Source organism: Streptomyces sp. NPDC054786 (assembly GCF_053611685.1).
Genome location: NZ_JBSHAW010000020.1, coordinates 56,292 through 108,655, shown reverse-complemented (window position 1 = coordinate 108,655; position 52,364 = coordinate 56,292). Strand labels below are relative to the sequence as shown.

General features: G+C 70.8%; 46 protein-coding genes (1 of these 46 only partly in view). 16 read left to right on the top strand and 30 right to left on the bottom strand.

Translation table 11 applies throughout. The features are described 5' to 3' along the window. A partial coding sequence (locus ACWGI6_RS18565; RefSeq protein WP_453268498.1) for an Ig-like domain repeat protein occupies positions 1 to 1,011 on the top strand: 1,011 nt, incomplete at its 5' end. 25 nt (positions 1,012 to 1,036) lie between these two features. On the opposite strand, the gene ACWGI6_RS18560 is transcribed toward ACWGI6_RS18565, so the two are convergent. The 7 genes from ACWGI6_RS18560 to ACWGI6_RS18530 form a co-directional block, all read right to left on the bottom strand. Then, complete coding sequence (locus ACWGI6_RS18560; protein WP_453268497.1) at positions 1,037 to 1,657, bottom strand: L-threonylcarbamoyladenylate synthase; 621 nt, start codon at positions 1,655 to 1,657, stop codon at positions 1,037 to 1,039. 120 nt (positions 1,658 to 1,777) lie between these two features. Then, positions 1,778 to 3,499 (bottom strand): acyl-CoA dehydrogenase family protein, encoded by a 1,722-nt coding sequence (locus tag ACWGI6_RS18555; RefSeq protein WP_453268496.1) that lies wholly within the window; start codon positions 3,497 to 3,499, stop codon positions 1,778 to 1,780. A gap of 107 nt (positions 3,500 to 3,606) precedes the next feature. Further along, positions 3,607 to 4,164, bottom strand: coding sequence for a PadR family transcriptional regulator (locus ACWGI6_RS18550; RefSeq protein ID WP_453268495.1), 558 nt, complete (start codon positions 4,162 to 4,164; stop codon positions 3,607 to 3,609). A 338-nt stretch (positions 4,165 to 4,502) separates the two neighbouring features. Beyond that, positions 4,503 to 4,886, bottom strand: a complete 384-nt coding sequence (locus ACWGI6_RS18545; protein ID WP_393905907.1) for a hypothetical protein — start codon at positions 4,884 to 4,886, stop codon at positions 4,503 to 4,505. A gap of 39 nt (positions 4,887 to 4,925) precedes the next feature. Further along, positions 4,926 to 5,312 carry a hypothetical protein gene (locus ACWGI6_RS18540; RefSeq protein WP_453268494.1) on the bottom strand — a complete coding sequence of 129 codons (387 nt, stop codon included), beginning with the start codon at positions 5,310 to 5,312 and terminating at the stop codon, positions 4,926 to 4,928. Between the two features lie 41 nt (positions 5,313 to 5,353). After that, a complete protein-coding gene (locus ACWGI6_RS18535; RefSeq protein WP_453268493.1) occupies positions 5,354 to 6,052 on the bottom strand; it encodes a hypothetical protein in 699 nt (232 codons plus the stop codon). Between the two features lie 77 nt (positions 6,053 to 6,129). After that, positions 6,130 to 6,510: a hypothetical protein gene (locus ACWGI6_RS18530; RefSeq protein ID WP_453268492.1), complete on the bottom strand. Its 381-nt coding sequence runs from the start codon at positions 6,508 to 6,510 to the stop codon at positions 6,130 to 6,132. A gap of 595 nt (positions 6,511 to 7,105) precedes the next feature. Between ACWGI6_RS18530 and ACWGI6_RS18525 the strand changes: the two genes are divergently transcribed. Then, on the top strand, positions 7,106 to 7,366 hold the full coding sequence (locus tag ACWGI6_RS18525; protein ID WP_453268491.1) for a hypothetical protein: 261 nt from the start codon (positions 7,106 to 7,108) through the stop codon (positions 7,364 to 7,366). 54 nt (positions 7,367 to 7,420) lie between these two features. On the opposite strand, the gene ACWGI6_RS18520 is transcribed toward ACWGI6_RS18525, so the two are convergent. Beyond that, positions 7,421 to 10,369 (bottom strand): helix-turn-helix transcriptional regulator, encoded by a 2,949-nt coding sequence (locus ACWGI6_RS18520; protein ID WP_453268490.1) that lies wholly within the window; start codon positions 10,367 to 10,369, stop codon positions 7,421 to 7,423. 355 nt (positions 10,370 to 10,724) lie between these two features. Between ACWGI6_RS18520 and ACWGI6_RS18515 the strand changes: the two genes are divergently transcribed. Further along, a complete protein-coding gene (locus tag ACWGI6_RS18515; protein ID WP_453268489.1) occupies positions 10,725 to 11,150 on the top strand; it encodes a DUF779 domain-containing protein in 426 nt (141 codons plus the stop codon). 179 nt (positions 11,151 to 11,329) lie between these two features. Here the strand turns inward: ACWGI6_RS18515 and ACWGI6_RS18510 are convergent, their stop codons facing one another. From ACWGI6_RS18510 to ACWGI6_RS18500, 3 genes are all read right to left on the bottom strand, one after another. After that, on the bottom strand, positions 11,330 to 12,277 hold the full coding sequence (locus ACWGI6_RS18510) for a hypothetical protein (protein ID WP_453268488.1): 948 nt from the start codon (positions 12,275 to 12,277) through the stop codon (positions 11,330 to 11,332). A 295-nt stretch (positions 12,278 to 12,572) separates the two neighbouring features. Continuing rightward, complete coding sequence (locus ACWGI6_RS18505; RefSeq protein WP_453268487.1) at positions 12,573 to 13,091, bottom strand: lytic polysaccharide monooxygenase auxiliary activity family 9 protein; 519 nt, start codon at positions 13,089 to 13,091, stop codon at positions 12,573 to 12,575. A 301-nt stretch (positions 13,092 to 13,392) separates the two neighbouring features. After that, positions 13,393 to 14,412 (bottom strand): LacI family DNA-binding transcriptional regulator, encoded by a 1,020-nt coding sequence (locus ACWGI6_RS18500; RefSeq protein WP_453268486.1) that lies wholly within the window; start codon positions 14,410 to 14,412, stop codon positions 13,393 to 13,395. Positions 14,413 to 14,759: 347 nt separating this feature from the next. On the opposite strand from ACWGI6_RS18500, the gene uriH reads away from it, so the two are divergent. Together uriH and uriT are read left to right on the top strand one after the other, a co-directional pair. After that, positions 14,760 to 15,707 carry a uridine-preferring nucleoside hydrolase UriH gene (gene uriH / locus ACWGI6_RS18495; protein ID WP_453268485.1) on the top strand — a complete coding sequence of 316 codons (948 nt, stop codon included), beginning with the start codon at positions 14,760 to 14,762 and terminating at the stop codon, positions 15,705 to 15,707. Beyond that, entirely contained in the window at positions 15,704 to 17,146 is a 1,443-nt protein-coding gene (uriT, locus tag ACWGI6_RS18490; RefSeq protein ID WP_453268484.1) for a uridine transporter UriT, read from the top strand. Before uriH ends, uriT begins: the two co-directional genes overlap by 4 nt. A gap of 100 nt (positions 17,147 to 17,246) precedes the next feature. Here uriT and ACWGI6_RS18485 read toward each other — a convergent pair whose 3' ends face one another. Further along, complete coding sequence (locus ACWGI6_RS18485) at positions 17,247 to 18,386, bottom strand: baeRF2 domain-containing protein (RefSeq protein ID WP_453268483.1); 1,140 nt, start codon at positions 18,384 to 18,386, stop codon at positions 17,247 to 17,249. Between the two features lie 298 nt (positions 18,387 to 18,684). On the opposite strand from ACWGI6_RS18485, the gene ACWGI6_RS18480 reads away from it, so the two are divergent. The 3 genes from ACWGI6_RS18480 to ACWGI6_RS18470 all read left to right on the top strand — a co-directional run bounded on the left by ACWGI6_RS18480 (position 18,685) and on the right by ACWGI6_RS18470 (position 21,640). Then, positions 18,685 to 19,101 carry a DUF2795 domain-containing protein gene (locus tag ACWGI6_RS18480; protein WP_453268482.1) on the top strand — a complete coding sequence of 139 codons (417 nt, stop codon included), beginning with the start codon at positions 18,685 to 18,687 and terminating at the stop codon, positions 19,099 to 19,101. 120 nt (positions 19,102 to 19,221) lie between these two features. Beyond that, positions 19,222 to 19,704, top strand: coding sequence for a DUF5709 domain-containing protein (locus ACWGI6_RS18475; protein ID WP_393905921.1), 483 nt, complete (start codon positions 19,222 to 19,224; stop codon positions 19,702 to 19,704). A 631-nt stretch (positions 19,705 to 20,335) separates the two neighbouring features. Beyond that, the gene (locus ACWGI6_RS18470) at positions 20,336 to 21,640 is read left to right on the top strand and encodes an NAD(P)/FAD-dependent oxidoreductase (protein ID WP_453268533.1); all 1,305 of its coding nucleotides are present in this window, start codon (positions 20,336 to 20,338) and stop codon (positions 21,638 to 21,640) included. 85 nt (positions 21,641 to 21,725) lie between these two features. On the opposite strand, the gene ACWGI6_RS18465 is transcribed toward ACWGI6_RS18470, so the two are convergent. After that, positions 21,726 to 22,139: an Asp23/Gls24 family envelope stress response protein gene (locus tag ACWGI6_RS18465; protein WP_453268481.1), complete on the bottom strand. Its 414-nt coding sequence runs from the start codon at positions 22,137 to 22,139 to the stop codon at positions 21,726 to 21,728. A gap of 279 nt (positions 22,140 to 22,418) precedes the next feature. Here ACWGI6_RS18465 and ACWGI6_RS18460 point away from each other — a divergent pair, with 279 nt between their 5' ends. The 3 genes from ACWGI6_RS18460 to ACWGI6_RS18450 all read left to right on the top strand — a co-directional run bounded on the left by ACWGI6_RS18460 (position 22,419) and on the right by ACWGI6_RS18450 (position 25,876). Next, positions 22,419 to 23,063, top strand: a complete 645-nt coding sequence (locus ACWGI6_RS18460) for a class I SAM-dependent methyltransferase (RefSeq protein ID WP_453268480.1) — start codon at positions 22,419 to 22,421, stop codon at positions 23,061 to 23,063. Positions 23,064 to 23,433: 370 nt separating this feature from the next. Next, positions 23,434 to 24,228 carry an oxidoreductase gene (locus ACWGI6_RS18455; protein WP_453268532.1) on the top strand — a complete coding sequence of 265 codons (795 nt, stop codon included), beginning with the start codon at positions 23,434 to 23,436 and terminating at the stop codon, positions 24,226 to 24,228. A gap of 379 nt (positions 24,229 to 24,607) precedes the next feature. Continuing rightward, positions 24,608 to 25,876 (top strand): ATP-binding protein, encoded by a 1,269-nt coding sequence (locus tag ACWGI6_RS18450; protein WP_453268479.1) that lies wholly within the window; start codon positions 24,608 to 24,610, stop codon positions 25,874 to 25,876. An 88-nt stretch (positions 25,877 to 25,964) separates the two neighbouring features. Here the strand turns inward: ACWGI6_RS18450 and ACWGI6_RS18445 are convergent, their stop codons facing one another. Both ACWGI6_RS18445 and ctaD read right to left on the bottom strand, forming a co-directional pair. After that, a complete protein-coding gene (locus ACWGI6_RS18445; protein ID WP_453268478.1) occupies positions 25,965 to 26,315 on the bottom strand; it encodes a hypothetical protein in 351 nt (116 codons plus the stop codon). A gap of 12 nt (positions 26,316 to 26,327) precedes the next feature. Then, positions 26,328 to 28,061, bottom strand: coding sequence for an aa3-type cytochrome oxidase subunit I (gene ctaD / locus ACWGI6_RS18440; RefSeq protein ID WP_453268477.1), 1,734 nt, complete (start codon positions 28,059 to 28,061; stop codon positions 26,328 to 26,330). 361 nt (positions 28,062 to 28,422) lie between these two features. Between ctaD and ACWGI6_RS18435 the strand changes: the two genes are divergently transcribed. Beyond that, complete coding sequence (locus ACWGI6_RS18435) at positions 28,423 to 28,812, top strand: TraR/DksA family transcriptional regulator (protein WP_453268476.1); 390 nt, start codon at positions 28,423 to 28,425, stop codon at positions 28,810 to 28,812. Positions 28,813 to 28,950: 138 nt separating this feature from the next. On the opposite strand, the gene ACWGI6_RS18430 is transcribed toward ACWGI6_RS18435, so the two are convergent. The 12 genes from ACWGI6_RS18430 to ACWGI6_RS18375 form a co-directional block, all read right to left on the bottom strand. Beyond that, positions 28,951 to 29,784 (bottom strand): aldo/keto reductase, encoded by an 834-nt coding sequence (locus ACWGI6_RS18430; protein WP_453268475.1) that lies wholly within the window; start codon positions 29,782 to 29,784, stop codon positions 28,951 to 28,953. A gap of 196 nt (positions 29,785 to 29,980) precedes the next feature. Beyond that, complete coding sequence (locus tag ACWGI6_RS18425; RefSeq protein WP_453268474.1) at positions 29,981 to 31,855, bottom strand: GMC family oxidoreductase N-terminal domain-containing protein; 1,875 nt, start codon at positions 31,853 to 31,855, stop codon at positions 29,981 to 29,983. Next, on the bottom strand, positions 31,852 to 33,270 hold the full coding sequence (locus ACWGI6_RS18420) for a hypothetical protein (RefSeq protein WP_453268473.1): 1,419 nt from the start codon (positions 33,268 to 33,270) through the stop codon (positions 31,852 to 31,854). Before ACWGI6_RS18420 ends, ACWGI6_RS18425 begins: the two co-directional genes overlap by 4 nt. After that, positions 33,267 to 33,953 (bottom strand): FadR/GntR family transcriptional regulator, encoded by a 687-nt coding sequence (locus tag ACWGI6_RS18415; protein ID WP_453268472.1) that lies wholly within the window; start codon positions 33,951 to 33,953, stop codon positions 33,267 to 33,269. The genes ACWGI6_RS18420 and ACWGI6_RS18415 overlap by 4 nt, the downstream gene beginning before the upstream one ends. A gap of 305 nt (positions 33,954 to 34,258) precedes the next feature. After that, the gene (locus ACWGI6_RS18410; protein WP_453268471.1) at positions 34,259 to 34,633 is read right to left on the bottom strand and encodes a DUF2267 domain-containing protein; all 375 of its coding nucleotides are present in this window, start codon (positions 34,631 to 34,633) and stop codon (positions 34,259 to 34,261) included. 293 nt (positions 34,634 to 34,926) lie between these two features. Next, positions 34,927 to 36,048 (bottom strand): NADH:flavin oxidoreductase, encoded by a 1,122-nt coding sequence (locus ACWGI6_RS18405; RefSeq protein WP_453268470.1) that lies wholly within the window; start codon positions 36,046 to 36,048, stop codon positions 34,927 to 34,929. Between the two features lie 147 nt (positions 36,049 to 36,195). Beyond that, positions 36,196 to 37,146 (bottom strand): SDR family NAD(P)-dependent oxidoreductase, encoded by a 951-nt coding sequence (locus tag ACWGI6_RS18400; protein WP_453268469.1) that lies wholly within the window; start codon positions 37,144 to 37,146, stop codon positions 36,196 to 36,198. Positions 37,147 to 37,464: 318 nt separating this feature from the next. Continuing rightward, positions 37,465 to 38,139, bottom strand: a complete 675-nt coding sequence (locus ACWGI6_RS18395; RefSeq protein WP_453268468.1) for a DUF5825 family protein — start codon at positions 38,137 to 38,139, stop codon at positions 37,465 to 37,467. 28 nt (positions 38,140 to 38,167) lie between these two features. Beyond that, entirely contained in the window at positions 38,168 to 40,096 is a 1,929-nt protein-coding gene (locus ACWGI6_RS18390) for a RiPP maturation radical SAM C-methyltransferase (protein WP_453268467.1), read from the bottom strand. Positions 40,097 to 40,363: 267 nt separating this feature from the next. Beyond that, a complete protein-coding gene (locus ACWGI6_RS18385; protein ID WP_453268466.1) occupies positions 40,364 to 42,214 on the bottom strand; it encodes an alpha/beta fold hydrolase in 1,851 nt (616 codons plus the stop codon). Continuing rightward, positions 42,211 to 43,479 (bottom strand): MFS transporter, encoded by a 1,269-nt coding sequence (locus ACWGI6_RS18380; RefSeq protein ID WP_453268465.1) that lies wholly within the window; start codon positions 43,477 to 43,479, stop codon positions 42,211 to 42,213. The genes ACWGI6_RS18385 and ACWGI6_RS18380 overlap by 4 nt, the downstream gene beginning before the upstream one ends. A gap of 506 nt (positions 43,480 to 43,985) precedes the next feature. Continuing rightward, positions 43,986 to 45,206, bottom strand: a complete 1,221-nt coding sequence (locus tag ACWGI6_RS18375) for a PP2C family protein-serine/threonine phosphatase (RefSeq protein WP_453268464.1) — start codon at positions 45,204 to 45,206, stop codon at positions 43,986 to 43,988. A 396-nt stretch (positions 45,207 to 45,602) separates the two neighbouring features. Between ACWGI6_RS18375 and ACWGI6_RS18370 the strand changes: the two genes are divergently transcribed. Next, entirely contained in the window at positions 45,603 to 46,265 is a 663-nt protein-coding gene (locus tag ACWGI6_RS18370) for a TetR/AcrR family transcriptional regulator (RefSeq protein WP_453268463.1), read from the top strand. Here ACWGI6_RS18370 and ACWGI6_RS18365 read toward each other — a convergent pair. Further along, entirely contained in the window at positions 46,256 to 47,740 is a 1,485-nt protein-coding gene (locus tag ACWGI6_RS18365; RefSeq protein WP_453268462.1) for an LVIVD repeat-containing protein, read from the bottom strand. The genes ACWGI6_RS18370 and ACWGI6_RS18365 overlap by 10 nt on opposite strands. Before the next feature lie 139 nt (positions 47,741 to 47,879). Here ACWGI6_RS18365 and ACWGI6_RS18360 point away from each other — a divergent pair, with 139 nt between their 5' ends. Next, positions 47,880 to 48,581, top strand: a complete 702-nt coding sequence (locus tag ACWGI6_RS18360; protein ID WP_453268461.1) for a DUF305 domain-containing protein — start codon at positions 47,880 to 47,882, stop codon at positions 48,579 to 48,581. A 10-nt stretch (positions 48,582 to 48,591) separates the two neighbouring features. Here ACWGI6_RS18360 and ACWGI6_RS18355 read toward each other — a convergent pair whose 3' ends face one another. Beyond that, positions 48,592 to 49,617, bottom strand: coding sequence for a DUF6214 family protein (locus ACWGI6_RS18355; RefSeq protein WP_453268460.1), 1,026 nt, complete (start codon positions 49,615 to 49,617; stop codon positions 48,592 to 48,594). A 193-nt stretch (positions 49,618 to 49,810) separates the two neighbouring features. Between ACWGI6_RS18355 and ACWGI6_RS18350 the strand changes: the two genes are divergently transcribed. Continuing rightward, complete coding sequence (locus tag ACWGI6_RS18350; RefSeq protein WP_453268459.1) at positions 49,811 to 51,196, top strand: FAD-dependent oxidoreductase; 1,386 nt, start codon at positions 49,811 to 49,813, stop codon at positions 51,194 to 51,196. 55 nt (positions 51,197 to 51,251) lie between these two features. Here ACWGI6_RS18350 and ACWGI6_RS18345 read toward each other — a convergent pair whose 3' ends face one another. Further along, the gene (locus ACWGI6_RS18345; RefSeq protein ID WP_393905954.1) at positions 51,252 to 51,623 is read right to left on the bottom strand and encodes an ArsR/SmtB family transcription factor; all 372 of its coding nucleotides are present in this window, start codon (positions 51,621 to 51,623) and stop codon (positions 51,252 to 51,254) included. A gap of 164 nt (positions 51,624 to 51,787) precedes the next feature. Between ACWGI6_RS18345 and ACWGI6_RS18340 the strand changes: the two genes are divergently transcribed. After that, positions 51,788 to 52,364, top strand: the 5' portion of a protein-coding gene (locus tag ACWGI6_RS18340) for an NADH:flavin oxidoreductase/NADH oxidase (RefSeq protein ID WP_453268458.1). 527 nt of this gene lie beyond the right edge of the window; the window shows 577 of its 1,104 coding nt (coding positions 1-577); the start codon lies at positions 51,788 to 51,790; its stop codon lies beyond the right edge, outside the window.

Here is a 52,364-nt window from a genome sequence, read left to right as displayed (position 1 = left end):
CTCTCCGGCGGCACCGCCACCGTCACCCACACCTACGCCGGCACCTCCGGCAGCCCGTACACCGCCACGGCCGGCTACAACGGGGACACCAACTACACGACGTCGAGCGGCACCGACACCCAGACGGTCAACAAGTCCGCCACCAACACCACCGTGACCTCCGCCCCCGACCCCTCCGTCACCGGCCAGAGCGTCACCCTCACCGCCACCGTGGCGCCCGTGTCCCCCGGAACGGGCACCCCCACGGGCACCGTCACCTTCACCTTCGGCGACGGCACCAGCGCAACCACCGCCACCCTCTTCGGCAGCACCGCCATCACCACCCACACCTGGACCACCCGCACCGGCAGCCCGTTCCCGATCGCCGCCGTCTACAACGGGGACACCCGCTTCACCGCCTCCACCGGCACCGACACCCAGACCCTCAACAAGAGCATGACCACCACCACGGTGACCTCGACCCCGGATCCCTCCGCGTCCGGCCAGTCGGTCACCATCAGGGCGACGGTGTCCTCCGCGTCCGGCACGCCCACCGGCACCGTCACCTTCACCTTCGGGGACGGGACCGGCTCCGCCATCGCGCCGGTGTCCGGCGGGGTCGCGACCGTCACCCACGCCTACACCGGCACCACGGGCAGTCCGTTCACCATCTCGGCCGCCTACGGCGGGGACGCCAGCTTCACGGAGTCGAGCGGCACCGACACCCAGACCGTCGGCAAGGCCGCCACGACCACCGCCGTGGTGTCCACGCCGAACCCCTCGACGATGGGCGACCGGGTGACCCTCACCGCGACGGTCTCCACGACGGCCCCCGGAGCGGGCACCCCCAACGGGACCATCACCCTCGCCATCGCCGGGCGCACCCCCCAGACCGTCCCCCTGGTCAACGGCCAGGCCAGTGCGGTGTTCAACCCCCTGCCGAAGGGAACCCACCTCGTCACCGGCAACTACAACGGCGAGGTGAACTTCGCTCCGTCCAGCGGGACCACCATCCAGGTGGTCACCAACTGAGGCACCGCAGACGGCCGTCGGCCGGTTACTCGAACCGCGCGGGGTCGCCTGCTCCTCGGCGTACGATCTCGGCGCCGTCGCCGGAGAAGTCGATGACCGTGGTCGGCTCGGTGCCGCAGTCGCCCGAGTCGATCACCGCGTCCACCACATGGTCGAGCCGCTCCTTGATCTCCCACCCCTGCGTCATCGGCTCCTCCTCGTCGGGCAGCAGCAGGGTGCTGGAGAGCAGCGGCTCACCGAGTTCGGCGAGCAGGGCCTGGGTGACGACATGGTCCGGGATCCGGACTCCGACGGTCTTCTTCTTCGGGTGCAGCAGCTGGCGCGGCACCTCCTTCGTCGCGGGGAGGATGAAGGTGTAACTGCCGGGCGTCGCCGCCTTGACCGCGCGGAAGACGTCATTGTCGACGTGCACGAACTGACCCAGCTGCGCGAAGTTCTGGCACATCAGGGTGAAGTGGTGGCGGTCGTCGAGGTTCCGGATCGACCGGATCCGGTCGATGCCGTTGCGGCTGCCCAGCTGGCATCCCAGGGCGAAACAGGAGTCCGTCGGGTACGCGATGAGCGCGCCGGAGCGGATGCTGTCGGCCACCGTGCTGATGGTGCGTCGCTGAGGATTCTCGGGGTGCACGTCGAAGTATTTCGCCATCCGCCGAGCCTACGGGATCCGGCCACTCGTGCCACGTGGCAGGAGCGGCGGGCCCGGCCGGCACCTCGCGGCGTCGGCCGGACCCACCGGTCCGAAGACGGGCGGCCGGGGGCTGCGGGGTTACGGCGCCATCTCGTACGCCCCGGCCAGTGCCTCGACGCGCTCCCAGACGCGCGCCGATCGGGCGTCGTCGACGACCGGGCGCCGAACCGCGCCGAGTGCCCAGCGCTGCTGATCCGCGGTGGCCGAATCCTTGCCGTGCAGCTCGACGGCGTGTGCGGAGAAGTCGCGCACGAGGACGGCGAAGAGTTCGTCGAGCACCTCGGCGTCGAGGCCGGTCAGACGCGCCTGTTCCAGGATCAGCTGGCCGTGCACGACCAGCGCGAACAGCTGGCCGACGGCGAGCAGCAGATCGAGGTCGCGGCTCTGCTCCTCGCCGGGCGCGGCGGTGGTGACGAACTCGCACAGGGCGTCCGCCTGCTCCCGGAAGCGGCCGACGTTGGGCACCTCGGCGTAGGCGTCGTAGGCGGCGCGCCAGTCATGGAAGCGGATGGCGCCCAGGCCGCGGGCCGGGCCCTGCCGGAAGAGGAACGCGTCGTCGGCCGCGTCGAGGCGGGTCGGCACCGCCTCGTAGTCGGCCGCGTTCAGCAGGTGGTTGCCCATGAACTTGAGGATCAGGGCGAGGTTGACGTGGACCGTGCCCTCCAGCTTCGGCAGGCCGCGGATCTCGGTGGCGGCCTGGGCGAAGTAGGTGTCCTTCTCGAAGCCCTTGGCCGCGATGACGTCCCACATCAGGTCGATGACCTTCTCGCCCTCGGTGGTCACCTTCATCTTCGTCATCGGGTTGAACAGCAGATAGCGGCGGTCGTCGGGCCCGGCGGAGCGGAAGTAGTCGACGGCGCGGTCGCTGAACAGCTTCATCCCGACGAGGCGGACGTAGGCGTCGGTCAGCTCGCGGCGCACGTGCGGGAAGGCGGTGACGGGGCGGCCGTACAGGATGCGGTTCTGCGCATGATTGACGGCCTCGTACATCGCGTGCTCGCAGATGCCGATGGAGGCGGTGCAGAGGTTGAACTTGCCGACGTTGACGGTGTTGAGGGCGGCGTCGAAGGCGGCGCGGCCGGTGTGCAGTACGTCGTCCGGGCCGACCGGGTAGTCGTCGAGGCGGAATTCGCTGACGTACTTGGAGGAGTCGACGACGTTCTTCACGAGGTGGTACGCGGGGTGGCGGCTGTCGGCGGCGAAGAAGACATAGCCGTCCGGGCCCTCGATGTCGGTGCGGCGGCCGAAGACGGAGACGAGTCCGGCGGCGTTGCCGTTGCCGATGTAGTACTTGGAGCCGCTGGCGCGGAAGCCGCCGTCACCGTCGGGCTCCAGCAGCATGTCGGTGGAGTAGATGTCGGCGCCGTGGGCCTTCTCGGACAGGCCGAAGGCGAACACCTCGCCCTGGGCCAGGAGTTCGGCCGCGCGGCTACGGGCAACGGTGTTGTCGCTCTGCCAGACCGGGCCGAGCCCGAGGATGGTGACCTGCCAGGCGTACCAGTAGTCGAGCCCGTAGAAGCCGAATATCTCGTTGAGGGCGGCGATCCGGGCGGTGTCCCAGCGCTTGTCCTGCTGCCCGTCGGCGGCGGAGGCCGGGGTGAGGAAGGTCGCGAACAGCCCTTCCTTGGCGGAGAACGCGAGGAAGTCCGCCAGCCAGGCGCGGGAGCGGTAGTCCTCGATCAGCTTGCGCTTGCCGCGGTCCTCGAACCAGTCGACGGTGGCGCGCAGCAGCCTGCGGGTCTCGGGGTCGAAGTGCGCCGGGTCGTAGGTGCGCGGGTTGAACAGCAGCTGGTCGGCCATGGATGTTCGCCTTTCCGGCTCGGGGTTGGGGGATGGGGCGGGAAAGCTTCGGATGCGTGCCGGTGCACGGTTCGGTGGATGCCGGGTGGTGGCTCGCGGCCGCCGGTTCAGCGCTCGGGGCCGAGTCTGCGGAGGGTGGCGAGCACGTCGTCGAGCCAGGCGAGGGTCATCCGCTCATACGCGATGCCGCCGCGCAGCACGACATGCTGGAGCTCTTGCCCGGCGTCGGGCGTTGCGGGGGCCTCGGGTCCGGTGAAGTCCCGCCGCTCCCCCGCGAGATAGTGCGCGAGCCGGTCGGTGTGCGCCCGGTGGTGGCGCTCGACCTCGCGGATCAGTGCGGCCGGGTCGTCGAAGGCCGCGCCGCGGATCTTCACGGCGAGGTCGTGCCGGACGCTCTCGGGTTCGATCGGCTCGTGCAGCCACCGGGAGAGCGCGTCCCGGCCCGCGGCGGCGACGGAGTACTCCTTCTTGTCCGGCCGGGCCTGCTGCGGCACCTCGCGGACATCGATCCAGCCGTCGCTCTCCATACGTTTGAGGACGCGGTAGATCTGCTGGTGGGTAGCAGTCCAGAAGTATCCGATGGACCGCTCGAACCGCCGGGCCAGCTCATAGCCGGAGCCCGGCTTCTCCAGCAGAGAGACAAGGATCGCGTGGTCGAGCGCCATGCCCCGATCCTTCTATGCAACTCGTTGCATAGACAAGTGGGCACCGCCCGGGTGAGACACGGCTCACCCCGTGAACCGGTCCGCGCCCGGCGGCGAGGAGCGTAGGGGCCTGCCCCGGCCCGCCTACGTGGACCCGGCCGTCTCCGTACCGCAGCGCGGCCGCCCCGCATGGCAACGCCGTCGGAAGCGGCAGGCCGACGGGCATCGCCGCGCCGGTCCTGACCTCATGAGATACCGAAGTAGGTCTTGATCCCGCCGAGCATGAGCTGGATGCCGATCGGGCCCACGGAACGCGGCGGCCCGCCGGCGGAGTGCGCCGGCGGGCCCCGGGGAGTAGGTCAGCAGTTCACGCTGAGGACGTGGATCCCGGACACCAGCGTGCCTTCGAGCTTGTAACAGTGGTTCTTGTCGGCCTCGTTGAGGTACAGGGGTTGTGAGCCTCCCGACCAGTAAACGGTGACCACTGCCCCGGTCGCTTCCGCGGGAAAGTACCCTCTCCAGCTGGTCCCGATCGGCCTGTCGTGCTGGCAGTAGTTCTTGCTCTCTATGCCGGCCGGGCCCTTCCACTCGTAGCAGGTGTCGATGAGGGACCCCGCATTGTGCTCGAACGAGATGTAGTTGTCCGAGGCGGCAGCGGCGGACGGTGCGGACAGCACCGCGCCGGCCAGGGCGAGGCCCAGGGCCGCAGCACCGTATGTCAGGGAACGCTTTCTGCTTCGCATGCTGGAGTGCACCTCTCGCTTTGCTGGTCCGGACATGCTCTAGCAGTCCTTTTCGGTGATCTTCGGGTCGAAGGTGTAGCCGCTCAGCGCATAGCAATGACCCCGGCTCAGGTCCGTGATCTGCGGGGACACATTGCCGCCCCCGATTTGCGCCGCCACCGTCACCTCGACCTTGACGCCTTGGGCGTCACCGGGGATTTCCACCCGCCAGTCCGTGCCCTTGGGCTTCGCGTAATCGCAGGAGTCCGGGGTCGCCGAGGACTTCCAGTGGTAGCAGGTGTCGACCAGGAACCAGCCGTTGTTGGTGAATCCGATGTAATTGCCCGAGCCCGCGGCGGCGGCGGACGGTGCCGTCATCGCCGCGCCGGCCAGCGCGAGTCCCAGGGCGGCAGCACCATAGGCCGCCGACTTCTTGATTTTCCGCACAGGATGATCCTTCGTGGAGGGTTCGCGAGTGGGACCGGCGCTCAGCGCCCGTTCTTCAAGGTGGCGTTGCAGGCGACCACGTCGGTGTCCGCCCGTGCCGTCACGTTCAGCGGAATTTCGGTGCGCAGCCCGCTGATCTTCGCGCCGCCGAACTCGCCGCCCTGGATGGTCACATCGGAGACTCGCTGTTCCATGTCATGGCCCATCATCAGCATCCCCTTCTGCCCGGGCTTGATGGTGATCCTGATGTCGCCGCTCTTCGTCTCGGCGTTGGTCTGGCTGTACTGCGCGCTGGCGCCGACCCCCAGCTTGTCCTTGACCAGGGTGATATCGACGCTGGCGCCGACGTTCCATCCCCACGTGAAGGTCTTGCTTCCGCTGAGCGTCTGGTTTATTTCCGCGCCCCCTCCACCGCAGTTCTGAATAGGACCGACGTCCATGCCGGCGTTGTCCACGTCGAACCACTTCGTCACCTGGTTGCTTTCCAGGGTCGTCGCGGCGCATGACACCTTGCTGTCATTGCACTGTTCCAGTGCGCGCTTGACTTCTTCCGCGGAATCCACCTTGTAGCCGTTGTCATACGTGACGGAGGGGCTTCCTTGCTCCACCCACTTGTCGGTGTGGCCATTGACGTCGGTGGAGTTGGCCTGCGCGGCCGATGCCATGGGCGCCGCCATGGCGAGCGCGAGGGTGACGGCACCGAGGACGAGACCCGTTCGGGATGCGGATGTGGAGATCAACGTATTCCTCACTCTGTTGCTGATGGAACTCGATGCGGCGGAGAGCGCGACGGCGGCGCTTCCCACGGTGTCTGCCGTCAGCAGCCCGTTTCCTGGAGCTTCGGCCGGTCGGCGAGACCGGTGATCTCGAAGCAGTGATTCCTGTTCGCGTCGCTCACCGCGGCGGTGTCCACCGTGTCGTAGGTGACCACGCTGGCACTGAGGTCGATCTTCACGCCGGTCGCATCCGCCGGGAAATATGCTTTCCAGGTGTCGTTCACCGGCCGGACGTTGTGGCAGTAGTTCTTGCTCTCGGCGCCGTTCCACTTGTAGCAGGTGTTGGCGAGAATGCCGGCGTGGTTGGTGATCTGAATGTAGTTGTCGGATCCGGCATAAGCGGCGGGGGCGGAAAGAACGGCCGAGAAGCACGCGGAACCCGCCGCGAGGAGACCGAATACGGCCCGATGGTTGACCTTCACGATGGCTACTTCCTCTTGCACTGTCTTCTGCCGCCCGGGGAATGCGGCGTTGTCGGGTCCGAGTAAGTCATGGGCGAACCGCCGAATCAATTGGTTCCGGCTAAGACTTCGGTACCCGGAGAAAGGCCCTCCGAGGTACCACGAGGAAGCCCGTAAGAAACCGGGAACCACGGCTTCGGACCACGAGGCCCCACGGCTCCGTAGCGCGGCGGACCACGGGAGCGGGGGACGCCCACGGACCTACCGAAAGTCCCGCATCCGAAGGTGAGGGGCTTTCGGGGGCGATGGGGCGATAGGGCCGAGGCCACGGGCGTCCGGGCACGGCCGGAGGGACACACCCGCACGCCGGGCCGGGTGGTGGCTTCACGCCCCACGGGCAGCCCCGGCGTCGGCAGCCCGGCAACCCGGCAACCCGGCAACCCGGCAGCCCGACAGCCCGACAGCCCGGCAGCCCGGCCAGCCAATTGCACCATCGACCATAGGACGTTCAGGCGTTCAAGATCTCCCAGGAACGGCGGACCAGAAGCCGGATTGGGGATATTCTGAATCCGGCTATCCGGCTTCTGGCGTTATTCACCGTAAACAGGGGGGCAATATGTGGTCAGGCAGGCAGGCCGATTACTTCGAACAAACCGGGCAGGCGATCGCCGAGGAGATACAGCGAAACCGCTCCAGGCAGCGCGCCGAGGCCGTCAAGTACAGCAGAGAGCAAGCAGAACAGAGCCGCAAGATCGCCCATGAAACCGAGGCCGTCGAGCTGGAACGCCTCGCGGTCCTCGGGCAGATCCCACAGGCCGAATACAAGGCCCGTATGGCCGCCCTGGCAGAAATCACCGACGCCGGATCCGGCCGATAGAACCCGGACCCACCGTGGCCCCTGCAACCGAAGGTGCGGGAGCGCCAGGCTCCATCAACGAGACACGCTCCAGGGGTCTGCGGGACCACTCCCCCTGCGCACCCTGTCCGCTTCGGCCAGTGCGGCCGCCAGGTGCGGGCGGCCGGTGATGCCGAGCTTGCGGTAGGCGCCCGTGAGGTGGGTTTCCACGGTCCGCAGCGAGACGACCAGCAGTTCGGCGATCTGCTTGTTGCTATATCCCTGGGCTGCCAGCGTGCCGACGCGTTCCTCCCCCGCGGTCAGCGCCCCGACTCCCGGCCCACCGGATCTGCCGACTCGCCCGCCGGCGAGGTGCAACCGCTCCCCCAGGCGCGTGGCGAGCGCCGTGGCGCCACAGCCCACGGCAAGGTCCAGGCCGTGGCGCAGTGCCGTGCGGGCGCCGCGTCTGTCGTCCTGCTGCAGCAAGGCGGCCCCGAAGTCATGGAAAGCGCGGGCGAGTTCGAGGCGTGCCGGACTCGGCGTGAGTACGCTCACGGCTTCGGCCAGCATGTCCAGCCCCTGGCGGCCGCGCGTCACCCTTCCCGCCACCCGCAGCGCCACCCCGAGGGTCCGTGGGATCTGGCAGCGCCGGGCGAGATCGAGCTCCTGCTCGACCAGCGCATGGGCCGGCCTGGCCTCCCCCAGGGCGAGATGGACGGCCGCGGCGCGGGAGCGCCACGGGGACATCGCGGGGCTGGCCGTCCCGGCGGCATCACAGTGGTGACCGCACTCGCGCAGCAGGGAGAGCCCCGCACGCGGCTGGCCCTGGGCGATCCGCAGTGCTGCCAGGCTCATGAGGAAGCGGGGCCGTTCCCAGGCCACTTCCGCCTGCCCGGCCACGGAATGTGTGCCGGCGACCCGCTCGGCCGCCTCGGTCCGGCCCTGGGCGAGAAGGGCGTCGATCCTGATGGTGTCCAGGGTCAGTGCGTACGGGAGCCTCCCGGTGGAGGAGGCCTGGTCCGCGGCGGTCTGAGCGGTGCCGAGGGCTTCGGTGACATTCCCTCGGCGCAGCGCCAGCCCTGCTTGGTAGAGCATCAGGGAGGAGACGAGCAGTTCCATGCCCCGGCCCGAGATCTCCCGGGTCAGATGGCGGTTGAGCTGGTCGGCCGTTTCGAGTTCGTCGAGGTAGAGCAGTGTCTGGGCGACGAAGTAGTGCAGCGGGAACAGGTCATGGGAGAACGCCGGCAGATTGACGGAAGCGCGCTCGATGAGACCGGCGACGTACGGGGCGGGCAGGGCGGCTCGCAGGGCGCGGAAGGCCCGGATCGCGAGCAGTTGGCGTTCCCCCGCGGTGCGGTCGGCCAGGTCGTCGTCCGTGCCGGGGGACGGCGCCGGGGCCGGCCTGCCGGCGGACGGCCGCTCGAACTCCATCCACGAGCGCAGCGCACTCATCCGCAGCGTCAGTTCGCGGTCTGCGGACCCGGAGTCCGCCGTGCGCCGGTCGCACAGCGCCGCGATCTTCCGGTCCACGCTCGACAGGTCCGTACGGGAGCCGCGGGAGAGGAGCAGCGAGTAGGCCAGCACCCCCAGGGCGTCGCTGCGGGCCGTTTCGTCGGTCAGCTCCTCGAGCGCGCTGGTGACACAGGAGATGGCCAGCGCGGCATCGTAATGGCTGGCCGCGGTGCCCAGTTCCAGGAGCACGCGGGCGCGCTCGGCGCCGTCCAGCGGCTGGTTCAACGCGGAGCGCAGACAGGTCACGGCGGTTTCCGGTGCGCCGCGGTGTAATGCCTGCGTGGCGGCTCTGCGCAGCACCGGCAGGACCCAGGAGCCGTGCACCGGACCGGCGGCCAGCAGATGGGCCGCGACTTCCTCGTCGGGACGTCCGCTGAGGCAGGACACCTGGGCCGCCCGCGCATGGCCGGCACCGAGTTCCTCGGGTGACAGCATGCCGAGCACCGTGTCGCGGACGACCAGATGGGTGAAGCGGAGGTCGCCGTCCGCCCGCAGCAGCCCCAGGGACCGCAGGTCCTCGGCTGCGGAGAGCACCACGGCCCGCCCTGTCCCGCAGAACGCGGCGAGCAGTTCCGGTGGTTTGCGGTCGCCCAGGAAGGCCAGCGCCCGCGCCAGCTCCACGACCTCGCCGGACGCCTGGCAGAGCCGGTGGGAGATCTCCCCGCCGAGCGTCGACAGCATCACCGTGGGGATCTGGTCCCGGAACGGCGTCGTCGGCCGGACCCCGCTGCGCTGCGCCTGGTGGAGCAGGGCACGGACGAACAGCGGGTGCCCGCCCGTGGCAGCGTGACAGGCGGCGCAGAAGGCCTCGTCGGGCTCCTCCGCACCCCAGAGCGACCGCACCAGCTGCCCCACGCCGCGCACGTCGAGCGGCTCCACGACGATGGTGTGGCAGTTCGCGGGACGGACGAGCTCGGCGAACAGCGGATCGAGCCTCTTGACCTCGGCGCTACGCGTGGTCACGGCGATCAGCACGGGGTGACTGTCCGCCCGTCCGACAAAATGCACCAGCCATCGCAGTGACGGCTGGTCGATCCACTGCAGGGCGTCGACCGCCAGGAGCAGGGGTTGCCGGCGGGAGAGCCGGGAGACGAGGGCGTCGAGTTCCCGGAGCGTCGAGGCCGTCACATTGGCTGTCTCCGGCAGCGGATCCGTGGCGGCATCGTCGTCCAGCGCCCGCAGCGTGGCCGCTGCGGAACCTTCCAGGAGGCGTGCGCGGTCGGTCTCGGAGACTGCCGCCAGAAGGGGCTTGAACAGCTGCCGCACCGCACCGAAGGCGAATTCGCGCTCAAGAGGATGGCAGCGGGCCCGCAGCACCCGGAACTGCTCGTTCCGTTCCCACCAGGTACTCAGCAGGACGGACTTGCCGACCCCTGCCGACCCTTCGAGCTGTACGACACGGGACCGGCCGGACAGGACGTCGGCGGCCACGGCGTCGAGGGCGGCGAGCTCGCGTTCGCGCCCCACCAACGGCCAGTCGTCACCGCATGCATCACGGGAATGTCCGAACGTCACCAGTTGCTCAACTCTCATCTTGTGCATCTGGCCTTCGAGACGTGCCCATGACCACCACGGTTGCCTGAGCCGGGCAGCCGGATGCGGCCTGCCGGCCGGGTCCGCGGTCGCGGGGAATCTCCGACGCCGCCGGTCCCCACCGGATCTGACAGCCCGCCCTCGTGTGCAACCACCTCGCAACGTTGCAGGGAGTTAACTGGGGCACTGCCTCGGTGGCGGCTCGGTGACCATGTTCCGGCCCGTTCCGGTCCGGTTCACCGCCGTCCCGGGAGCGACATCCGTTGTGGCCGGTCAGGAGAGGACGGCACGTGTACCGACAAGAGATCGACAACCCGCAGGTCAGCGGCACCGTGAAGAAGTCGGAGCGCTCCTGATGAGCGGCGGCGAGGAGCAGGAGGCGGCCGCCGGGGACACGGTCCCGGAGGGCGCTTCGCGTATCGCGCTGAGCGCGGCGGCGAGCGAACTGCTGCGCCTGCTGCGCGATCAGCACGGCCCGCTGATGTTCCACCAGTCCGGCGGCTGCTGTGACGGCAGCGCCCCCATGTGCTACCCGGCCGGGGAATTCCGTACGGGATCGTCGGATGTGCTGCTGGCCCGGCTGGCCGTGGAGGGTGTGCCGGAACCGGTGGGGTTCTGGATGTCGGCGGACCAGTTCGAGCGCTGGCGGCACACGCATCTGACGGTGGACGTCGTACCGGGGCGGGGCAGTGGCTTCTCCCTGGAGGCGCCGGAGGGCGTCCGCTTTCTGATCCGCTCACGGCTGTTCACCGACCAGGAACGCGCAGTTCTCGGCGACTGAGGCCGCCAGAAGCCGGGGAATGAGAGACAGAGCGAGGCCCCACACACGGGGGAGAGCGTGGGGCCTCACCCTGTAAAACGGGCGGACGGCGCCGCAGGTTCCCGTTCGGTGAAAATTCCGCAAGAAAATCTTGTGCGCGGCGTGTAGGCCCCGCGGCCCGGCCGGCCCGATGCCGCCGCTCAGGCCTCGTCCTGCACCAACCGTTCCAGCAACTCCTGGAAGTCCGCGTCCGCCACCACCCGCAGCCCCTCGCCGTCCAGCTGGCTCAGCGGGGTCATCACACCCCGGCGCCACCAGAAGACCCGGGGGCTGATGGCGCCCGCCGCGTCCTCGTGACCGGCCGCCGCGAACTGCGCCATGGCCTGCAACGCCGGGATGACCTGGGCATCGTGAATACGGTGGAACGCCAGCTGGTGGCGGAAGGGCAGGGCGACCAGCGCACCGTCCGAGGTGAGCTCGGTGCCCATCAGGCGCTGCACCAGTTCGTCCAGCACCAGCACCCGGCTCGCGGTGAAGAAGGAGTCGCCGAGCAGCACCTCGAACGCCGAGCCGTCGCCGCGCCGCACGGTCTCATGCCCTTCGACCGGCAGGGCGCGCAGATTGTTCATCGCCCGGATCCGCAGCTCCGCCACGTCCCCGAGGTCGGTCAGGGAGTCCTCGCTCAGCATCTGCACCGCCTCGGGCAGATCGAGGGCGAGTACTTCCCGCAGCCCCGGCGCCGGCGCGCGGCCGTAGCGGAAGGAGTCGGAGGCGGGCAGCGTCTCCTGGGCGACCACGCGAGGGTAGAGACAGGCCCGGATCTCGTCCGCGCTGAGGATCTCCAGTGGCTGCGGGCCGTCCATCGTGCGGAGCACCTTGCCGACGTGATCCCGGATCAGCGCGGCCCAGCTGCGCTCGCCGCGCCGGTCACGGTGGCACACCGCGGCGAGGTTGCCGAGGCCGAACTGCCGGCCCGCGGCGTCGGTGACCACGCCCGCATACGCGGTGACTTCGAGCCCCTGTTCCGCGAAGGCCTGCCGGACCTGCGATCTGAAGACGCCGCCTTCGCGCTCGGAGAAGAAGCTGAACTCCCCGTCGCGTGCCAGATCGCGGGGATCCCGCTTCGGTCCTCGGCGGAACAGGCCCATCTCTTCCTCCCGGCAGCGGCCACGAACAACGGCCTTGAATGGGCCGATCGTAACGGGTGCACCGCCGCCCTCGTCGCCCTGTCGCCTGCCGTTCACGGCGGTGACCGGCGCAGGGAGACGAGGTGGTGGGGCCGGAAGGACGAGGGAGGGAGGAGGGGGCGGGAGGACGGACGGGCCAGGTGTGCTCCCGTCACCCACGTGCCGGGACAGCGCACTCAGGGCCTGGCCGATGCATCAGGGCCCAGGGCGTGTCTTTCGGATCCTCGCGGGCCCGTGCTGATCCGAAAGACACGGCCTAACCGCCGATGTTGACGTCGATGCAGGCGTAGAAGGCATTCGCCGTATCGGCGATGTTCCAGACCGCGAGGATCTTCTGCTTGCCCTTGATGGCACCGAAGTTGACGGTGTGGGAGACGGTCTCCGGTGGCTGGGCACCGCCGTCGTTGAACTCGGCGACCTTCTTCCCGCCTATGAAGTACTGCCAGGTGCTGGTGGAATGACGGGCCGTCAATTTCCAGCTGAAGGTCTGTGAGCTGCCGATCGGGGTGACCTTCCAGCCCTTGGCATCATCGTCGAGTTCGGCGAACCGGCTATTGCCGCCACTGCAGCTGGTCAGCCCCTTGGGACCCTCGACGCTCTGCGGTTCCCATTTGATCGGGCCGCAGTCGATGGCGCCCGCGGCACACTGCGCCTGCCGGCTGGGCGGCGAGGACACATATCCGTGCGCGCTTGCCGGGCTGACCGGCATGGTGACGACGAGCAGCGGGGCGATTCCCGCACCGATGGCGAGGGCCAGCCTTCTCTTCTTGTGCATGACAACCCTTTCGCGAAGGAAGCCGCCGCGCGAGAACGACGGATCCGACGCCATGGCGGGCGCCGAACGTCCGCCCCGGGAAGCCTCGTTGAGTGGGGGGTGGAAGACGCGAGGGTGCACCAATTGGTCTAGACTTTACTCTCTGACCGCGTACGGTCAAGAGTCGTGAGCGCTCCGGCTCTCCCCTGCCGGCCGTTCTTCGGGACCGGTACGGGCATGCTTCGTCGCCGCGGGAGGAACGCCCCGAGGCGATCGCGGTCAGTGGAGGTCAGCGGATCGGTTCCGGTCAAGACGGCTGCGGTCAACGGGGCAAGGGAGCGCCGACGGGTGCGCTGGACGCCCGTACGACCAGCCGCGGTGCCAGCCGGACCGTGCGCCGCGCTCCCGGCTCCCCCGCGGCCGGGCCCCGGCTCAGCAGACGGGCGGCCTCGGCGGCCAGTTCGCCGACCGGCTGGCGGACGGTGGTCAGCGCCGGGTCGGCGAGACCCGCGAGCGGGATGTCGTCAAAGCCGGTGACGGCGACCTCGCCCGGTACCTCCGCACCCAGTTGCCGCAGACGTTGCAGGGCACCGGCGGCGATGAGGTCGTTGGCGCAGATCAGAGCGTCCGGGCGGGCCGGCCAGACGCGGTCGACGGCGGCCCGCCCCCACTCCACCGAGAAGTCACCGAGTTCGATGCGTCCAGGGGCCGTGGGATCCAGCGCCCCGGCACCCGCCTCGTAGGCCGCGCGTCGTTCGACCGCCGCCGACGCGGTCCCGGCCGCGCCGACGAAGCACGGGCGGCGGCGGCCGGTGGCAGCCAGATGATCGAGCACCAGCGCCATACCGGCCGCGTTGTCGACGGCGACGGAGTCGGCGACGCCGGGACCGCAGCCGCGGTCGAGCAGCACCAGCGGCACCCGGGCGGCCGCGCTTGCCACCGCCTCCCGGCTGCGCCGTTCGTCGACGGGTATCAGCAGCAGGGCGTCGACCTGCCGCCCCAGGAACGCGCCGATCCGGGCCGCCTCGGTCACCGGGTCGTCGTCGCAGTCGGCGAGGAGTACGGCCCGCCCCTCGGCATGCAGGGCGTGCTCCAGCTCCCGGACGAGGGAGGGGAAGAACGGGTTGGTGATCTGCGGCAGAACGAGTCCGACGGTGCCGGTGGAACGGCTGCGCAGGGCGCGGGCCACATGGTTGGGCCGGTAGCCCAGACGCTCGGCCGTCTCACGTACGGTGCGTGCGGTCTCGGCGCCGACCGGACGGGTGCCGGCCAGCACACGGGAGACCGTGGCAATGGAGCAGCCCGACGCCAGCGCGACATCCCGCAACGTGACTTCGGCCACCGTCTCCCGGCTCCCTTCGCTCGGCCCGCCCGAACCGGAGGGAGCATACGCCCCCTTGCTCATCTGGCAAACGTTGTCCCATGAACGGCGGATCCCCCGGCCGCCCCACCCACTCTTCGTCCCGATAACAGCCGGATGGCCAGAGATTGAACCATTGACAACCAGCAGGTCTATGAGTCAAGTTTCCGGAGAACGTTTTCCCATGCTGCTCGCTCGTCGGCTGACTCCACGCCCGGGCTCGCCGATGGGCGACCGCCGGGCGCGCTGTGCGCCGGCCCATGCCGGCCCGCGCACACCACCACTTTCATCACCGCTGTTCCGAGCAGCAGAGCAAAGGGGCTCTTCCGTTGGCCAGAAAGATCATCCTCGACTGCGACCCGGGGCATGACGATGCGATCGCCATGCTCCTGGCACATGGCAATCCCGACGTCGAGCTGGTCGCCGTGACGACCGTGGTCGGGAACCAGACGCTGGAGAAGGTGACCCGCAATGCCCTGTCCGTGGCGCGCATCGCCGGGATCACGGGCGTGCCCTTTGCCGCCGGCTGCCCGCGTCCGCTGGTGCGGGCCATCGAGACGGCACCGGACATCCACGGCGAGACCGGTCTCGACGGCCCGGACCTGCCCGAGCCGGCCATCGAGCTGGACCGCCGGCACGCGGTGGACCTGATCATCGACACCGTGATGTCCCACGAGCCCGGCGAGATCACCATCGTCCCGACCGCGGGCCTGACGAACATCGCGCTGGCCGTACGCAAGGAGCCGCGGATCGCGGAGCGGGTCCGCGAGGTCGTGCTGATGGGCGGCGGCTACCACGAGGGCAACTGGAGCGCGGTCGCCGAGTTCAACATCATCATCGACCCCGAGGCCGCGCACATCGTCTTCAACGAGCGCTGGCCGGTGACCATGGTCGGCCTCGATCTGACCCATCAGGCGCTGGCGACCCCGGAGGTCGATGCGAAGATCGCCGCGGTCGGCACCCGCCCGGCCAGGTTCGTCGGTGAGCTGCTGGACTTCTTCCGTGAGGCCTACCGCGAGAACCAGGGCTTCGAGTACCCGCCGGTCCACGACCCGTGCGCGGTGGCGTACGTCATCGACCCGGACGTCATGACCGTACGCAAGGCCCCGGTGGACATCGAGCTGCGCGGTGCGCTGACGGTCGGGATGACCGTGACGGACTTCCGTGCGCCCGCCCCGGACGACTGCACCACCCAGGTCGCGGTCAAGCTGGACCACGAGCGGTTCTGGAACCTCGTCGTGGACGCACTCGAGCGGATTGGCGACGTCGAGGCATGAACCTTTCCACCACACAGCGCCCCACCGAGGTGACGGGCGGCGGCGGATCCGGTGTCCGGATAGGCGTACTGGTCGCGGCACTGCTCGCGGCGTGCTTCGCCTTCCAGCTCAACGCCAGCATGCTCAGCCCCGCGCTGAAGAACATCGAGGACACCCTCGGCGCCAGTTCCGCCGAGATCGGCCTCACCCAGACCGCGTTCTTCACCTCGGCGGCGCTGTTCTCCCTGTTCCTCCCGCGGCTGGGCGATGTCATCGGCCGCCGCCGGGTGCTGGCCGGCATGCTCGCCCTGATGGTCGTCGGCTGTGTGGTCGCCGCGCTGGCGACCAGCGTGCCGATGCTGTTCGCCGGCCGCGTCATCCAGGGTGTCTGCGGTCCGGTCGTCCCGCTGTGTCTGATCATGCTGCGGGTCGAGGTGAAGGAGCCGAAGCGGTACGGCACCTTGCTCGGCGTGATCACCGCCGTCAACGGCGGTATCGCCGGTGTCGACTCCCTCGCGGGCGGCTACCTCGCCGACAACCACGGTTTCGGGTCGGTCTTCTGGGCGATGGCGGTCGTCGCGGCCCTGGCGACCGTGCTGGTCGCCACGCTGACCCCCGAGTCGACCTCGCCCGCGGCGACCCGTATGGACTGGCCCGGGGTCGCGCTGCTCGTCGTCTCCGTCGGCTCCCTGCTGATCGCGCTCAACGAGGCGGGCAAGCTGGCCGCCGCCAGCTGGCCACTGATCGCCGTCCTGCTCGTGCTGTCCGCGGTCGCCTTCGCGCTGTTCTGGCGGACCGAGAACCGCAGCGGGCACCCGCTGGTCGCCACGCGGCACCTCAAGCAGCGCGCGACCTGGGCGACCCTGCTGACCACCGTGCTCACCATGACCGGTGTGTTCGCCGTGATGAACGGGCTGATCCCGGCCTTCGCCCAGGACGCACAGGCCGGTCTCGGTATGAGCGCCGAAGCCTCCGCGTGGTGGACGCTGTCCCCGTACGCGCTCGCCGGGCTGGCCATGGGCCCGCTGGCCGGCCGCCTCGCCGCCACCTTCGGCTACGGCCGCATCCTGCGGTTCGGCCTGGTCGGGTCGGTGGCGACGGTTGCGCTGATGCTGCTGACGATGCACAGCCATTCGCAGGTCCTGCTGCTGGTGACGTCCATCCTGGTGGGCATCGCCTACGCGGGCGTGGCGAACATCGTCCTCAACGGGCTGGGCATCGTCCTGTCCCCCAGCGAGAACCCGGGCTTCCTGCCCGGCCTCAACGCGGGCGCGTTCAACCTCGGCGCGGGGCTCAGCTTCGCGCTCCTCTACGCGGTCAAGACCGCCGCCTCGCCGGCCGACCCGTCGTCATCCGGCGGCTACACCGCCGGCATGATCGCGGGCGTGGTCATCCTGGCCGCGGCCATTGCGACGTCCTTCCTGATCCCGAAGCCGGTGGCGGCCGAAGCCCAGAGCTGAGGCACCTGCCGGGTACCAACTCGCCGCCCGCCGCCGGATTCCCGGTCGGCGGGCGGTTCGGCCGGCCGGGCACTGTCCGCCGAGGGCACGGGTCACCAGATCACTCCGGCCCCGTTTCCGTCGTCCCCCGCAGCAGGGCGCCGAGCCCGCCGGACGGTGCGCGCTCCGGGTCACGGACCACCACGATGTCGGCGCCGGTCGCGGCCGCCGACCGCACCAGGGCGTCATCCGCCCGTGCGACAGCTGGGTGTTCCTCCCCCAGATACGTCAACTCCGTGCCGCGTACGGCGAGTTGGTCGGCCTCGGAGCCCACCCAGACCTGCCGGGCGATGTCCGCGCCGTGCGGGCTGACCAGCAAGGTGTCGATCCGGTGTTCCCGTGCCGCCTCGACCAGGGCGGGGATGCCGGCCGCGGCATGCGGGGCGCTCTTGTTCCCGGGGCCCGCGCCCGTACGGAAGCGGTCCGCCACCTGCGCGATGTGTTCGCGTTCCTGGACTGCCCTGACCTGGGCGATGTCCCGGTCCACGAGCGCGCTCTCGGCGCCGGGCGCACGCCCGCCGTGTTCGCTCTCGTAGGTGAGGGCACGCAGCGGTTCGGGCAACTTGCCGTGCACCAGGTGGCGTTCGCGGGCCTCCCCGACCAGGACGACGGCCTCGGCGCCGCTCTTCTCGAACGCCTCGCGCACCGCCTCGGCGATCTCTCCTGCGTTCTGCTCCCAGGTGTTCTCCACCTTGGCCTGGAAGTGCCGTTCGGACGGGTCACCCGAGGCGGTGCGATGGAGGGGCCAGTCGGCTCCGCTGACCCGGCCGGCGTCCTCGGTGCCCCGATCGCCGAGGAGGGCGAAGTCCGCTCCGGCCCGGTCCAGGCGGACCACCAGGCAGACGGGGTCGTCGCCGATGGCCGCCAGCAAGGGAGTGACCCTGGGTACCGGGCCCCAGGCCGCGAAGGGGGCGGCCAGGGGCCCGGGGAGCGGGGTGTCGAGCACGATCGCACCGTGGGCGGCGAACAGCACCCGTCCGGCGTGCGTCCCGGCCTCGCCTTCCCGGCGCGTGAGCAGGGCCTCGTGCACCGCACCGCAGGTGGCCTCGTCCGCGCCGAGCGCGAACAACTGCGCCGTGGTGGCACTTGCCGTCAACTCTTGTTGTTTTGCGGCGTCCTCGCTGCGGTGCGGGACATTGGCATAGACGGACGCCCAGGGGCCTGGCCGGTTGATGACCGGTTGCAGGAGCGAGAGTCGCATGGCGCTGCCTCCTTGGCTTCCTCGGATTCCGCGGATTCTCCCGGTGTGCGGCTGGCTGTCATCGGTCTGCGGCTGACTGTCATCGGTATGTCGTTATGTGGTGGGGTGACTTACGAATTCCCGTTCCCGAAAGGCGTATGCATGGCGGGCATATGCATCTGCCGTCACTTTCCGTGCCTGCCCGGAAGATTTCCGTGTGCACGGTTGAAACGATGCCGCCGGGTTGTTAGGGCTGGGGGACCAGGGAAACTGGGAGTAACGCGTCGGGTCTGTACGACTCGTAAAGCCGGAGGCACCCATGGTCATGGAACACGGCACGGACAAGACCGGCCCCGCCAGGGATGACGTGATGAAGAAGCAACTGCGGGGGCAAATGACGGCGGAGCGCTCCCTGCGAACCGATGAAGAGCATGAACTCCAGCCGGCGGGAGAGGACCAGCCGGTGGCGGCGTGGTCTCCCGAGAGCGACTTCAGGGGCGGCACACCGAGCGGCATGACCGAGCAGGATGTCGGGCTGCGCTCCGAACTCGCCCAGCACCTCGGGCGGAGCCTGTATCCGGCCGACAAGAACGCGATCATCGAGACCCTCCGGCGGAACAACGCACCGGACCGGCTGGTCGCGATGGCCGACCGGCTGCCCGCACACGAGCGGTTCGGCAATGTGCAGAGCATCGCCGAGGCCGTCGGCCTCGCGACGGAACACCGACGCGCCTGAGGCCGGGGCGGTCCGGGTCTCCTGGCGCTGCCGCGAGACGCCAGGAGGCGGACAATTGGTTGTACAGGCACCTGCCGCACCCCGCGGCCGGGCCGGCGCACGGGAAGAGGGAGGGCGGTTATGTCCGACGACTCAATGGGCGACGAGGTCTATCAGCCGCCCAGATCCGATCCCCAGGACAACCCCAACGACCTCGACATGGAGGACGCCCTGGACGAGCCGGATCTCGACGAGACGCTGGACACCGGCTATTCGCCTCCGGAGCGTCCCTTCGTGGTGAATCACGAGGGGACCACCGCGCGCGAGCTGCACGACCGCGAGACGCTCGACCACCGGCTGGCCGTGGAGGTACCGGACGTCTGCGCACCCGACGGCGACGGTATCGGCGACCTGCCGGACGGGGTGGGGGAACCCACGGACCTGGAATGCGGCGACGAGCGGGCCGGCCGGCTCGTCGGCTCCGACGAGGGATTCTGGCGCGGGGGCAGCAATGACATCGCCGCCCGGGACGTCGGGATCGACGGCGGCGCCGCGTCCGCGGAGGAGGCGGCGGTGCATATCGCGCGGGACAATGCGGGGGACGGGGAGCGGGAGAGCGGCTGACGGTCGGCCGTGCGCAGGCCGCGCACGGACCACGTCCGCGGCACGTTTGTCGTCCCGCAGTCCGAGGAAGCGCGTATCGCGTATGGCGCCCGGCCGGCTCGGGACAGCAACCGGACGCGGTCGTGGCGGCGCAGCCCCGGCGTATGCACCCCGTCGAGCCAGGACTTCAGCGCGCGGCTGTCCGGTGTGGGGTCAACTCGCCGCGGAGCGCGGTCCGGAGCACGTGGGATGGGCCCGCCCTCAGCACCGTCCGCCCGCCCCATGCCATCGGGGCCCGGCCGGTGCCGCACCGCGGCTGTGACGGGCGGGCGGCCTGGCGTGGCCGGCCGGGTCGGTCTGCACCGCTTCGGCGTCGTCGCGGCCGTGATCGCCTCCGCCGCGCCACCCGGCCTGCACGGTCCTCGCTCGACGAGCCGTCCAAGGGCTGCTGCCGTCACAATGAGAACAACGAAGCGCGACGACTCCATCATGTGTACCCGGCCGCTCACCGGTTAGCCGACAGGACACCACACCGCCGACGGGTGTACCCGCGGGCCGTCCGCTCACATCGGACCGCGACCGCCGCTCGGCCCAGCGCCTGAGCACTCCCTCGACCGCAGGAGTCCACGTGAATCGACGTCGTCCTCGGATCGTGATCGTCGGAACCGGCTTCGCCGGTTTCGAATGTGCCCGCACGCTCTCCCGGCTGGCCAAGGGAGCCGCCGAGATCGTGCTCCTCAACCCCCACGACTACTTTCTGTATGTGCCGCTGCTGCCGGAAGTGGCGGCCGGAATTCTGGAGCCCCGCCGGGTTGCGGTATCGCTCACCGGGAGCCTGCCGGGCACCCGGCTCGTCCTCGGGCAGGCCCACGACGTGGACCTCGATGCCCGTCGGGTGGACTACACCGACCCCGAGGACCGGGCGGGCTCGCTGTCCTACGACCGGCTGGTCCTGACCGTCGGCAGCGTCAACAAACTGCTGCCGATCCCCGGCGTCGCCGAGCATGCCCACGGCTTCCGTGGCATGCCCGAAGCGCTGTACCTCCGCGACCACATCACCCGCCAGATCGAACTGGCCGGCGTGACCGAGGACAGCGCCGAACGGTCCGCCAGGACCACCTTCGTGGTGGTGGGCGCCGGATACACCGGCACCGAAGTCGCCGCCCACGGAGTGCGGTTCACCGATGACCTGGCCCGGCAGAACGTGGGCCTGCGGGACGGCCCACGCCCCCGCTGGCTGCTGCTGGACGTCGCCGACCGGCTGCTGCCCGGACTCGACGAGCGGCTGTCGCACACCGCCGACCGCGTTCTGCGCTCCCGCGGCGTCGATGTCCGCACCCGCACGTCCGTCAAGGAAGCGACCTCGAACGGTGTACTGCTCGACGACGGCGAGTTCATCCACAGCCGCTCGCTGATCTGGTGTGTGGGCGTACGGCCCGACCCGCTGGTCGACTCCTTGGGGCTGCCCACCGACAAGGGGCGGTTGTGCGTCGACGAATTCCTGGGAGTGCCCGGCCGGCCGGAGGTGTTCGCCTGCGGTGACGCCGCGGCCGTTCCGGACCTGACCCGCCCCGGTGAGGTGACACCGATGACCGCCCAGCACGCCCAGCGGCAGGGCAAGGTCGCGGCACACAATGTGGCGGCATCCTGCGGCCAGGGCTCACCGCGCGCGTACGAGCACCGCGACCTGGGCTTCATGGTCGACCTGGGCGGCATCCAGGCCGCGGCCAACCCCTTCCACATCCCGCTCTCCGGCCCGCTCGCCGGCGCCCTCACCCGCGGCTACCACCTCATGGCGATGCCGGGGAACCGTATCCAGGTGGCCGCCGACTGGATTCTGGACGCGATGCTGCCGCGCCAGGGCGTACACCTGGGACTGGTCAGCTCCTGGTCGGTACCGCTGGACACCGAGTCCCCCGAAGTGCCCCGTCTGCCGGGCAAGTCCGGAACGGCGTAAGAGACGACACCGCGAGCCGGCCCCGCCCAAGCCCGAGGAAAGGAGTTCTCCGTGGCGGAGAACTCCTTTCCGGCCGTGTCGCTGCCTACTGCACCCGCTCCGGTTCGCTTTCGTCCTCTTCGGGGAGCCACACATCGCTCACCGCGACATTGACCTCCACGACTTGGAGACCGGTCATCCGCTCGACCGCGGAAATCACGTTCTCGCGCACGGATTTCCCCACCTCAGGGATGACCTCGCCGTAGTCGACGATGATGTCGAGATCAACCGCCGCCTGTTTCTCGCCGACTTCGACCTTGACGCCGTGTGTGACCGTGCCTCCCCCTGGTACGCGTTTGCGCAGGGCTCCTACCGATCTCGAAAACCCGCTGCCCAGGGCATGCACCCCCAGCGAATCAGCGGCTGCCAGAAAGGCGATCTTTGCGACCACGCCGTCGGCAATGGTCGTACGCCCCAGGTTCCCGGTGTTCCGCGACCCACGCTCTGCGACATTGGTCATCGCGCCTCACCTCTTTGCTCCATTGAGGGGAAGTCTTCGGCCCTCTCCTCACGCTATGGCCGCACGGGTGACGCTGCCTCCCGAACCAGGACCGGACGGCTCCGGGGCCCGAACCGGCACCTTCCCTTTGCCGATCCGGCAAAGAGGTTTGTCGATCTGCGCACCTTCGGCGGACCCTCTCCTCAAGGCGGTACGGCGCGGCAGCGGCGACACCGCCCGTGCCCCGGGTGAACCGAAAGCACCGGAGCACATCCAGCCCGCACGCAGGAGGACGCGCCGATGACCCACGACAGCACCATCCCGGACCACGAATTCTGGGACTCCCGCTATGCGGAGAGCGACCGGATCTGGAGCGGACGCCCCAACGCCCCCCTGGTCCGGGAGGCCGGTGACCTCATGCCGGGCAAGGCACTGGACCTGGGATGCGGTGAGGGAGCGGACGCCCTCTGGCTCGCCGAACAAGGCTGGCACGTCACCGCCGTTGACATTTCCCGTGTCGCCCTCGGCCGTGCGGCACAGCACGCGGCGGCGACGGCGGCAGATGCCGCCCGGCGCATCAACTGGCAATGGCACGACCTCAGTACGTCGTTCCCGGCGGGCAGCTTCGATCTCGTCTCCGCCCAATTCCTGCATTCCCCCAGCGATATGCCCCGCAACGAAATCCTGCGGAAGGCCGCCTCAGCTGTGGCACCGGGCGGAGTGCTCCTGGTCGTCGGACATACGGGCTTCCCCTCCTGGGAGCCAGACCCGCACCCCGAGATCCACTTCCCCACCCCCGACGACGTCCTCAAGGCGCTCGACCTGCCGGACGGGGAGTGGGAAGTCCTGCGCAGCGAGGAGCACCAGCGCACCCAGACCGGTCCGGACGGGCAGCCGACCACCCGCATCGACAACACCCTGAAGCTCCGCCGCGCCACGGCTTGAGGGACCCGCTCCGGACGTCAGCCGCGGCCCCACCCGCAGGTCTGGCTCAACGGCATGCTCATGGAAAATCCGTACTGCCCGGGGCTCGAGGAGACAACCGGCCCGACGGCCGCCGCCGAAGGCTGAAAGCCGCCGGGCCGGCCCCGCTCATCTGGTCTCGCTCATCTGGTCTCGCTCGGTGGCCGGCCGAGACGGAGCAGGGCCGGCGGGCCCACGGCGCGACCGCTCCGGCAGCCCGGGAAAGCAAAGTTCGCCCCGATGGGCTCGTGGTGCCGGGTGCCGGTGAGGGTTCCGGGAGTGATACTGAGCCAATGTGCCCGGTTTCTACGGTTTTCCCGGCTTCCGGATGCCGGAGGAGGAGCGGACGCCCATGGATCTGAACCTCGTCGGCAAGGTCGCCGTCGTCACCGGCGGCAGTAAGGGCATCGGCTTGGCGGTCGCCGAGGCGTTCGGCCGTGAAGGCGCACGGGTCGTCGTCGGCAGTCGCAACCGAACGCCGGAGCTTGCCGCGCTGTGCGAGCGGCACGACGTCACCTTTGTCCCGGTCGACCTGTCGGCGCCCGACGGTGCGGACCGGCTGGTCGGGGCCGCGGCGGACCAGCACGGGGGAATCGACGTACTGGTCAACAACCTGGGGGTCGCCCGCCCCCGTTCCGGTTTCCTGGAGGTCGGGGACGCCGAGTGGCAGCGGGTCTTCGATCTGACCTTCTTCAGTGCCGTCCGGGCCAGCCGGGCCGCGTTGCCGCTGCTGCTCGCCGACGGTGGCGGAGCGGTGGTGAACGTGAGCTCCGTCAATGCCCGCCTTCCGTTCCCCATGGTGGTGGATTACTCGGCCGCCAAGGCTGCGCTGAGCAACCTCACCAAGGCGCTGTCGGAGGAGTTCGCGCCGCGCGGCGTACGCGTCAATGCCGTCGCACCCGGACCGGTGCGCACCCCGTTCTGGACCGACCCGGGTGGCTTCGCCGAATCCGTCGCCGCCGGTGCCGGCAGTACTGCCCAGGCGGCGCTGGACGAGGTCGTTCCCCGGCAGATGGGCGTCTCCACGGGGCGGATCAGCGAACCCGAAGAGGTCGCCGATCTCACGGTGTTCCTGGCCTCCCCCCGCGCCGGCAACATCACCGGTGCCGAGTTCGTCCTCGACGGCGGTCAGACCAAAACCACCTGACCCCGTGCCGGCCCCTTGAGCCTTTCGGCCCTGTGCCGTCCCGGACGGTGTCCATGCCGCTGTGACAGCGGGTCAGTTGGGACGTGGCCGTGGAGCGCCTCGGGTAGGCCTCATGGATGACCGCTCCCGTCTCGTCCGGGACGAAGACTGCCCTGGCCGACATCGACACCGACATCGCCCCGGACCGGCTCGCTCAGGGTGGCGCGGGGTTCGTGAGGGCGGGCCGCTCTCACCGGCGGCGGTGGCTCCGCGCTGAGCCCCGCCACCGGCAGGCAACGGGGCGTTCAGGTCGGGGTGAGGCCGCCGTCGACCAACGATGCGCCCGGGGTGCCCTGGGCGCATCATGGAAGGGAAGGCGGCGCCTCACAGGAGGCTGCGGATGGCCGGCTGGCATGTGCGGGACTTCTCTCCGGACGATCTCGAAGCGATCGTCCGGCTCGATGCCGAGGGCGCGTCCACCGACCCCTCCGGGGTCTTCCGCCTTTCTGACGTGGTCGCGGCGCTGCAGGGGCGCCATCCCACCGTCGTCGCGGTCGCCGACGGACGCCTCGTGGGTGCCGCGGTGGGCCGGGTGGAGGGCGACCGGGCATGGGTCCTGCGGATCAGCCTGCATCCCTCATGGCGGAACCTCGGCATGGGCAGCGCGATGCTGGCGGCTCTCGAACACCGCCTGCAGGCGGCGGGCGCCACGACGATGGCGGCAGTGCTGCCCGAGGGCGAGACCGGTTCCGCTGCCCTGCACCACTCGGGCTTCCGTCCCCAGCCGGGGCTCACCTACTTCGAGAAGGCCGAAGCGGTCACCGCGCAGGATTCCGCCGTCCTGCTTTCCCTGGGCGGAGTGGTGCCGCCGACGGGGCTGTGGGAGAAGCTCGCGGGGATGGCGGAGGAGAAGGGCCTCATCGAGCGCCGGCTCGTCCTGCCGCTCGCCCACCCCGAGCTGGCAGCCGAGCACGGTGTCGAACCACCGCAGGCCGTTGTCCTCTTCGGGCCGCCCGGCACCGGTAAGAGCACCTTCGCCAAGGCGGTGGCCAGCCGCCTGGGGTGGCCCTTCGTGGAGCTCTTCCCGTCCCGGCTCGCGCTGGAGGACGGCCTGGCGACGGGGCTGAGCCGGCGCTTCGACCAGGTGGCCCAGCTGGAGCACGTACTCGTCTTCATCGACGAGGTCGAAGAGGTCGCGAGCGTGCGCAGCGAGTCCGACCCGGTGTCCGTGGGAGTCGTCAATGAACTCCTCAAGTCGATCGTGCGGTTCCGCGACCGCGACGGCAGACTGCTGATCTGCGCCACCAACAACGTGGCCACACTGGACCCGGCGTTCCTGCGCCACGGCCGGTTCGACTATGTACTGCCGGTCGGGCCGCCCGACTCCGAAGCACGCGGCGCCCTGTGGGACAGCTACCTCGCCAGGGCGGGAGCCGAGGCCGACACCGCCGTCCTCGCGGAGGCCAGCGAGGGGTTCACTCCCGCCGACATCGCGCAGGCGGCGCGTACCGTCGCGCAGAGCGTCTTCGAGCGCACCCTCGCATCCGGACATCGCGCCCGCCCGGCCACCGGGGACTACTTGCAGACCATCCGCCGCACCCGCCCCACGGTCACCACCGAGATGGCTTTGGAGTTCGCCGATCAGACCAGCCGCTACGGGCGTACCTGAGGGCGCGCCGGGGCCGCCTCGGCCCGCTGCGTCGCGGCGACCGGGACGCCGGCGGCCACGGCACCGGCGGCTCGGTTCGTGACACCGCTCAGTGGGCCAGCAGCAGGACGTTCAGCAGCACCAGGGCCGCCAGCAGGGCCAGCACGGTTGCCAGGACGCGGCGTTTGAGGACGTCATAGCGCTGCTGGTACTCCCGGCGGAGCTGGAGTGCGCGGGTGGCGATACGGGTGAGGGTCAGCTGCGAGAGGTCGAGCTGCCGGCGGACCAACAGGCCCACCAGCTCGTCCCGTTGGGCGGTGGTCGGCCAGTCGAGGGCGTCGACGAAGGCTTCGGCGTCGCTGCGGGCGCGGTCGATCTCCGCCTGCCACAGCAGATACCCCTCCATGCTGGCGATGCCCGCCTGGACGGTGCGACTGTCCGGCGTTCGGCTGTCGGTCATGGCGCAACCCGCTCAGCGCGGCTCGTTCCCCGAAGGGCGGTCGGTGTCATGTGGCTCTCGGGAGGCGACCACGTCGCGCCGCGCGGCCTTCCTCGCGTTCTCCAGGGCGGCGACATCGGGGTGATGCAGGTCGAAGGCCGGCGACTCGGAGCGGATCCGGGGCAGCGTGGTGAAGTTGTGCCGCGGCGGCGGGCACGAGGTGGCCCACTCGAGGGAGCGCCCGTAGCCCCACGGGTCGTCCACGACTTCCTTCGGCGCGTACTTGGCCGTTCTCCAGACGTTGTAGAGGAACGGCAGCACCGAGAGGCCCAGCAGGAACGAGCCGATGCTGGAGAGCGTGTTCAGCGTGGTGAAGCCATCGGACGCCAGATAGTCGGCGTAGCGGCGCGGCATGCCTTCGACGCCGAGCCAGTGCTGGATGAGAAAGGTGAGATGGAATCCGATGAACAGGGTCCAGAAGTGGATTTTGCCGAGACGCTCATCGAGCATTCTGCCGCTGAATTTGGGCCACCAGAAGTAGAAGCCGGCGAACATCGCGAAGACCACGGTGCCGAACACGGTGTAGTGGAAGTGGGCGACGACGAAGTACGAGTCGGAGACATGGAAGTCCATCGGCGGTGAGGCCAGCAGAACGCCGGTGAGCCCGCCGAAGAGGAAGGTCACCAGGAATCCGATCGCCCAGAGCATAGGGGTCTCGAAGGACAGCGCACCGCGCCACATCGTGCCGATCCAGTTGAAGAACTTCACCCCCGTCGGGACCGCGATGAGGAAGGACATGAAGGAGAAGAACGGCAGGAGTACCGCTCCGGTCACGAACATGTGGTGGGCCCAGACCGTGACCGAAAGCCCCGCAATGGAGATCGTCGCCGCGATGAGTCCGATATAGCCGAAGATGGGCTTGCGGCTGAAGACGGGGAAGATCTCGGTGACGATGCCGAAGAAGGGCAGCGCGATGATGTAGACCTCGGGGTGGCCGAAGAACCAGAAGAGGTGCTGCCACAACAACGAGCCCCCGTTCGCAGGGTCGAAGACATGCGCACCGAATTTCCGGTCCGCCTCCAGCACCAGCAGCGCGGCGGCCAGAACGGGAAAGGCGAACAGCACGAGCACGGCCGTCAGCAGGATGTTCCAGGTGAAGATCGGCATCCGGAACATCGTCATGCCGGGCGCCCGCATACAGATGATCGTCGTGATGAAGTTGACCGACCCCAGGATCGTTCCGAAACCGGAAAAGGCCAGTCCCATCACCCACAGGTCGCCGCCGATTCCGGGGGTGCGGATGGGGCCTGACAGCGGGGTGTAGGCGGTCCAGCCGAAGTCCGCAGCCCCGTCCGGTGTGAGGAAGGCGCACAGGGCGATCAGGGAGCCGAACAGGTAGAGCCAATAGGCGAACATGTTGAGCCGCGGGAAGGCCACATCGGGTGCGCCGATCTGCAAGGGCATGATCCAGTTCGCGAAACCGGCGAACAACGGTGTCGCGAAGATCAGCAGCATGATGGTGCCGTGCATCGTGAACGCCTGGTTGAACTGCTCGTTCGAGAGGATTTGCAGCCCCGGTCGGGCCAGCTCCGCCCGGATGGCGAGCGCCAGAAGTCCGCCGATCATGAAGAATCCGAACGACGTACTCAGATAGAGCGTGCCGATCGTTTTGTGGTCGGTGGTCGTCAGCCAATCCACCACCACCCGTCCGGCATTCTGTCGCCGCTTGGCTGGTTGCAGCGATTCCGTCTGCTGAACGGCTGTCACGGTCCGAACTCCTCATCGCACGTGGTCGCCCCCCTCGCCGGGCTGACGGTACAGATACCTCGGAGGACGCCAAAGAGGCTCGCCGCCGCACACCATCAGTCACATCAAGTGCGCAGCGCGGGAGTTCGTGCGTGCTCGTCCGTACCCGGAGAGCCGAGGGGTGCACCGGCGGTGTTTCATGACGCCGCAGCGATCTGACGCAAAAGGCCGAATGGGAGCGGCTGCGGCCGTCCCTGCCGGTCGGCACACGGCCTCACGGCCGTTGGCGGGATCAGCGGCGGGTCAGCGACGGATGGCGTCGGACCGGGCCGGAAGGGTGCCTGCCGGAATAGGCAGACCGCCCATTTCGTTGTGTAGTGACGTGGAGAATGACACCGAAAGCGCCGGGGGCTCACCGGCGCAATGGACGGCCGCGACGGAGCGGATCAACGAGGACCGGGTCGCCACCGAGCGGCTGATCAGCTCGTTGACGCGGCTGTGGGACGGCGTCGTCGAAGCGGCGGCCCTGACGTCCAATGACGACGAGCACGACCCCGAGGGAGCCACGGTCGCCTTCGAACGTGCCCACCTGCGGGACGTACTGAAGCAAGCACACGCCGACCTGGACGACCTCGATCGAGCCGCCCGGCGGATAGCCGCCGGCACATACGGCACCTGTGAGCGCTGCGGGGGCCCGATCTCCGCGGGGCGGCTCTCCGCCCGTCCGACGGCGACGACCTGCATCACCTGCGCGAGCAAGCCCACCCGATGACGTGAAGGGACCGCGCCGAGACAGCCCCCGCACGTCCGTATGCCGGCGGTTCCCTTCCGTGACGGCCGGTGCCCGGCCGGCCGGGCACCGGCCGTCAGCGCGAGTGTCCGCGAGGGAAACCGGCGAGGTCACGGCGGGTCACAGCAGCTCCAGGGGCTGTTTGCCGGTCGGGGGCGGGAAGGCCTCATCGAGAAGGCGGTGGTCGTCCTCCGTGAGATGCAGGTCGAGGGCGGCACGGTTGTCCTCGACATGTGCGGTGCTGGACGCCTTGGGAATGGCGATGACGTCGTCGAGGCGCAGAACCCAGGCGAGCGCCACCTGGGCGGGGGACCTCCCGTGGGCGGAAGCCAGGGACTGCAGTGCCTCGTGGCCCAGCAACCGGCCCTGCTCCACGGGTGAGTAGGCCATGACCGGGATGGCGAGTTCCCGGCAACGGGGCAAGAGGTCGTACTCCGGGCCTCGACGGGTGAGGTTGTAGAGCACCTGATCGGTCTGCGGGTGGGCGCCGTCGGGCAGCTCAGCGAGGTCATCGACGTCGAAATTGCTCACTCCCCACGAGCCGATACTGCCCTGTGCCACCAGTGATTCCAGGGCCTCGACGGTCTCGTGGAGCGGCACGCTGCCCCGCCAGTGCAGCAGATAGAGATCGATCCGGTCGGTCCTGAGGCGGCGCAGGCTCGCATGACAGGCGTTGACCGTGCCCTTTCTGTCGGCGTGGAACGGCAACACCTTGCTGACGACGAACGCCTCGTCCCGACGGCCCTGCAGCGCTTCGCCGACCAGTTCCTCGGCGGCGCCGTTTCCGTACATCTCCGCCGTGTCGATCACGGTCAGCCCCAGATCGAGGCCCCGCCGGAGGGCGGCGATCTCCTGGGCACGCCGCGCGGGGTCGTCCCCCATGTGCCAGGTGCCCTGTCCGAGCGCGGGCACCCGCACACCGGAAGGGAACGTCACTGTCCGGGCCTGGGTCATCGTGCCCCTTCTCCGTTCCCGGCGAACCGTCGCGTTCGCGTGGTCTCCATGATCCCAGCCCAGCGTGCCAGGCGCGCTTCCACCGGGAAAGTGCGCCACCCGCCTCCTCAGCCGCCGAGCGGCGGAGGACGGGACGATCACCTGAACGGGCCCCGAGGGCCACCCGGCCGAGCGGCGGTCCGGGACGGTGCTGCGCTCACCCCGCCGCCACCGCTCGCTCCGCGACGCCCAGAGCCGCGGCCATGATGCTCAGCTGTGGGTTCACCTCGGGGCAGCTGGGCAGCAGCGAGCCGTCGGCGATCAGCACCCCGTGGACGCCGCGCAGCCGGCCTTCCCCGTCGGCGGGGCATCGGCGGGAGTCCGCCCCTGCGGCCACGGTTCCGGTGGGGTGGAAGGCCGAGAGGTGGAGCCGGCGGGCGCTCACCCCGTCCAGCAGGGCGGACAGCTCGGGCAGGGAGCGGGCGCGCGGTGCGGTGGGGATACCGGTCAGTACCTCCTGGGCGCCGGCGGCGAAGAGCAGTTCGCCCATGGCGCGTACCGCGGTCATCAGACGGCCCGCATCGCGGGGGTCGAGGTCGTAGCGGAGCACGGTGCGGTCCCGGCCCAGGACCCGGCCCGAAGGGCGGTCCGCGATCATGGCGCCGAGGGTGGCCAGCCGGTCGGCGGCGTCCAGTTCGCGGCGCAGCTCACGGCCCACGCCCGGCAGGACGAAACTGCCCATGCCCGGTGGGGTGGCGGTCGCCTCGATGAGGATGCCGCCGCGGTGCAGTTCCTCGACGCCGACGCTCTGCAGCACCCCCTCCCAGGCCGTCACGGGGTCGGCGAAGCGGCCCGCCACGCTGGTCGCCGGATGGACACTGAGGTTGCGGCCCAGCCGGGGATGGGTGCCCAGCCCGGAGCGGCGCAGCAGCGGCGGCGACTGCAGGGCGCCTGCCGCGACCACCACCAGCGGACTCAGAATCTCCAGGTCACCGCCGCCCGGACGCTGAACGGCCACCCCCGCCGCCCGCGGGCCGCCGGGCCGGTCGGCGTCCACCAGAATCCGCCGCACCCGTGCCCGGGTGACGATCCGGGCTCCGGCGGCGCAGGCGTCGGGCAGCACCGACAGCTGCACGCTCTGTTTGGCGCCGGTGGGACAGCCCACGACGCACTGACAAGAGCCTTTGCAGCCACGGGCGTTGCGGCGCAGCGGCGCGGCCCGCCACCCGAGCCGCTCCGCCCCGGCGAGGGTGAGCAGCCCGTTGTTGCCGAGGACGTCGAGGGGCTGGGTGGCCACGCCCAGGGTGCGCTCCGCCTCGTCGAGGTGGGCCCCGAAGCCGTCGGCGAGGTCGAGTCCGAAGGCGGTGCGCCAGCGCTCCAGCACATGGTCGGGGGCGCGGTAACAGGTGCCGGAGTTGACGAGGGTGGTCCCGCCCACGGCCCGTCCCGTGGGCAGCAGCAGCGGTGGGCGACCGGCGGCCACGGTGGCGCCGCCGTCGCGGTAGAGCTCGGCGAACCGTTCCAGAGGCGTGCGGCGCCCGAAGGATGCGGTGGTGTGGTGGTTCCCTTCCTCCAGGACGACGGTGCGCAGCCCGGCACGGGCGAGAACGCGCGCCGCCATGGCGCCTCCGGCGCCGGAGCCGATCACCACCGCGTCCGCGGTGCTGCGCTCCGGCCAGTCCTCTGCGGGTGTGCAGTCCAGCGGCGGGTCGGGCGGCGGCGCGAAGGCGAGCGGGCGCGTTTCCGGCCTGCCGGCACCGTGCCTCGCGCGCGCCTGCTGGGCGAGCATCCGCTCCGTGCCCGCGGCCAGCAGCACCGGAACCTTCACCAGGTCGAGCAGCGGGGCCAGGCGCGGCCGGGCGGCGAGTGCAGTCATCAGCTCGTCCCGCGCTGCCGGGTCGAGGGCGGCGAGCGGGCGTCCGGTGCGGGCCAGTGCATAGGCGTCGACGGCGCCGGCCGCGCCGCGCATCCCGGCACGGGCCGGCGCGGGCATCGAGGCCAGCACGTCGTCGAGACGCCGGGGCACCGTGGCCGGCCAGCGTTCGCTGCCGTCGTCGGCCAGGAGGGCGGCGACGAGTCCGGCGAGGCTCATCGCTCCCCCACCTCCGTGTGGGCGGTTCCTTCGAGGAGCCACTCCTCCTCCGTATGCCAGCGGCCCCGCCAGCGTTCCAGGCGGATGACGGCGTCGGCGGTCTCGCTGTTGCGGCAGACGGCCGCACTGCCGTCGGGGTCGGCGTAGTCGAGCCGCAGGGTGCGCTCGGCGGGCAGGCTCACCTCGACGCGGATACGGCGCAGTCCGGCGCGTCCTGTGACGCTCCAGTCCGGACGCCCGATGGCGGCGCGGAAGCGGCCGAGTCCCAGCCAGCCGAGCGCGGCGCGCTCCGCCCGGCGGGGCCAGGTCCGGCCGCCGCGGCGCAGTCGCAGGAAGACCAGGGGCGGCAGGCGGCGCAGTCCCGGTCGTGTCGAGACCGCGGCGACGATCTCCAGCACCTCGCCGTTGCCGAGGTCCGCGTGCAACCAGGCCCAGCGGCGCGCGTTGCCGTGGCCGTAGATACGGGCGGAGGCACCCGGCGCGCCCTGCAGGGTCAGCTTCTCGCCCCCGTAGGTGACCGTTCCGTCGTAGGAGGCACGGGCCGCCGGGAGGATCTGCGCGGCGGGCAGCAGGGGGCGGCGCCAGGACCAGCGGGGAAAGGTGAACAGCGGCTCGTCCTCGGGACGTTCGGTCAGCTCCCAGCGGAAGTCGCCGGCCGCTCCTTCCAGGTGTCCGGGGCGGGCGACGATGCCGTCCGCACGGAAACCGTCCTCGCCGCCGCGCCAGGGCTCGGGGCCGAAGCGCGTATGCCGCACCGCGCCCTGCGGACCGTCCGGGTCCGCGGCGGGGAAGACGGCGGCCCAGCCGTGCACAAAGGCCGGTGAGCCGTCGGTCGGCGCGGTCAGTTCGTGGTGCAGCCACAGCCCGCGGCCGGTCGCCGGGTCGGTGACGGTGGTGTACCAGACCTCGGTACGGCCGGGCTCTCCGCGCCAGCGCGGCGCCAGGTGCCGGCTGCCGTCCTCGCGGCGGGGAAAGCGGACACTGCCCAGGAAGGGGGCCAGGCCGGTGGCCAGGGGGAAGCGCAGGGTGCCGCTGCCGATGCGTTCTTCCCCGTCATGGAGCGTGTAGGGCAGCACCGTCATCGACCGGACGGGACGGCGCAGCGAGACGGACTTCCAGCCGTCCAGGGTCAGCCGGCGCCCTTGGACGGTGAAGGCCAGCCGGTAGCGGATACGGCGCCGGGCGAGCGGCGAGATCTCCATCTCGCCCGTGGCGTACGGGTCGTCGGCCCATCCGGCGATGCGTATGCGTCCGCTCAGCCGGGCCTCGGTCGTCCCGAACGGCTGCAGTACGTGCGGCGCCGCCACCCGCAGATCGAGCCGGGCCCGCCGTGTCCCGTCCGCACCGTCGATCCGGGCGCAGCCGAGCATGGTCTCGGCGAACGCTGTCCCCCGGGCACTGTCGCCGCCGCTCATGCCGGCTCGTCCAGCATGAGCCGTTCGGTGGCGGTCAGATAGCTCTCGGCGGCCTTCCGCGCAGCTTCCGCCTCGCCCGCCACCACCGCCTCGACCACCGGCGCCAGCCGGGCGTGTGCGGCGTCAGGGTCGGTGAAGGGCCGCACCAGAGCGGAGCGGACCGGCAGATAGGCGTGGAAGAGGGTGTTGGTCAACAGCAGATAGACGCGGTTGCCGGTGGCGCGGGCCAGCGCGCGGTGCACCTCGATGTCCGCCAGCTGTACGGCGTCGCCGCCCTCGGCCGTCCGGACCGCCGCCAGCAGTTGGCGCAGCTCGTCGTGGTGTCCGGCGTCCGAGCGCGTGGCGGCCCGCTCGGCGATCAACATGCCGATACTGCGCCGCACTTCGAAGATCTCACCGATCCAGTCCGGGCTGTGCCGGACCAGCATCGGCAGCAGATCGGCGCCGCCCAGACGCAGGAAGTCGCGCACCCGGGTGCCCACACCGTGCCGCGTCTCCAGCAGACCGGCCTGGAGGAGACGGCCGTAGGCGTGCTTGAGGGTCGTGCGGTTGACGCCGTACCGCTCCGCCAGCCGGCGCTCGGTGGGCAGATAGTCGCCGGCGGGATAGCGGCCGGTGATGATCTCCTCCCGCAGCCGGTTCTCCAGGACGTCGACGACGGTCTCACGGGGCAGCGTCTCCACGATTTCCCTCCCAGGGCAGCAGTTGTCGGTGCTCCACCCGAGGACCGAGTGAACCAGTGACTGAGTGGATGATCCACTGCACCATCAGGAGTCGGCCCCGTCAAGCCCTTTCACTGCCGCGCCTCATACCGACAGCCGCCGCTGCGGCTGAAGTTGGCCGACCGGGAGCGGGCAAGGCGGCACCTCACCGCGCCACGCGATCACCGGCTGCCGGCCCGCCACGGCACACTCGGCGGACCCGGGCCGACCAGCCCGCCGGCACCCTCAACTTCCGCCGTGCACACGGCCGGACGGGGAAGGACCCGTCAGCCGGCCTCCACCAGCCGCGCATACCCCTTGCCGAGCTGCGACATGGCGTGGTCGTACTCCTTCTGCGAGATGGCCTCGTGCAGCGTCCCCAGCACCGCCCGTACACCGCGGGTGGCTTCCGACTTGGACAGGGCGGTGCGTTCGCGCACCCTGCGGATCGACTCAGCGGGCCCAAAGGTCTCCGTCTCACCACGCCCCCGCTCCAGCGAGCCACGCAGTGGCTCGGGAAGTTCGAGGGCCAGATCGCGGGCTTCGCCGTCGCTCAGGCGAATGGCGAGCGTCTCAAGAGTGGCGCGGGTGAGATCGGCCGCTTCCTGCCGCGAGAGCCCCGTGCGATGCGCCACTGCCTGGAAGAACTCCTTGTCGTCCATGCGAGCCTCCACATCGGAATCGACGGATGGGCGCGAGGGAGGCAACCTCACCCACCACCTTGCCACGCCCCCATCCCGCGTGCGAGGCACGGCAGGCCCACCTCACGGGGGGGCGGATCGCCCGCCCCCCGGCCGGACACCCGCTGTGAGCACACGGGCACCGGGCGCACCGGGTGCGGGGCGCCCGCCCCCGCCGGCACACCGCACACCGGGTGGTCGCCACGGCCCGGGCCGGCCGGTTCGTCAACCGACCAGCCCCGCACCGTGCTACGTCAGCTCGGAGTCCGCAGCCGTCAGCTGAGCGTCCGCAGCATCGAGGGGTCGAACGGCCGGAGTTCGCCGGTGCGACCCGCGAGGACCTTGGCGGCCCACTCCGGGTCGCCGAGCAGGGCCCGTCCGACGGCGACGAGGTCGAACTCGTCACGCTCCAGCCGGTCCAGCAGACGGTCGATGCCGGTGACGGCCGCCTGCTCGCCCCGGAACGCCTCGATGAACTCGTTGTCGAGTCCGACGGAGCCGACGGTGACCGTCGGCCTGCCGGAGAGCTTCTTGACCCACCCGGCGAGGTTGAGGTCCGAGTCCTCGTACTCCGGCAGCCAGTAGCGGCGCGTCGAGCAGTGGAAGGCGCTGACGCCCGCGTCGCTGAGCGGCCCCACGACCGCCTGGAGTTCTTCCGGCGTCTCGGCGAGGCGTGCCTGATAGTTGCCCATCTTCCACTGGGACATCCGGAAGAGGACCGGGAAGTCCGGTGAGACCGCTTCCCGGCAGGCCGCCACGATCTCGGCGGCGAAGCGTGTACGGGCGGTGAGGCTGCCGCCGTACGCGTCGGTGCGCCGGTTCGTGGCCGACCACAGGAACTGGTCGATCAGGTAGCCGTGTGCACCGTGCAGCTCGACTCCGTCGAAGCCGAGACGTTCGGCCGTCGCGGCCGCGTCGGCGAACGCCGCTATGACGTCGTCGAGGTCCTGCCGGGTCATGGCGTGACCGGACGGGTTTCCGTCGAGGGCGAGGCCGGACGGGCCGGAGGGCGGGGCGTCCGGGAACGGCGGCGCGCCTGCCGCGCGGGCCATGCCGACGTGCCACAGCTGCGGCATGATCGTCCCGCCCGCCGCATGCACCGCCTGCACGACGCCCTCCCAGCCGGCGAGTGCGTCCGCTCCGTGGAAACGGGGCACGGCGTCGCTGGTCCCGGCGGCCGCGTGGTCGACGTAGGTGCCCTCGGTGATGATCAAACCGGTCCCGCCGGCGGCACGGCGCGCGTAGTAGTCCGCGACATCGGCACCTGGGACACCGCCCGGCGAGAACTCGCGGGTCATCGGCGCCATGGCTATCCGGTTCGGCACGGTGAGACCGCCCAGGGTGAAGGGGCGGGAGAGCACCTGAGCCGCCCGGGCAGCGGAGTCGCTGGAATGCACTGTGGGTCTCCTAGGACGAGAAGCGGTCGCGGAACGCCGCCGGTGGACGCTCCGCTGTTCGCAACACGCGACAGCGACGCCGTCATCCGCTTCCCGCTGTCGTCTGCGCCACAGTCGTCCCGCAGACGGCTCTGGAGACGAGCTCCCTCACAGAGGACCGAAGGCCGGGTCGACGCCGGTCAGTTCGCAGCTGGCGGACCACAGGCGCGCGGCGGTCGTGACGTCGGCCAGGTGATCCCACAGGGGTTCGGCCCTGGGCCGGCCCCGTAGCCCGAACACCCACGGTCCCCACATCTGGCCGCCTCGCACGTCCGGGTCGAGCACGGCCCGGACGGCGGGCCATGCGCCGGCCTCCTTGCCCTGGACGAGAAGGCCCAGCGGCAGGCCGCACAGCCGCTCGGCGGTGGTGCGGACACGTACCGGCGGGCGTGCGGGAGTGAGGGAGTCCAGCGCGCCGCCGGGATGGACGACCACGCTCAGCGTCGTACTGCCCGCAGCGCGCAGCCGGCGGTCGAGCTCGAAGCCGAAGAGCATCTGGGCCAGCTTCGTGCGCCCGTAGGTGCGCTGGGGCCGGTAGTCGCGGGTGTTCTGGAGATCGTCGAGGTCAAGGCGTTCGGACTTGGCCGCGAAGCTGCCCGTGGTGACGATCCGGCTCCCTGGCGTGGCCGCGAGCACGGGGGCCAGCAGGCTGGTCAGCGCGAAGTGCCCGAGGTGGTTGGTGGCGAACATCAGCTCGTGGCCGTCCTTGGTTTCGCGGCGCGGTGGATGGTCGAGCGCGACCCCGGCGTTGTGGACCACCGCGTCGAGACGGTCCAGCCCCAGCGCGGCCACGGACGTCTTGAGCGAGGCGAGATCGGCCAGGTCCAGCCGCAGATGGCGCACCTCGGCGCCGGGGACACGGGAGCGGATCGAGACGATCGCGGCCTCGGCCTTCGTGGCGTCGCGGCTGCCGAGAACGACCGTGGCCCCGGTGCCGGCGAGTTGCTCGGCGACGAAATACCCGATACCCGCGTTGCCGCCGGTGACCAGGAAGCTCTTGCCCTCGGCGGGAGGCAGCCGGTGCACGTCCCACGGCTGGGGCTTGAGGACGGAGGACATGGCAGGCTCCTTGCGCTCGGGGTGATCTGGCGGCGGCCGGGACTGCGCCTTGATGACGGGTGCCGCCCACGCCGCACGGTCCCAGCGGCCGCCGACACCCCGCCGACAGAACACTGCCGTCGACCGATATGCGGCCGACACGGCACGAGCCCGTCCTCCCCCGCCTCCGTTCCTCGCGGTGGATCCGGCCGACGCGTGAGGGCCGCGACGGACGCGGTCGCCGTCATCGTGGCACTCTCCAATGGATGCGGTGCCACGTGACGGCCCTTGGCCTTCACGGCCGCCAGGCCCCGGCCGTGTCCCTGCGTCCCCGGACACTCAGATGACCATGGCCTCCTGGATCCACCGGTTCACCCGGTACGGCAGCCACCACAGGAGCGGTCCGGTGCGGGAGACCAGCCGTTCCTCCAGGAAGTCGGCGACGATGGCCTCGGGTACGGCCGACAGCGGTGCGCCGTAGGACAGTTGGCCGATCGCCTTCCGGTAGGCGGGCTCGTCCGCGGTGAAGCGGCGCAGGTTGCCCCACCGGCGGTCGCGGATCTGGACGAATCCGGGGCCCTGGCGCCACAGGCACTTGCAGAGGTAGTGCTCGTTGTGCCACCGGGAGAGCGCGGCCGCCTCGTCGGCGGGGCCGGTGAGGGTCCGCGGCGGCTGGAGGTGGCTGAGCTCGCGCCAGCCGTCGCCGGGCTCCGCCGGCAGGCGCAGCTGCCACTGGACCAGCACCGCGCGTGCCGTCAGATCTCGGATCAGGCACAGCCGCCGGACCGCGTACGCGGCGGCATCGGGGTCGTCGACGGCGGTCAGGTCGATCTCCTCGGCGAACCGCGCACGCCGTACCCCCAGCTCCCACAGCCGGGCGGCGTGCTCCTCCGGCGGGCCGGCCAGGTCGAGTTCGCCCAGGCTCATGCCCGGCAGGGTGGCGGCGTCCTCGTCGTAGTCCCGCCATGCGGCGAGCGTCAGTGCCCGGGGTGCGGGGGTGGTGGTGCAGCTCATGGGTGTCTCCTCGTGGGCCGGGCGGCGCTCAGGCGTGGACGACGGCCCGGGGCGCGACCGGCGCCTCCTGCCGGGCGGGCGTGGCGTGGCGGTGGCGCATGAAGTCGAGCCGCAGCAGGTCCTCGTTGACGGCGGCCGGCGCCAGGTGGACGTACTGACCGCCGTCGGTGAAGACCAGCCCGAGCGTCACCCAGTGCTGGAGCAGGGCCTGCACCACAGTCTCGTCGACCGGGTGCTCCGGCAGGCGCGCGGCGAGCTTGCGGGTCAGCGCGGCGGGGGCGTGCGGTTGGTCGAGGAGCCGGAAGGCCGCGAGCTCCAGGGGCCCGGTGAGCTCCATGGCTCCCCAGTCGAAGGCGCGTCTTCGGCTGACGCACACGATGCGGTCACCGAGGTCGGTGTGGGTGAGCCTGCTGTCCGTGTGGTGTTTCCGCCAGGCGCCGAGGGCGTCGTTGAGGGAGGTGACGGTGGGTTCGCCGATACCGCGTTCGGGTGCCTCGAAGACGTAGGCCAGGTCGTGCAGTTCGGACTCGGGCAGGTCGTAGGTGAAGCGGTAGTGCTCCTCGGGCCGCAGACCGGTGAAGCCGAGTTCGGGCCGGTTGAAGTACGGGCTGAAGCGTTCGATGGCGATGCGGGCGGAGAGGTCGACCGGCGGGTCGAGGTGTTCCAGGGCCGGCAACTGGGCGATGACGGGCTCGTAGTCGGCGGCGGTCTCGCCCGGGAAGCCATGAAGGTAGTTCCAGGAGACGGAGAGTCCGGTCTCGGCTCCGTCGCGGAGCATACGGACGTTCTGGCAGCCGCTGACGCCCTTGTCCATCAGGTCGAGCACCCGGCTGTTCAGGCTCTCGATGCCCGGCTGGACGTAGATCATCCCGGCGTCGGCGAGGGTACGCAGCTGGGTCCGGCGCATATTCGCCTTGATCTCGATGTGCAGGCGCAGGTCGTAGCCGCTGTCGATGATGCGGGGCAGAACGGTGTTGAGGTACCCCATGTCGAGGATGTTGTCGACGACGTACATGTCCAGCACGCGATGACGGCGTGCCAGCTCCATGATCTCTTCATAGAAGGTGTCGGGGCTCTTGCTGCGGAACTGCATGAAGGAGCCGTTGAGTCCGCAGAAGGTGCAGTGGTGCTTCTCCCCCCACCAGCAGCCGCGGGCCCCCTCGACGACGAGCTTGGGTTCGACCCAGTTGCGGGCGACGGAGGACGCCAGCCGCTCGAAGTAGCCGCTGTAGTCGGGCGGCAGGATGGTGGCCGGAGGCAGCGGGCTGGTGCTCATCGGGTTGGCGGTGCTGGTGCCGTCGGGGCTTCGGTGGCACAGCCCGGGGACGGCGGACAGGTCACCGCCCTCGTCGAGGGCGGTGAGCAGCTGGGGGAAGGCGGCTTCGCCCTCGCCGCGGACCACGAAGTCCAGGAAGGGGAAGTTGCGGTGGCCGGCGGCGCCCTGTTCGGCGTCGCAGTTGGCTCCGCCCATCACCGTCCTGATGTGCGGGGCGAGGCGTTTGACGTACTTGGCGGCGGCGAGCGCGGCGGTGTTCTGCTGAAAGGTGGAGGTGAAGCCGACGACGTCGGGACCGGCCGCGACGATCCGCTCGGCGGTCTCCTGGACGAATTCCGGTACCACGCGGTGCAGTTCGTGGGACATCCGGATCCGCTCGTCGCGTAACTTGCCGCGCATCGAGGCGCGGAACTCCGGTACCCGCCACTCGGGGTCGTCGTAGAGGGCGGAGGAGAACACCCAGTCGCCGCACCCCATGAAGTACGAGGAGAGCGCATAGAACTGGTAGTCGTCCGCGGTGAACTCGGTGCGCCGGGTGATCCAGTCGGTGAACTCCAGGTTGGCGTGCAGGACATCGGCGTGGCCGGAGGTGCGCTCGTCGACGCTTCGCCGGAGGATTCCGAGTGCGAGGGACGGGAGGTCGATCGGGGACCAGGGCATGTTGACCAGCAGGACGCGCATGTCGGCTCCTCGTAGGCGGCGGGGTGGGGTGGCGGCGGCCGGCGGCCGGCCGGTGACGTGCGGCGGTCCGGCCGGCCCGGGTGGCGCACCGGGCCGGCCGGGGAGGATCAGTCCTCCTCGGTGTCCTCGGCGTTACGGAACGGGACGGTCACCGTGATGCCGATGCCCGGCTTGCGGTTCTCCTCGTCGCCCGCGAGCGGGTCGTTGTGGATGATGTCCTTCTGCATGGCTGGGTCTCCTGTTCTGCCGGTATTGCGGGAATGGGTGTCACATTCCGGGGGGCGCCGGACGGGCCGGTGCTCCCGGAGACCCCGTCCGCCGGGGGACGGGGGGTTCGGTGGGCCGCGGGGTGCGGCAAAGGTGCCGGCCGAGGAATCCCATGGCGCGCTGCAGGGCGGCCACGTGGTGCGCGCCGGTGTAACCGTCGTGGCCGGTGTCCAGCCACAGGGACTCGTGCCCGACGCCGGCCTTCCGCAGGGCGGTGAGGTAGCTGCGGACCTGGCCGGGTGGGCATTTGGCGTCGCGGGTGGCGGCGATCACCAGCAGGGGGGCGCGGAGGGCGGCGGCGTAGTGGAGGGGTGAGCTCCGCGCGTAGCGTTCGGGCACGGCTTCGGGGGTGCCGCCGAACAGCCGCTCGTCCAGGGCACGCAGCGCGGGGGTGCCGGTGCGGTGCGCCGCGGCGCAGTCGGCGACCGGTTTGACGGCGACACCCGCCTGCCAGAGATCCGGCCGGGTGCCGAGTGCGAGCAGCGCCAGGTAGCCGCCCCAGGAGGTGCCCCACAGGCCGATCGCGTCCTTACGGGCCAGGCCGCGGCGGAGCAGGTCGGCCCGGACCGCGACGAGGTCGGCGACCTGGGTGAGCCCGACACCCTCGCCGTACGCGGCGCGCCAGCCGGGGCCGTAGCCGGTGGAACCGCGGTAGTTGACCCGGGCGACCGCGAACCCGGAGGCGACCAGGGAGTGCACCTGCGGGTCGTAGGCGTCGCGGTCGTGGTCGGCGGGGCCGCCGTGCACCAGGAACACCAGCGGGGGCCGTCGGCCGGGGGCCGTGTCGGGTTCGCCGAGCAGGGTGTGCACGGGCCCGTCCGGACCGGGGGTCCAGAGGTCCCGGTGCCGGCCGGGTGCGGGGGCGGGCAGGGCGGGGAGCGCCGGGAGCCGGGTGCCGGCAGTGGAGCGCATCTGGGGCGGGGTGGCCGTGTCGGTCCAGAGGTAGTGCACGTCCTCGCCCGGGTGCGGGGCGGCGTCGAGCAGGGTGCCCGGTGGGCAGGGCACCGGGGTCAGGGTGCGTCGGTCGAGGTCGGCCGCGGTGAGGGCGGAGCGGCCGTGGCGGTCCTGACGGATCAGGACCCGGCGTCCTTCGGGATACCAGCGCGCGGTGATCTCGGTGTCGAAGTGACACCAGTCATGCGGCCGCAGTCCGGCGCCGGGCCGCCAACTGGCCAGCCGGTAGTGGTCGTTGTGCTCCTGGACCAGCAGCAGTTCGGTGGCCGACGGGGACGGCGCGAAGCCGAGCGCCCACAACCGTCCGCCGCGTCCGGAGAGTTGGCCGAGGTCCGCCCCGGAGCAGGTCATCAGGGTGACCGCACGGTCGGATCCGGCCGCCCCCGACAGCGCCAGCAGCCCGCCCGACGGCGAGATGCCGGTCAGCAGCGAATGGCCGTCGACGGTCCGCACCGGCCGGGCCGGGCCGCCCGGTGTGCCGAGGTGGACGGTCGTCCCGCGGCCGTCCCCGAGGCCGATGGCCACGGTGCCGGCGTCGCTGAGGGCGAGGCCGCACGGGAGGCCCGGTCGCAGGCCGGCCAGGCCGGGGAGCCGCGGTCCGCCCTCGAAGTCCTGGAAGTGCCAGAGCCCGAGGCCGCTGCGGTCCTCGGCGAACCACCACACCCGGGCATCCGCGTCGAGTGCGCAGTGCACCGTGCCGTCCGGGCTGTCGGTGACCTGGCGCGCGGTGCCGGTGGCGGCGTTCCAGGTGAAGATCTCGCAGCGGCCGTCGGCGTCCGCGGCCAGGGCCATACGTGCCGGATCGCGCGGGCAGACCTCGGGGAGCGCCGGCCGGTAGACCCGGAAGCCGGTGGCGTGGGGCGGCGGTACGGCGGTACCTGTCGCGGTCGCACTCATGCGGTCTCCTCCCCCGTTCCGCGGGTGAACTGCGGTGCCACACAGGTCGCGTACAGCGCGAGCAGGGCCAGCAGCACCGCACAGCCCGTGAGGGTGGCACCGGCCCCGGCCCGGTCGGCGGACAGCCCGGCGAGGGCCGGGGCCAGGGCCGCTGCCGCGCCCGACGCGGTGGCCAGGAGGATGCCGGTGCGGGCCTGCAGCCCGGGTGGTGTGAGGTGCAGGATCCGGGCCTGCAGCGCCACGGTGGCCGACGGCGTCAGGAAGCAGAGGAGCCCGAGGAGCAGACCGAACTGCCAGGCGTCACGGGCCAGCGCCAGGGCCGCGGCGGGCGGCACCAGCAGCCAGGACACCGGCACCAGCACTTTCGCCGCGGAGTGCCGGCGAGCCAGCCGGGGTGCCGCCAGCGCGCCGGCCAGGCCGGCCGCCCCGGACAGCGCGAGGACCAGGCCCAGCGGGGCCGCGCCCCGGCCATGGTCCTGGAGGGCGAAGACCGTCGTGTAATACAGCGCGACCAGCAGGGCGTTGACGGCCGAGAGCCAGACGAGCACCAGCCGCAGGAAGGGTTCCCGGCGGAGCAACGCCACTCCTGCCCCGGCCTCGGTGAGCAGGGCGCGCCAGGTCCGGCAGGTGCCGGCCGGTGGCCGCTGCTCCCGCGACGGGGACAGATCGGAGCGCATGGCACGGATGCCGCCCGCCGCGACGGCGTACGACAGGGCGTCCACGAAGAACGGCAGCCAGGCGCCGGCGGCGAAGAGCAGCCCGCCCAGCGCGGGCCCGACGACGAGGGCACCCCGTTCCCCCGCCTGTAATCGGGACAGGACCCGCCGGTGCTGCTGCGGGGGACACACCAGAGCAACGGTGCCCAGCGACGCCGCCTCGTAGCAGGCGGTCGCGCACCGCTCGACGAGCACGGCGGCGAGGAGCACGGCCAACGGAACCGGGCCCACGGCGACGGCCACGGTGACACCGCTCATCGCCACGGCGGACACCAGCGCGGCGCCCACCATCACCTGCTTGCGTGCCCCGCGGTCTGCGGGCACGGCGGCGAGCGGGCCGAGCACCAGTGTGGCGGCCGCGGAGAGCCCGGCGATGGCGCCGACCTCCGCGGGGGAACGGCCGAGACTCAGGAGCAGCAGCGGCAGAACGAACCCGGACGTCTGACTGCCGAGTGCGTCGCAGGTGCCCGCCCACCAGAAGAGCCGGACGTCGCGGGGGGCGTGCGGCAGGGGGACGGCGGTTGCCGGCGCCGGAGCGGAGTGCGTCATCAGGGACGGCCCGGGACCGGTCTCGCGGTGCCGCGAGCGGTGCCGCGAGCGGTGCCGCGAGCGGTGCCGCCGGGCGCCTTCCCTGCCGGGTCACTCACCGGACGGTTTGCCGGAGGGTTCGCCGGCCCACTCCGGGAGGACGCCGACGGTAAACCGTGCGGTGAGTCGTCTCCGCGCGGGGTCGCTGATCGCCGTTCCATGCGAAGCCACCTCAGGTTTGTGGGCAGATCGTGAAGATCGACCGCACCAATAGGTCAACTTGCGGAGGAAATGTGCCGGAAGCGTGCTGGAGCTTAACCAGCCAGCGACACAGGCCACAAGATGTCGGGCGCCGAACATCTGCGGCCGGCACGCCACGCCCGGATTCATGCTGCTTGGACGGGGATGCCCGGATGCTGGGCGCCCGGTTGACGCTTTTCCGGTGCGGACTGGCGCGTCCGTCCTCCGCGTGACACAAGCGGGGCAACGCGGCAACAGGGCAGTTCCTGCCGGTCCGGTTCCGCCTCCTACCGGCTCCCGGTGTCGCGTCCCGGCTCAGGGCCGGGGAAGGGGCGAGCCTCCGGCGTGGGCCGGCGCCGGCCGTCGTGGGGATGGCCCGTGAGATGCGGCAGGTGGTGGGACGGAACGCGTTCGATGACCAAGAGGGCCGCGTCATCGGCGAGTTGCTCGCCGGTGTGGGCGAGCAGGTCGCGGTGAATGTGGTGCAGCAGGGCGTCGGCGCTGGAAGTGGGGAAGAAGGCGACCCGTTCGGCGAGCGGGTAGAAGGCTCCGGTGGGCGAACGGGCTTCGATGACCCCGTCGGTGTAGAGCAGAAGAATGTCGCCGGCTTCGAAAGTGAACGGGTCGGTGCTGCGGAGCGGGACGGGCAGTTCGCACATGCCCAAGGGGGGTGCGGGGTGGCGTGCGTGCAGGACCGTGACCTGGTGATCGTGCAACAACAACGGTGGCGGATGGCCGCAGTTGATCATTTCGGCCCGTGGGCCGTGGTCGGAGATCTCGGCGATGAGGGTGGTGATGAAGTGCTCGCCCGGGTCGTGCTCGGTGTCGGCGACTTCGTCCAGGTTCCGGCAGACGCTGTCCTCCAGGGCACCCGCCAAGTCGGGCAGGGAGGCATACCGGTGAGCCCCCTCACGGAACGCGCTCAGCACGACCGATGCCTCACCGATGGAGGACAGCCCCTTGCCCCGGACGTCACCGATGATCACCCGGGTGCGGGGACGGGCGGCACGGGCGACCGCGAACAGATCGCCCCCGATCTGCGATTCGTCCTCGGCGGCCAGATACAGCCAGGCCACCCGCAGCGGCCCGATCCGGCGGGGCGGAGGCCGCAGCAGAACCCGCTGCGCCGCCTCGGACACCGACCGCACCCGGCTCAGCTCCCGGCTGCGCCGCTCCCGCGCGCGGCAGAAGAAGACGATCAGTGTGGAGAGCACGGCCAGGGCGATGATCTGCGCCACGTGGTTGCTGGTGGTCAGCCCCCCGTGGAACACCGCGATAAAGACCTGCGCGGCCACGGCCAGGGCCCCGACCAGGGCGGTCAGCCCGGGTCCGCCGATGGAGGCGGTCAGCGCCGGCGCGATGACCAGCAGCGGACCCAAATGGATATTCGCCGGGGAGTGCAGGTCCGTCACGGTGATCGCCACAATCAGGCCGAGCGGAACCGCCACCAGCCCACGACCCGATGGCTGCTCAAGGAGGCGATCCACAGACAGGCGACGGAAGCCCACGTGTCGTATTTTACCGCCCTTGTCGGCAGCGATCCGCCGTCGCCCAGCCCCGGGCAACACGGTGGGACACGGCTCCTGAGCTGCGCGAATGCTGTACACACAGGCCGGACCTCGCGCTCGGCGGCCATGGCCCGGCCACGTCAGGGAGTCCACTAGAGGACGATCAGAGGCGGCGGGAGGTGAGCGAACCCGCACCGCGCCGTGCGCCGGGGCCGGCCTCATGACCTGCCAAGAAGACGCAGGCCGCGAGGCCAACCCCGGCCTCGTTCACGCCCGATTCGGGCGATCCCCCGCGTCGCCCGAATCGGGCAGCTTGACCGGATTCCACCCAAGGACGGATATCCAGAGTTGTACAGAGTATATTGGCCCTGAGCCAGTCAACGCAGGAGTTACAGGATGTCCCCCCGCAGCGCATCGGTCAATGAAGAATTGCGGCGGCGGTCCCGCGAGCGGCTGCTGCAGGCGACGGTCGAGCTGGTGGGAGAGCGCGGCTACGAGGCGACGACGCTCGGGGACATCGCCCATCGGGCGGGGGCGGCGCGGGGGCTCGTCTCGTACTACTTCCCCGGCAAGCGTCAGCTGCTCCAGTCCGCCGTGCACCGTCTGATGCATCTCACGCTGCAGGCCGCCCTGGAGCGCGCGCCACGGCCGAGCGGGCCGGACGCGGGGCGCGAGCTGATGGCTCGGGCCATCGACGCGATCCTGGGGCTTGCGCGCGATCACCCGCTGCTGATGCGGACGCATATGGCGGGAATACTGACGGCCGACGGATTCATCCAGTGCCCCGAGCAGCAACGGCTGGCCCAGCTGCTGCGGGAGACGGTCGTGGCGTACGGCTCCTCGGATCCCGATGCCGACTATCCGCTGTTGCGTGCGCTGCTGATGGGATCGGTGGTGGCGATGCTGCTGCCGGGAGCGCCGATGCCGGGCGGGCGACTGCGCGCCGAGCTGTTCCAACGGTACGGACTGGCCTGGGAGTTGGGGGTCCCGCCGGGCGAGGAGCCGCCCGGCGGAACCGCCGACGCGCAGAGCGGTGCAGGAGCGACCGGTCAGCGGTAGTCGGGCTGGGTCTGGACGTTGAGTTCCCGCATCCGTACGGACTCGGCGCTGTCCGTGCGGCGGTCATCGATGCTGAGGACGTCGAAGCCCTTGGCGATGTCGTTGGAGTAGATGTGGCCGTTGTAGTAGTACGCGGACCACGCGCCGCCGGTGACCAGTGAGTCCGTGGAGAGCGGGCCGCGCTCGAAGTAGCCGATCTCCTTCGGGTGTGCGGAGTCGGTGAAGTCCCAGACCGAGACGCCACCCTGGTACCACGCCTGGACCATGATGTCGCGGTTCCTGGCCGGGATCAGCGAGCCGTTGTGGGCGACACAGTTCTCGGTGTCGGCCTGGTGGCGCGGGATCTTGTAGTAGCTCTTGAAGACCAGCTTGCGGTGGGTGCCCTTGCCGGCGATGTCGTAGATCCCGTCGGCGCCGCGGTTCGGTCCGGTCTTCTCGTTGCAGGTGGCCGCTCCGCCGCCGCCCAGCTCGTCGGTGAACACCACCTTGTTTCCCCGCTCGTTGAAGGTCGCGGAGTGCCAGAAGGCGAAGTTGACGTTGTCCTCGACCCGGTCGATGACCTTGGGCGCGGCCGGGTTCGCGATGTCCAGAAGGATGCCGTCGCCCATGCAGGCGCCCGCGGCCAGTTTCAGCTTCGGGAAGGTGGTGATGTCGTGGCAGCCGGTGGTCTGCGAGACGCCGGGGTTGGTGGTGCCGCCGGGGTTGCCGCCGTCCGGGAAGAGGACGGGGAAGTCGATGACGGCGGCCTTTTCGGGCGCGGAACGCGGCACCTTGATGACGGAGATGCCGTCGTGCGGCGGCCGGCAGTCGGGGAAGGTCTCGCTGGGCGAGTAGGACGAGACGTAGACGTAGACGTCGCGGCGCTCGGGGACCAGCGTATGGGTGTGGGAACCGCAGGCGGTCTCGACGGCGGCGACGTACCTGGGGTTCTTCTTGTCGCTGATGTCGAAGATCTTCATGCCCTCCCAGGAGGACTTCTCCGTCGCGGGCTGTGCGGCGCTGTGACAGGAGTTGTCACTGCGCGAGGAATCCGTGGACAGGAAGAGCAGATTCCCGGACACCGAGACGTCGTTCTGTGAACCGGGACAGAGCACCTGGCTCACGGCCCTGGGCGCCTTGGGCCGGGAGATGTCATAGATCACGAAGCCGTCGTAGTTGCCGGCGAAGGCGTACTTCCCCTGGAAGGCGAGATCGGAGTTGGTGCCCTGGAGTGCCTGCTTGGGGATGTTCGTCAGATGACGGACGTTGGCGCTGTGGACCACCTCGTCCACGCCGGGTATGTCGCCGTTCTTGATCGCGTCCCGGGTGTCCGCCTCCTGGCTGCGGCTCATCTCCCGGGCCGCGGAGGGGTGGTCGCCGGGGTCGGGGGTTGCGGCCGCCGGTCCGGCCACGAGGAGGGAAGCGGCGAGCCCGAAGGCCGCAGCCACCGCTCCGAGGGGTCTGCGCCGCACGCGGGGTCTGTGCAACGACGTCACGAGGACCTCCCTGAAGTCCGTTCCGATGTGAACGGTTCTTGGCCCCGGTAGTATCGCGCTGCTCATGTACATATCAATAGAAGGCAATGAAGCCGTAACGCCCGAGTGGGGCAGGTAATGACCGGGCAAGCCCCGGCGGATGGTTCCGACGGACAGGAGTGTGCGTGCGTTGAAGCGTCCCAGGAGAGTGAACGTCCTCGTCGCGGCCGGCTGCGGACTGGCCATCTCCCTTGCCCTGAACGGCTGTTCATCCGGCGACGACACCGAGGCGACCCGGGCCGGGGCACCGAAAGTGGTGGCACCGGGCAAGCCGGGTGAACCGGCCCAGACCCTCACCGTTGACGAGGCCAGGAAGGCGCGTGGCGAAGACTCCCCCAACTCCGCCGACTTCGACTACGTCCAGATGATGATCCCGCACCATCGGCAGGCGTTGGTGATGACGGGCCTGGCCGAGCGGTACGCCCACGCCGGGCGGGTCGGGCGGCTGGCCGAGCGGATCGCCGCGGCCCAGGGGCCCGAAATCGGCGCCATGGAAGGCTGGTTGAGCGGCTTCGGCGGACCGCGCACGGTGGGCGGGCACCACCATCACGGGGAGATGCCCGGAATGGCGACCACGGCCCAATTGGGCCAGTTGCGGGCGGCGCGTGGCGAGAAGTTCGACGCGCTCTTCCTGAAGTTGATGATCGCGCACCACCAGGGTGCGGTCTCCATGGCCACGGACCTGCTCTCCGAGGGCAGGAACACGCTCGCTCAGGAGATGGCGAACGATGTCATCGCGCAGCAGAGCGCCGAGATCGGACGGATGCAGCGCATGCGGGCGGACACCGGGCAGGCGCCCTGACGGTTGCCGGTCAGCGCTTGTTGTGACGCGGCGTCAGGAGCCCCGCGTCCCGGGCACCGGCGATCAGGCGTAGCGACCTTCGGCGGTTACGGCCGGTGGCGAGCATGACGGCCAGCACCGGATCGCCCCCCTCCCGCTGGGCCTGGCGGTACGCGTCAGCGGCGATCCTGCGGCGCTCGCCGCCCCGCGACCGGGCGAGGACGGCGGAGCGGGCACGCTCGGGCGGCGGGGCCGAAGCGGACGGCGTCGACGAGTCGGACGACGCCGACGGCTCGGTCGGCGCCGATGACGCGGAGACCGGGGCAGGAGTGGACGACGTGGGCGACGCGGACGGGGCGAGCGAGGCGGAAGGGGCGGAGGGCGGTTCGGTGGGCCCTCCGGCCGGCCGCCCGGCGGACGGATCGGCAAGGTGGCCGGTGCCGGTGCCCGTGTCCGCCCGGTGGAGTGCGCCGTCTCCCCGGACGGTGCCCGTCGCAGCCGTCGGCCCCTCCCCCGGCGCGGCCGCCCCCTGGGCCGCAGGCGCCACGCGCTCCCCTGCTGCCGCCCCCGTTCCGGAACCCGTCGATTCCGGTTCCGGAACGCGTCCCGTCGTCGGCTTGGGTGCCGCGCCCCTCACCGTCGCCGTGGCCTGCCCGCTCCGCGGCCTTCCGCCCCGCTCCGGTGCGGCGGCCACCGGGCCGGGCTGCCGGGGCGCGGGCCGCGTCCTCCGCGGCCGCCCGGTGGCCGCCCGGAAGGCGTCGTCCAGCGGGCCTTCGATCCAGCGGGCCAGGTCGGTGAGGCCGGCGAGGGTCAGCGGCGGGTCGGCCCGTACGTCCTCGACGGTGATGTGGTCGTCGGAGACCGTCACGAGGACATCGACCCGGGCGCCGTCGGCGAACGTCAGCCGGGCGCTGCACCAGGGGCCCAGCGGATCGAGCCGGGGCAGCGGGCATCCGGGGCCGTGGGATCCGGATGGATCGTCCGGGGCGGCGGGGTCGGGGGCGAGAGCGGGCGCGGCCGAGCCGTGCGCCCGCAGCTCCCACGTGGGCCACTCCAATGGCGCGCCCTGGGCTTCATATCGGTGATTAACGGTATAAAAGTCACTTTCCGACACATTGAAAACCTAGCCCCCCGCTCACCCGGCCCAGTAGCGCGGCACGCTCATCCCACCGGGAGCAACCCCGATAGCGCATCTCCCGTCGCGCGCCTGCCGGTGCGATCCTGGGGGTATCCCGCGGAAGGGGCCACTCGTGCTTCGTGTCGCAGTGATCGGTTCTGGACCCAGCGGCGTCTACACCGCCCAGTCCCTGATCGAGCAGCAGACCGTACCGGACATCGAGGTGTACGTCCTGGATCGGCTGCCCTGCCCGTACGGTCTGGTGCGCTACGGCGTCGCGCCGGACCACGAGAAGATCAAATCGCTGCAGAACAATCTGCGGACGGTGCTGGAGCACCCCAGGGTGCGCTTCCTGGGGAACGTCGAGGTGGGGGCGGCGGGGCTGGGCGTCGAGGAGCTGCGGGAGATCTTCGATGCGGTGGTGTTCTGTGTGGGTGCCGCCACCGACCGGCATCTGGGCATCCCCGGTGAGGAGCTGCCCGGCAGCCATCCGGCGACCGAGTTCGTCGCCTGGTACAGCGCACACCCGGATGCGGCCGCCGTCCGATTCACCCTCGCGGCGCGGTCCGCCCTCGTGATCGGCGTGGGGAATGTGGCGGTGGACGTGGCGCGGATGCTGTCCCGCGGTGCCGCCGAGCTTGCCGCTACCGATATGCCGCAGGGTCCGCTCGGCGCGCTCGCGGACAGCAGCGTCGAGGACGTCTGGATGGTCGGCAGACGCGGCCCCTCCCAGGCCAAGTTCACCACCAAGGAGCTACGGGAACTGGGCTCCCTTCCGGATACCGAGGTGCTCGTACGGCCCGAGGAGCTGGCGCTGGATCCGGCGTTCCGGGATCCGGGCGGGCTGCCTGCGGCGGGGCGGCGGAATGTCGAGGTGCTGCGCGGCTGGGCGGAGCGGGCGGCGGCCGCCCCGGCAGACCTGGACGCGGGGGCCGCCGGACGGGGGCACCGCATTCATCTGCGGTTCTTCCTGCGACCGGTCGAGGTGCTCGGGGATGCCGGCGGGGTGCGCGCGGTCCGGTTCGAACGGACGGCGCCCGACGGGCACGGCGGGGTGACGGGGACCGGCGAATTCGAGGACATCGAGGGGCAGTTGGTGCTGCGTTCGGTCGGCTACCGGGGGACGCCGCAGCCCGGCCTGCCGTTCGACGGGACGACCGGGACGGTGCCGCACCAGGCCGGGCGGGTGCTGCAGGACGGGACGCCGCTGCCCGGCGTGTACGTGGCGGGCTGGATCAAGCGGGGGCCCACGGGCGTGATCGGCACCAACCGGCCGTGCGCCAAGGAGACCGCGCGGTCGCTGCTGGCGGATGCCGCCACCCTGACGGAGCGCGGCGCGGCCGAGGACCCGGTGGCCGCGCTGACCCGGGCGGGGCAGCGGCCGGTCCCGTGGCCGGGCTGGCTGGCCATCGAGGCCGCCGAGGCGGAGTGGGGCCGCGGGCTGGGGCGTGGCACCGTCAAACTGCCGGACTGGGCAGGGCTGTTGGACGCGGCGCGCGGCGCGGAAGTGACCCGCTGAATCCGCGGGCGGGCCGGGGCGCCGGGCTCCGGTCCGCCGGCCCGGGGCGGCCCGGTCACTCCTCCCCGAGGCGGTCGGCCTGCAGATCCGCCGCCCGGAGCACATCGTCGATCAGACCGGGGAAGAGCGCTTCCAGATCGGCCCGGCGCAGCCCGTTCATCTTGGCCGTGCCCCGGTAGAGCTGCTGGATGACGCCGTTCTCGCGCAGCACCCTGAAGTGGTGGGTGCAGGTCGACTTGCTGACCGGGAGTTCGACGTCCGCGCAGTTCAGCTCGCCCTCGGCGGCCGCCAGTGCGCAGACGATCCGCAGTCGCACCGGGTCGGCGAGCGCATGCAGTACGTCGGCCAGCCGGATGTCCTCACGGGCCGGGTGCTCCAGCGACCGGGAGCCCGAAGGAGCCCGCGTGGAGGTCGTTTCGGTCGGCATGACGGCTCCTGACTCATTCTGCGGGGCTCGGTGTGGCCTGGCGCGCCGCCCGCCCGCTCATTGTACGAGAAGCATCGTAGTTTGACATCCACCGTAGTACGACGCCTATCGTATGAGTGCGGGGCCGGCCGGCACCCGTTCGCCTTCAGGTACAGGAGCCCGCCGTGAGCGCACTGTTCGAGCCCATCACCCTCCGCGCGCTGACCGTCCCGAACCGCCTCTGGATGGCGCCCATGTGCCAGTACTCCGCGGCTCCCGAGGGTCCGGCGGAAGGGGCGCCCGGCGACTGGCACTTCCAGCACCTGGCCGCGCGCGCGGCCGGCGGCACCGGCCTGATCCTCACGGAGGCCACCGCGGTGAGCCCCGAAGGACGCATCAGCCCGTACGACCTCGGCCTGTGGAACGACACCCAGACCGAGGCGTTCCGGCGCATCACCGGCTTCCTCAAGGAGCAGGGCACCGCCCCGGGCATCCAGATCGCCCACGCCGGCCGGAAGGCCTCCACCGAGCGCACCTGGGTGGACCGTGGCGCCCCGCTCCTCCCCGGTCAGCGATACGGATGGGAGCCGGTCGGGCCGAGCCCGGTGCCGTTCGGCGAGGGGTTCACGGCCCCCGCGGAGCTGACCGTGGCGCAGATCGGCGAGATCGTCGCGCAGTTCCGCGCGACGGCGCGGCGGGCGCTGGCGGCCGGCTTCGAGGTGGCCGAGATCCACGGTGCGCACGGCTACTTGATCAACCAGT

Coding starts and splice junctions, on each gene's coding strand:
- ACWGI6_RS18560 (WP_453268497.1), bottom strand. CDS start 1,657: ATGGCGAAATACTTCGACGTGCACCCCGAGAATCCTCAGCGACGCACC.
- ACWGI6_RS18555 (WP_453268496.1), bottom strand. CDS start 3,499: ATGGCCGACCAGCTGCTGTTCAACCCGCGCACCTACGACCCGGCGCAC.
- ACWGI6_RS18550 (WP_453268495.1), bottom strand. CDS start 4,164: ATGGCGCTCGACCACGCGATCCTTGTCTCTCTGCTGGAGAAGCCGGGC.
- ACWGI6_RS18545 (WP_393905907.1), bottom strand. CDS start 4,886: ATGCGAAGCAGAAAGCGTTCCCTGACATACGGTGCTGCGGCCCTGGGC.
- ACWGI6_RS18525 (WP_453268491.1), top strand. CDS start 7,106: ATGTGGTCAGGCAGGCAGGCCGATTACTTCGAACAAACCGGGCAGGCG.
- ACWGI6_RS18520 (WP_453268490.1), bottom strand. CDS start 10,369: ATGAGAGTTGAGCAACTGGTGACGTTCGGACATTCCCGTGATGCATGC.
- ACWGI6_RS18515 (WP_453268489.1), top strand. CDS start 10,725: ATGAGCGGCGGCGAGGAGCAGGAGGCGGCCGCCGGGGACACGGTCCCG.
- ACWGI6_RS18510 (WP_453268488.1), bottom strand. CDS start 12,277: ATGGGCCTGTTCCGCCGAGGACCGAAGCGGGATCCCCGCGATCTGGCA.
- ACWGI6_RS18505 (WP_453268487.1), bottom strand. CDS start 13,091: ATGCACAAGAAGAGAAGGCTGGCCCTCGCCATCGGTGCGGGAATCGCC.
- uriT (WP_453268484.1), top strand. CDS start 15,704: ATGAACCTTTCCACCACACAGCGCCCCACCGAGGTGACGGGCGGCGGC.
- ACWGI6_RS18485 (WP_453268483.1), bottom strand. CDS start 18,386: ATGCGACTCTCGCTCCTGCAACCGGTCATCAACCGGCCAGGCCCCTGG.
- ACWGI6_RS18480 (WP_453268482.1), top strand. CDS start 18,685: ATGGTCATGGAACACGGCACGGACAAGACCGGCCCCGCCAGGGATGAC.
- ACWGI6_RS18475 (WP_393905921.1), top strand. CDS start 19,222: ATGTCCGACGACTCAATGGGCGACGAGGTCTATCAGCCGCCCAGATCC.
- ACWGI6_RS18465 (WP_453268481.1), bottom strand. CDS start 22,139: ATGACCAATGTCGCAGAGCGTGGGTCGCGGAACACCGGGAACCTGGGG.
- ACWGI6_RS18460 (WP_453268480.1), top strand. CDS start 22,419: ATGACCCACGACAGCACCATCCCGGACCACGAATTCTGGGACTCCCGC.
- ACWGI6_RS18455 (WP_453268532.1), top strand. CDS start 23,434: ATGGATCTGAACCTCGTCGGCAAGGTCGCCGTCGTCACCGGCGGCAGT.
- ACWGI6_RS18450 (WP_453268479.1), top strand. CDS start 24,608: ATGGCCGGCTGGCATGTGCGGGACTTCTCTCCGGACGATCTCGAAGCG.
- ACWGI6_RS18445 (WP_453268478.1), bottom strand. CDS start 26,315: ATGACCGACAGCCGAACGCCGGACAGTCGCACCGTCCAGGCGGGCATC.
- ACWGI6_RS18430 (WP_453268475.1), bottom strand. CDS start 29,784: ATGACCCAGGCCCGGACAGTGACGTTCCCTTCCGGTGTGCGGGTGCCC.
- ACWGI6_RS18425 (WP_453268474.1), bottom strand. CDS start 31,855: ATGAGCCTCGCCGGACTCGTCGCCGCCCTCCTGGCCGACGACGGCAGC.
- ACWGI6_RS18420 (WP_453268473.1), bottom strand. CDS start 33,270: ATGAGCGGCGGCGACAGTGCCCGGGGGACAGCGTTCGCCGAGACCATG.
- ACWGI6_RS18410 (WP_453268471.1), bottom strand. CDS start 34,633: ATGGACGACAAGGAGTTCTTCCAGGCAGTGGCGCATCGCACGGGGCTC.
- ACWGI6_RS18400 (WP_453268469.1), bottom strand. CDS start 37,146: ATGTCCTCCGTCCTCAAGCCCCAGCCGTGGGACGTGCACCGGCTGCCT.
- ACWGI6_RS18395 (WP_453268468.1), bottom strand. CDS start 38,139: ATGAGCTGCACCACCACCCCCGCACCCCGGGCACTGACGCTCGCCGCA.
- ACWGI6_RS18390 (WP_453268467.1), bottom strand. CDS start 40,096: ATGCGCGTCCTGCTGGTCAACATGCCCTGGTCCCCGATCGACCTCCCG.
- ACWGI6_RS18385 (WP_453268466.1), bottom strand. CDS start 42,214: ATGAGTGCGACCGCGACAGGTACCGCCGTACCGCCGCCCCACGCCACC.
- ACWGI6_RS18380 (WP_453268465.1), bottom strand. CDS start 43,479: ATGACGCACTCCGCTCCGGCGCCGGCAACCGCCGTCCCCCTGCCGCAC.
- ACWGI6_RS18370 (WP_453268463.1), top strand. CDS start 45,603: ATGTCCCCCCGCAGCGCATCGGTCAATGAAGAATTGCGGCGGCGGTCC.
- ACWGI6_RS18360 (WP_453268461.1), top strand. CDS start 47,880: ATGGTTCCGACGGACAGGAGTGTGCGTGCGTTGAAGCGTCCCAGGAGA.
- ACWGI6_RS18345 (WP_393905954.1), bottom strand. CDS start 51,623: ATGCCGACCGAAACGACCTCCACGCGGGCTCCTTCGGGCTCCCGGTCG.